The 55,838-nt window shown below is 71.6% G+C and carries 60 protein-coding genes (1 of these 60 running past the window's edge); 39 read left to right on the forward strand and 21 right to left on the reverse strand.

The window, feature by feature from the left end:
* Positions 1–152: 152 nt before the first annotated feature.
* The 9 genes from purD to DV20_RS01640 all read left to right on the forward strand — a co-directional run bounded on the left by purD (position 153) and on the right by DV20_RS01640 (position 8,047).
* Positions 153–1,427 carry a phosphoribosylamine--glycine ligase gene (purD, locus tag DV20_RS01600; protein WP_043775706.1) on the forward strand — a complete coding sequence of 425 codons (1,275 nt, stop codon included), beginning with the start codon at positions 153–155 and terminating at the stop codon, positions 1,425–1,427.
* Between the two features lie 222 nt (positions 1,428–1,649).
* Entirely contained in the window at positions 1,650–1,991 is a 342-nt protein-coding gene (locus DV20_RS01605) for a hypothetical protein (RefSeq protein WP_043775709.1), read from the forward strand.
* A 16-nt stretch (positions 1,992–2,007) separates the two neighbouring features.
* On the forward strand, positions 2,008–2,574 hold the full coding sequence (locus tag DV20_RS01610) for a DUF3558 domain-containing protein (protein ID WP_043776037.1): 567 nt from the start codon (positions 2,008–2,010) through the stop codon (positions 2,572–2,574).
* 9 nt (positions 2,575–2,583) lie between these two features.
* Positions 2,584–4,191: a PPE domain-containing protein gene (locus tag DV20_RS01615; RefSeq protein WP_043775711.1), complete on the forward strand. Its 1,608-nt coding sequence runs from the start codon at positions 2,584–2,586 to the stop codon at positions 4,189–4,191.
* 2 nt (positions 4,192–4,193) lie between these two features.
* Positions 4,194–4,952, forward strand: coding sequence for an ESX secretion-associated protein EspG (locus DV20_RS01620; RefSeq protein ID WP_043775713.1), 759 nt, complete (start codon positions 4,194–4,196; stop codon positions 4,950–4,952).
* Positions 4,953–5,085: 133 nt separating this feature from the next.
* On the forward strand, positions 5,086–5,397 hold the full coding sequence (locus tag DV20_RS01625) for a hypothetical protein (RefSeq protein ID WP_043775715.1): 312 nt from the start codon (positions 5,086–5,088) through the stop codon (positions 5,395–5,397).
* A 16-nt stretch (positions 5,398–5,413) separates the two neighbouring features.
* Positions 5,414–6,559: a transglycosylase SLT domain-containing protein gene (locus DV20_RS01630; RefSeq protein ID WP_043775717.1), complete on the forward strand. Its 1,146-nt coding sequence runs from the start codon at positions 5,414–5,416 to the stop codon at positions 6,557–6,559.
* Positions 6,560–6,568: 9 nt separating this feature from the next.
* The gene (locus DV20_RS01635; RefSeq protein WP_043775718.1) at positions 6,569–7,750 is read left to right on the forward strand and encodes a pyridoxal phosphate-dependent aminotransferase; all 1,182 of its coding nucleotides are present in this window, start codon (positions 6,569–6,571) and stop codon (positions 7,748–7,750) included.
* Positions 7,751–7,855: 105 nt separating this feature from the next.
* Positions 7,856–8,047 carry a hypothetical protein gene (locus DV20_RS01640; RefSeq protein ID WP_043775721.1) on the forward strand — a complete coding sequence of 64 codons (192 nt, stop codon included), beginning with the start codon at positions 7,856–7,858 and terminating at the stop codon, positions 8,045–8,047.
* A gap of 1 nt (position 8,048) precedes the next feature.
* Here DV20_RS01640 and DV20_RS01645 read toward each other — a convergent pair whose 3' ends face one another.
* From DV20_RS01645 to DV20_RS01655, 3 genes are all read right to left on the reverse strand, one after another.
* Positions 8,049–8,864 (reverse strand): SAM-dependent methyltransferase, encoded by an 816-nt coding sequence (locus DV20_RS01645; protein ID WP_043775723.1) that lies wholly within the window; start codon positions 8,862–8,864, stop codon positions 8,049–8,051.
* An 88-nt stretch (positions 8,865–8,952) separates the two neighbouring features.
* Complete coding sequence (locus tag DV20_RS01650) at positions 8,953–9,531, reverse strand: HAD family hydrolase (protein WP_043775726.1); 579 nt, start codon at positions 9,529–9,531, stop codon at positions 8,953–8,955.
* A gap of 17 nt (positions 9,532–9,548) precedes the next feature.
* Positions 9,549–10,571: a threonine aldolase family protein gene (locus DV20_RS01655; protein WP_043775728.1), complete on the reverse strand. Its 1,023-nt coding sequence runs from the start codon at positions 10,569–10,571 to the stop codon at positions 9,549–9,551.
* Positions 10,572–10,707: 136 nt separating this feature from the next.
* Between DV20_RS01655 and DV20_RS01660 the strand changes: the two genes are divergently transcribed.
* From DV20_RS01660 to DV20_RS01670, 3 genes are read left to right on the forward strand one after another with little or no spacing between them, the layout of a single operon-like run.
* Complete coding sequence (locus DV20_RS01660) at positions 10,708–11,217, forward strand: SigE family RNA polymerase sigma factor (RefSeq protein ID WP_043775730.1); 510 nt, start codon at positions 10,708–10,710, stop codon at positions 11,215–11,217.
* On the forward strand, positions 11,210–11,926 hold the full coding sequence (locus tag DV20_RS01665) for a hypothetical protein (RefSeq protein ID WP_043775732.1): 717 nt from the start codon (positions 11,210–11,212) through the stop codon (positions 11,924–11,926). The genes DV20_RS01660 and DV20_RS01665 overlap by 8 nt, the downstream gene beginning before the upstream one ends.
* Before the next feature lie 34 nt (positions 11,927–11,960).
* Entirely contained in the window at positions 11,961–12,557 is a 597-nt protein-coding gene (locus tag DV20_RS01670; protein WP_043775734.1) for a TetR/AcrR family transcriptional regulator, read from the forward strand.
* Between the two features lie 5 nt (positions 12,558–12,562).
* Here the strand turns inward: DV20_RS01670 and DV20_RS01675 are convergent, their stop codons facing one another.
* Both DV20_RS01675 and DV20_RS01680 read right to left on the reverse strand, forming a co-directional pair.
* The gene (locus tag DV20_RS01675) at positions 12,563–13,264 is read right to left on the reverse strand and encodes a FadR/GntR family transcriptional regulator (protein ID WP_043775736.1); all 702 of its coding nucleotides are present in this window, start codon (positions 13,262–13,264) and stop codon (positions 12,563–12,565) included.
* 60 nt (positions 13,265–13,324) lie between these two features.
* A complete protein-coding gene (locus DV20_RS01680) occupies positions 13,325–14,329 on the reverse strand; it encodes a lactonase family protein (protein ID WP_043775738.1) in 1,005 nt (334 codons plus the stop codon).
* 133 nt (positions 14,330–14,462) lie between these two features.
* On the opposite strand from DV20_RS01680, the gene DV20_RS01685 reads away from it, so the two are divergent.
* From DV20_RS01685 to DV20_RS01725, 9 genes are all read left to right on the forward strand, one after another.
* A complete protein-coding gene (locus DV20_RS01685; RefSeq protein ID WP_043775739.1) occupies positions 14,463–15,140 on the forward strand; it encodes an SDR family NAD(P)-dependent oxidoreductase in 678 nt (225 codons plus the stop codon).
* Positions 15,141–15,153: 13 nt separating this feature from the next.
* Entirely contained in the window at positions 15,154–16,299 is a 1,146-nt protein-coding gene (gene dgoD, locus DV20_RS01690; RefSeq protein WP_043775740.1) for a galactonate dehydratase, read from the forward strand.
* A gap of 46 nt (positions 16,300–16,345) precedes the next feature.
* Positions 16,346–17,773: an adenylosuccinate lyase gene (gene purB, locus DV20_RS01695; RefSeq protein WP_043775743.1), complete on the forward strand. Its 1,428-nt coding sequence runs from the start codon at positions 16,346–16,348 to the stop codon at positions 17,771–17,773.
* Between the two features lie 151 nt (positions 17,774–17,924).
* The gene (locus tag DV20_RS01700) at positions 17,925–18,749 is read left to right on the forward strand and encodes a substrate-binding periplasmic protein (RefSeq protein WP_043775744.1); all 825 of its coding nucleotides are present in this window, start codon (positions 17,925–17,927) and stop codon (positions 18,747–18,749) included.
* Between the two features lies 1 nt (position 18,750).
* Positions 18,751–19,515, forward strand: a complete 765-nt coding sequence (locus DV20_RS01705; protein WP_043775746.1) for an ABC transporter substrate-binding protein — start codon at positions 18,751–18,753, stop codon at positions 19,513–19,515.
* A 7-nt stretch (positions 19,516–19,522) separates the two neighbouring features.
* The gene (locus tag DV20_RS01710) at positions 19,523–20,302 is read left to right on the forward strand and encodes an ABC transporter substrate-binding protein (protein WP_043775748.1); all 780 of its coding nucleotides are present in this window, start codon (positions 19,523–19,525) and stop codon (positions 20,300–20,302) included.
* Between the two features lie 6 nt (positions 20,303–20,308).
* Complete coding sequence (locus tag DV20_RS01715; RefSeq protein ID WP_043775750.1) at positions 20,309–21,073, forward strand: amino acid ABC transporter permease; 765 nt, start codon at positions 20,309–20,311, stop codon at positions 21,071–21,073.
* The gene (locus DV20_RS01720) at positions 21,070–21,810 is read left to right on the forward strand and encodes an amino acid ABC transporter ATP-binding protein (RefSeq protein ID WP_043775752.1); all 741 of its coding nucleotides are present in this window, start codon (positions 21,070–21,072) and stop codon (positions 21,808–21,810) included. Before DV20_RS01715 ends, DV20_RS01720 begins: the two co-directional genes overlap by 4 nt.
* Positions 21,811–21,852: 42 nt before the next feature.
* Positions 21,853–22,734 (forward strand): MOSC domain-containing protein, encoded by an 882-nt coding sequence (locus DV20_RS01725; RefSeq protein WP_051735752.1) that lies wholly within the window; start codon positions 21,853–21,855, stop codon positions 22,732–22,734.
* Here the strand turns inward: DV20_RS01725 and DV20_RS43590 are convergent.
* The gene (locus DV20_RS43590; protein ID WP_043775754.1) at positions 22,617–23,423 is read right to left on the reverse strand and encodes an SAM hydrolase/SAM-dependent halogenase family protein; all 807 of its coding nucleotides are present in this window, start codon (positions 23,421–23,423) and stop codon (positions 22,617–22,619) included. The genes DV20_RS01725 and DV20_RS43590 overlap by 118 nt on opposite strands.
* Before the next feature lie 47 nt (positions 23,424–23,470).
* Here DV20_RS43590 and DV20_RS01735 point away from each other — a divergent pair, with 47 nt between their 5' ends.
* From DV20_RS01735 to DV20_RS01745, 3 genes are all read left to right on the forward strand, one after another.
* Complete coding sequence (locus tag DV20_RS01735; RefSeq protein ID WP_043775756.1) at positions 23,471–24,475, forward strand: phosphoribosylaminoimidazolesuccinocarboxamide synthase; 1,005 nt, start codon at positions 23,471–23,473, stop codon at positions 24,473–24,475.
* Positions 24,396–24,860, forward strand: coding sequence for an NADPH-dependent FMN reductase (locus DV20_RS01740; protein WP_043775757.1), 465 nt, complete (start codon positions 24,396–24,398; stop codon positions 24,858–24,860). Before DV20_RS01735 ends, DV20_RS01740 begins: the two co-directional genes overlap by 80 nt.
* 66 nt (positions 24,861–24,926) lie before the next feature.
* A complete protein-coding gene (locus DV20_RS01745) occupies positions 24,927–25,631 on the forward strand; it encodes a DUF2334 domain-containing protein (RefSeq protein ID WP_200876333.1) in 705 nt (234 codons plus the stop codon).
* A gap of 12 nt (positions 25,632–25,643) precedes the next feature.
* On the opposite strand, the gene DV20_RS01750 is transcribed toward DV20_RS01745, so the two are convergent.
* Genes DV20_RS01750 through DV20_RS01760 form a run of 3 tightly spaced genes read right to left on the reverse strand, consistent with a single transcriptional unit; the run spans position 25,644 to position 28,021 of the window.
* Positions 25,644–26,279, reverse strand: coding sequence for an MBL fold metallo-hydrolase (locus DV20_RS01750; protein ID WP_043775760.1), 636 nt, complete (start codon positions 26,277–26,279; stop codon positions 25,644–25,646).
* A gap of 35 nt (positions 26,280–26,314) precedes the next feature.
* Positions 26,315–27,085, reverse strand: coding sequence for a tyrosine-protein phosphatase (locus DV20_RS01755; protein ID WP_043775763.1), 771 nt, complete (start codon positions 27,083–27,085; stop codon positions 26,315–26,317).
* Between the two features lie 3 nt (positions 27,086–27,088).
* Positions 27,089–28,021, reverse strand: coding sequence for an ArsR/SmtB family transcription factor (locus DV20_RS01760; protein ID WP_043775764.1), 933 nt, complete (start codon positions 28,019–28,021; stop codon positions 27,089–27,091).
* Positions 28,022–28,082: 61 nt separating this feature from the next.
* Between DV20_RS01760 and DV20_RS01765 the strand changes: the two genes are divergently transcribed.
* The gene (locus DV20_RS01765) at positions 28,083–29,222 is read left to right on the forward strand and encodes an MFS transporter (protein ID WP_043775766.1); all 1,140 of its coding nucleotides are present in this window, start codon (positions 28,083–28,085) and stop codon (positions 29,220–29,222) included.
* A 33-nt stretch (positions 29,223–29,255) separates the two neighbouring features.
* Positions 29,256–30,752 carry an aldehyde dehydrogenase family protein gene (locus DV20_RS01770; protein WP_043775769.1) on the forward strand — a complete coding sequence of 499 codons (1,497 nt, stop codon included), beginning with the start codon at positions 29,256–29,258 and terminating at the stop codon, positions 30,750–30,752.
* On the opposite strand, the gene DV20_RS01775 is transcribed toward DV20_RS01770, so the two are convergent.
* Positions 30,749–32,323: a GMC family oxidoreductase gene (locus tag DV20_RS01775; RefSeq protein ID WP_043775770.1), complete on the reverse strand. Its 1,575-nt coding sequence runs from the start codon at positions 32,321–32,323 to the stop codon at positions 30,749–30,751. The genes DV20_RS01770 and DV20_RS01775 overlap by 4 nt on opposite strands.
* A 155-nt stretch (positions 32,324–32,478) precedes the next feature.
* On the opposite strand from DV20_RS01775, the gene purS reads away from it, so the two are divergent.
* Both purS and purQ read left to right on the forward strand, forming a co-directional pair.
* A complete protein-coding gene (gene purS / locus DV20_RS01780; RefSeq protein WP_003056885.1) occupies positions 32,479–32,718 on the forward strand; it encodes a phosphoribosylformylglycinamidine synthase subunit PurS in 240 nt (79 codons plus the stop codon).
* Complete coding sequence (gene purQ / locus DV20_RS01785; protein WP_043775779.1) at positions 32,715–33,392, forward strand: phosphoribosylformylglycinamidine synthase subunit PurQ; 678 nt, start codon at positions 32,715–32,717, stop codon at positions 33,390–33,392. Before purS ends, purQ begins: the two co-directional genes overlap by 4 nt.
* Before the next feature lie 92 nt (positions 33,393–33,484).
* Here purQ and DV20_RS01790 read toward each other — a convergent pair whose 3' ends face one another.
* From DV20_RS01790 to DV20_RS01800, 3 genes are all read right to left on the reverse strand, one after another.
* Positions 33,485–33,913 carry a pyridoxamine 5'-phosphate oxidase family protein gene (locus DV20_RS01790; RefSeq protein ID WP_043775782.1) on the reverse strand — a complete coding sequence of 143 codons (429 nt, stop codon included), beginning with the start codon at positions 33,911–33,913 and terminating at the stop codon, positions 33,485–33,487.
* A 65-nt stretch (positions 33,914–33,978) separates the two neighbouring features.
* Positions 33,979–35,724 carry an ABC transporter ATP-binding protein gene (locus tag DV20_RS01795; RefSeq protein WP_043775784.1) on the reverse strand — a complete coding sequence of 582 codons (1,746 nt, stop codon included), beginning with the start codon at positions 35,722–35,724 and terminating at the stop codon, positions 33,979–33,981.
* A complete protein-coding gene (locus DV20_RS01800; protein WP_043776044.1) occupies positions 35,721–37,355 on the reverse strand; it encodes an ABC transporter ATP-binding protein in 1,635 nt (544 codons plus the stop codon). The genes DV20_RS01795 and DV20_RS01800 overlap by 4 nt, the downstream gene beginning before the upstream one ends.
* Positions 37,356–37,760: 405 nt before the next feature.
* On the opposite strand from DV20_RS01800, the gene purL reads away from it, so the two are divergent.
* Entirely contained in the window at positions 37,761–40,067 is a 2,307-nt protein-coding gene (purL, locus tag DV20_RS01805) for a phosphoribosylformylglycinamidine synthase subunit PurL (RefSeq protein WP_043775786.1), read from the forward strand.
* 118 nt (positions 40,068–40,185) lie between these two features.
* Here the strand turns inward: purL and DV20_RS01810 are convergent, their stop codons facing one another.
* The 5 genes from DV20_RS01810 to DV20_RS01830 form a co-directional block, all read right to left on the reverse strand.
* Positions 40,186–41,289: a pentapeptide repeat-containing protein gene (locus DV20_RS01810; protein WP_043775789.1), complete on the reverse strand. Its 1,104-nt coding sequence runs from the start codon at positions 41,287–41,289 to the stop codon at positions 40,186–40,188.
* A gap of 4 nt (positions 41,290–41,293) precedes the next feature.
* Complete coding sequence (locus DV20_RS01815; RefSeq protein WP_043775790.1) at positions 41,294–42,175, reverse strand: hypothetical protein; 882 nt, start codon at positions 42,173–42,175, stop codon at positions 41,294–41,296.
* Between the two features lie 172 nt (positions 42,176–42,347).
* Positions 42,348–43,217, reverse strand: coding sequence for a lysozyme (locus DV20_RS01820; protein WP_043775793.1), 870 nt, complete (start codon positions 43,215–43,217; stop codon positions 42,348–42,350).
* Between the two features lie 192 nt (positions 43,218–43,409).
* A complete protein-coding gene (locus DV20_RS01825) occupies positions 43,410–44,210 on the reverse strand; it encodes a lysozyme (RefSeq protein WP_043775795.1) in 801 nt (266 codons plus the stop codon).
* Between the two features lie 104 nt (positions 44,211–44,314).
* Positions 44,315–45,013 carry a type VII secretion system-associated protein gene (locus DV20_RS01830; RefSeq protein WP_200876339.1) on the reverse strand — a complete coding sequence of 233 codons (699 nt, stop codon included), beginning with the start codon at positions 45,011–45,013 and terminating at the stop codon, positions 44,315–44,317.
* A gap of 62 nt (positions 45,014–45,075) precedes the next feature.
* Between DV20_RS01830 and DV20_RS01835 the strand changes: the two genes are divergently transcribed.
* Positions 45,076–45,456 carry a sterol carrier family protein gene (locus tag DV20_RS01835; protein ID WP_043775798.1) on the forward strand — a complete coding sequence of 127 codons (381 nt, stop codon included), beginning with the start codon at positions 45,076–45,078 and terminating at the stop codon, positions 45,454–45,456.
* A 16-nt stretch (positions 45,457–45,472) separates the two neighbouring features.
* On the opposite strand, the gene DV20_RS01840 is transcribed toward DV20_RS01835, so the two are convergent.
* Complete coding sequence (locus DV20_RS01840) at positions 45,473–46,270, reverse strand: SAM-dependent methyltransferase (RefSeq protein WP_043776047.1); 798 nt, start codon at positions 46,268–46,270, stop codon at positions 45,473–45,475.
* Between the two features lie 200 nt (positions 46,271–46,470).
* Here DV20_RS01840 and DV20_RS01845 point away from each other — a divergent pair, with 200 nt between their 5' ends.
* The 6 genes from DV20_RS01845 (at position 46,471) to arfB (ending at position 51,352) form a co-directional block, all read left to right on the forward strand.
* Positions 46,471–47,349 carry a helix-turn-helix domain-containing protein gene (locus DV20_RS01845; RefSeq protein ID WP_043775799.1) on the forward strand — a complete coding sequence of 293 codons (879 nt, stop codon included), beginning with the start codon at positions 46,471–46,473 and terminating at the stop codon, positions 47,347–47,349.
* A 261-nt stretch (positions 47,350–47,610) separates the two neighbouring features.
* Positions 47,611–47,850 carry a DUF397 domain-containing protein gene (locus DV20_RS01850; protein ID WP_043775801.1) on the forward strand — a complete coding sequence of 80 codons (240 nt, stop codon included), beginning with the start codon at positions 47,611–47,613 and terminating at the stop codon, positions 47,848–47,850.
* Positions 47,837–48,142, forward strand: coding sequence for a hypothetical protein (locus DV20_RS01855; protein WP_043775802.1), 306 nt, complete (start codon positions 47,837–47,839; stop codon positions 48,140–48,142). The genes DV20_RS01850 and DV20_RS01855 overlap by 14 nt, the downstream gene beginning before the upstream one ends.
* A gap of 119 nt (positions 48,143–48,261) precedes the next feature.
* A complete protein-coding gene (gene purF, locus DV20_RS01860) occupies positions 48,262–49,788 on the forward strand; it encodes an amidophosphoribosyltransferase (RefSeq protein WP_043775803.1) in 1,527 nt (508 codons plus the stop codon).
* A 28-nt stretch (positions 49,789–49,816) separates the two neighbouring features.
* Entirely contained in the window at positions 49,817–50,887 is a 1,071-nt protein-coding gene (purM, locus tag DV20_RS01865) for a phosphoribosylformylglycinamidine cyclo-ligase (protein ID WP_043775805.1), read from the forward strand.
* Between the two features lie 48 nt (positions 50,888–50,935).
* On the forward strand, positions 50,936–51,352 hold the full coding sequence (gene arfB / locus DV20_RS01870) for an alternative ribosome rescue aminoacyl-tRNA hydrolase ArfB (RefSeq protein WP_043775806.1): 417 nt from the start codon (positions 50,936–50,938) through the stop codon (positions 51,350–51,352).
* On the opposite strand, the gene DV20_RS01875 is transcribed toward arfB, so the two are convergent.
* Together DV20_RS01875 and DV20_RS01880 are read right to left on the reverse strand one after the other, a co-directional pair.
* The gene (locus tag DV20_RS01875) at positions 51,349–52,086 is read right to left on the reverse strand and encodes a GNAT family N-acetyltransferase (RefSeq protein ID WP_043775808.1); all 738 of its coding nucleotides are present in this window, start codon (positions 52,084–52,086) and stop codon (positions 51,349–51,351) included. The two genes, arfB and DV20_RS01875, sit on opposite strands and share 4 nt — an antisense overlap.
* 294 nt (positions 52,087–52,380) lie before the next feature.
* A complete protein-coding gene (locus DV20_RS01880) occupies positions 52,381–53,289 on the reverse strand; it encodes a Gfo/Idh/MocA family protein (RefSeq protein ID WP_043775810.1) in 909 nt (302 codons plus the stop codon).
* A 78-nt stretch (positions 53,290–53,367) separates the two neighbouring features.
* Here DV20_RS01880 and DV20_RS01885 point away from each other — a divergent pair, with 78 nt between their 5' ends.
* The 3 genes in view from DV20_RS01885 to DV20_RS01895 are tightly spaced (each overlapping or abutting the next) and all read left to right on the forward strand, a layout consistent with a single transcriptional unit that may run on beyond the window.
* On the forward strand, positions 53,368–53,991 hold the full coding sequence (locus tag DV20_RS01885) for a hypothetical protein (protein WP_043775811.1): 624 nt from the start codon (positions 53,368–53,370) through the stop codon (positions 53,989–53,991).
* Positions 53,981–55,042 (forward strand): CbiQ family ECF transporter T component, encoded by a 1,062-nt coding sequence (locus DV20_RS01890; RefSeq protein ID WP_167344354.1) that lies wholly within the window; start codon positions 53,981–53,983, stop codon positions 55,040–55,042. The genes DV20_RS01885 and DV20_RS01890 overlap by 11 nt, the downstream gene beginning before the upstream one ends.
* Positions 55,039–55,838, forward strand: partial view of an ABC transporter ATP-binding protein gene (locus tag DV20_RS01895; RefSeq protein WP_043775814.1) — the 5' portion only. It continues 799 nt past the right edge of the window; only the first 800 of its 1,599 coding nucleotides appear in the window; its start codon is at positions 55,039–55,041; the stop codon falls past the right edge of the window. The genes DV20_RS01890 and DV20_RS01895 overlap by 4 nt, the downstream gene beginning before the upstream one ends.

The following is a 55,838-nucleotide window of genomic DNA, read 5'->3' on the forward strand; positions in this document are numbered from 1 at the left end:
CCCGCCCAGTCTCGGCCCAGCCCCCCGCCCGGCCCCCGCCCAGCCCCGGCCCAGCCCTCACCCGGGCCCCGGCCCAGCCCCCATTCGGGCCCCGCCCAGCCCCGGAGACGGCGCGATGTCCCCCACGAACCCGGCCGGATACGCTGTGCGGCGTGCGCGTACTGGTAATCGGCTCCGGCGCCCGTGAGCATGCACTCGTCCTCGCGGCGTCCGGCGACCCCACCGTCACGGCCCTCGCTTGCGCGCCCGGCAACGCCGGGACCGCCGCCGTCGCCGAGCAGCTCGGCGTCGAAGCCGCCGATCCTGATGCGGTTGCCGGGCTCGCCAAGAGCTGGCAGGCCGATCTCGTCGTCGTCGGGCCCGAGGTGCCGCTCGTCGCCGGGGTGGCCGATGCCGTGCGCAAGGCCGGGATCGCCTGCTTCGGACCCTCGGCCGCCGCCGCGCGGATCGAAGGGTCGAAGGCCTTCGCGAAGGACGTCATGGCCGCCGCGAACGTGCCGACCGCTCGGTGCGAGGTGGTCGACAACCCCGCCCGTCTCGATGCCGCGCTCGCCCGGTTCGGGCCGACCTGGGTCGTCAAGGACGACGGGCTGGCCGCCGGCAAGGGTGTCGTCGTCACGCCGGACATCGACGTCGCGCGCAAGCACGCCATCATGCTGCTCGACGGCGGGCACCCGGTCCTCCTCGAGTCCTATTTGGACGGACCGGAAGCCTCGCTGTTCTGCTTCGTCGACGGCAACACCGTCGTCCCGCTGCTGCCCGCGCAGGACTTCAAGCGCGTCGGCGACGGCGACGCCGGCCCGAACACCGGTGGCATGGGCGCCTACGCGCCGCTGCCGTGGGCGCCCGAAAACCTGGTCGACGAGCTGGTCGAGACGGTCGTCCAGCCGGTCGCCGACGAGCTGGTGAACCGCGGTGCGCCGTTCTCCGGCCTGCTCTACGCCGGCCTCGCGCTGACCTCCGACGGCCCGCAGGTCATCGAGTTCAACTGCCGCTTCGGCGACCCGGAGACGCAGGTCGTGCTGGCCCTGCTGCGCACGCCGATCGCCGGCCTCATGCACGCCACCGCCACCGGCAAGCTCGCCGAGCACCCGCCGCTGGAGTGGTCGGGCGGCGCGGCGGTCACCGTCGTCATCGCCGCCGACGGCTACCCGGGCAAGCCGCGGACCGGGGACGTCATCACCGGGGCCGAGCTGGAAGGCGTCCTGCACGCCGGCACCCGGCGCCGGGACGACGGCGCCGTCGTCTCCTCCGGCGGCCGCGTGCTCTCGGTCGTCGGCACCGGCAAGACGCTCAAGTCGGCGCGCAAGCACGCGTACGAAACCGTCGGCAAGGTCCACCTCGCGGGCTCCCACCACCGCACGGACATCGCGCTGAAGGCGGCGAACGGCGAGGTCGGCGCCCCGACGGCGAAACAGCGCGCCTGATTCCACGGATCGGGGGAACCGGCCGGGCCCGCTCTTCGTCCAAACTCAGGCTGCTGTCACGTCCGCGTTGGTAGCCTCGACGGGAGCCGGCCGGTCACTGTCCGTATGACGTCAGGGGAGAGCATGTCAGGACCCTCGTACGACAGCGTTGTTCCGGGGCTTCGCCCCGGGCCGGGGGCTCCGCCACCCGGACCCTCGTATGACCTCAGCTCAGCCGTCCCCGTGGCGCCGGCGGCCGCGGACGTCCTGGTCCACCCGGACAAGCTCCTCGACGTCGCCCGGATCGTCGAAGAGCAGGCCAACGCCCTCGAAGACCAGCTGCTGACCCGGCTCGGGCAGCTGCGGATCGACGCGCCGTCCGCCGACGTGATCAGCACGCAGTCGATCCAGGCCTGGAACACCCTGATCGCCGACGGCGACCGTTCCTACGCCGGGCAGGTCCGCGAGTACGTCGCCGGCCTCAAGCGCCTGGTCGAGCAGCTGCGCACAGCCGCGAAGGACTACAAGGTCAGCGAAGAGGAGAAGGCGGCGGTGTTCGGTGACCGCGGCAAGCACGGTGCGTAACGGGATCGCCGGAAGCGTGCTCGCGATGGCGGCGCTCGCCGGCTGCTCCGCGGGCACCGAAGGCACGCCGTACCCCGTCGAGACGGCCGCCACGGCCGCGTCGCAGAGCGCCAAGGCCGCCCAGCTGCCGCAACGGCCCGCCGACCTGTCGCTGCAAGGCGTCAACCTGTGCGAGATCTTCCCGCAGGTGCAGCTCGACGCACTCAAGATCACCAGCGTCCCGCGCACGGCTCCGGAGCAGGACGGCCCGGTGTGCGTGTTCGACGCCGACGGCGCCGAGCCCGTGCACTCCTACCACGTGCGGGCCGTGCCGGCGGACCTCGACCAGTGGATCACCGGATCCCGCAAGAAGAACAGCATGACCACCGAGCCGAAGACCATCGGTGGCTACCCGGCGCTGACGAACTACCGCGCGGCCGGCGACCCGGCCGACTGCGAGACGCTCGTCGGCGTCGCGAAGGGACAGACGCTGGCCGTCCAGACCTTCGCCATCACCCGCGGCCGGCTCACGCGGCCGCAGCTGTGCGACATGTCGGCGCACGCCGCCGACCTGGCGTTGCAGACCCTGAAAGCACGCAACTAGGGAGGGCGCGTGGAATTCTCCGAGCTCGCGGCCGGGATCCAGAACCACCGGTTCGACGGCTGGACCAACACCGCGATCGCCGACCAGATCACGCGGATGATCAACGGCGACGGCACCGGCAGCATCGGCACCGCCGTCGACGCGCTGAAGGCCGTCGCGACCGCGCTCGCCCACACCGACGAGACGCTGCGCGCGCAGCTGCTCGAACTCGGCGTCGAATGGAAGAGCCAGGCCGGGGGCGCGGCCAGCCAGGTGCTCACCGAGCAGGCCGGCTTCTCCCAGGACGCCACCACGAAGGTCGCGCACGCCGCGGAAATGGTGTTCGAGCAGGGCGAGGCGTTCAACCGGACGAAGTACAAGCTGCCGGACGCCGAGACGGTCCGGAAGGGCGCGGGCGGCTTCACTCTCACCGACGGCGTGCTGATGAGCCTCATCGGCTTCGAGACCGACCACGCCCGGCAGGTCGAGGCCGCGAACGACGCCAAGGCCCAGGCGCAGCAGGCACTGAACGAGTACGCGCAGCAGAGCGGCACGAACCTGCTCTCGACGCAGGCGCTGTCGGACCCGGAGTCGCTGAAGCTGGCCGCCCCCGGCGTCACGACGGGCGTGCTGGACGTCGCCGGCGCCGCGGTCGCGGTGACGCCGGACGGCGGCGTGAAGCCGGCTTCGGACAAGGTCCGGTCGGTGCGCGTCGAGCCGCCGGTGGTGCAGCCGGTGTCCCACACCGTGCACGCCGATCCGCCGACCCCGGTCTACGGTGTAGCGGCCCAGCAGCAGCCCGCCCGCTCCGCACCGCGGCAGGCGCCGCGCCAGACCAGCGCCGCCTCGGCCTCGGCCGGCGCGCCGCCCGTCCAGCACACGACGCCGAGTTCGTCGACGACGCCGTCGGGCGCGAAGCCGCCGGCCTCCCAGCCCGGCCCGGGCTGGGTCCACACCCCGGGCCACACCCCCGGCCGCGGCCCGGCCGGCGAACAGCCCGGCCGCTTCACCCCCGGCCCGGGTGCCGGGAACCCGGGCGAGCCGTTCTGCCCGCCGGGTGCGCCCGGCGCGCTGCCGCCCGGCTCGGCCCCGGCGACGGCGCCGATCAAGTCGCTCGGCGGCGGGGGCGGCGGCGCGCCCGGTGGCGCGACCGGCATCGACAGCTCGGCCGGCCGCGGGCCGGACGGCTTGCTGGCCAAGGGCCGCACGGTCGGCGCGATGCCGCAGGCCCCGCTCCAGCCCGGCCAGTTCACGGGCGAACGCGGCTTCACGGTGAAGCCCGGCGCGACCCCCGGCGACATCGGCGCGGGCGCGGCGGCGGTCGGCGCCGGCGTGGCAGGCGGCGCGTTGAGCGGCGACAAAGAGCGTGAGCGGCGCGAGAGGAACCAGCCGAAGGGCCCGGTACGGCCGTTGCCGGTCGGCGAGCTGCCCGAGGAGGAAGCCGTCGCCCTGCGCAAGTCGGAGCAGATCAGCCCGAAGCAGAAGCCCGGCGAGACGAGGTTCCTGTCCGAGGCGGCCCCGCAGGAGGAGGACGCCGAGCACGTCCGCCGCTACGGCGTCGACGACCAGGACCTGTTCGCCGACCAGCGGATGGTTTCCCCCGACGTGCTCGGCGACCACGGCCGGGACGGGCGCTGACCGTGTCGCTCGTCCTGTCGGCCCTGGAGTTCGACGTGCTCTGGGAGTCCTTCGATCTGCCCCGTCGGCACGTCGCGCTGGACGTGCCGAGCGAGGGAACCACCCGCACCGAGCGGCTCGAGCTGGTCGAGTCGGCCTGGGCGTCGCTGAGCGAGCGGCGCCTGGCCCGCAACCGGCGGGTGTCCGGCGAGCTCGCCGACCTGCTGCACCTGCTGGCGCGCCCGCAGTCCGCGATCGACGTGTGGGTGTGGGCGGAACGCGAGATCCGCGGCCGCGCGGTCAGCCTGCGCGGCCAGGCGGTGCTGGCGGTGGTGGACAACGGCGAGGTCTGGCTCATCCCGGCCACCGAGGACGGCCTGGCGGAAGCGGCGGTCTCGGTGGCCGGCGACCTGGGCCCGGGCATCGGCCAGACGGTCAGCCTGCCCTACGACGTCGTGAAAGCCGCCGACGCGGCGGCGAAGGGCGACGCGAAGGCACTGGTCACGGCGCTGGAAGACCGCGGGATCCCGTTGTTCCAGGCCCAGGAGCTCTCGGGCATGCTGCTCGGCCAGGAGGCCCGCGGCCAGTTCGGCGCGGAACGCACCTCGCGCGACGGCGTGGTGCACCGCGCGGACCGGGTGGTGGCGTTCTTCGACACGGACGCGGGCCGCTACCTGTTCCAAGTGGGCCGCGACGGCGACGGCCGCGAGTGGGCCACGGTCACCCCGGCAGACAACGCCCTGCTCGCGACCCGGATCCGCGAACTGGTGGCGGAGGCCTGATCCCCGCCGGGTGGAAGTTGACCGGGAACCGTACGCGCGCTCCTCGGGAAGTCATAAAGTAAGCGCGGGAACCGTCCTGGTCATGACGACGTCTGAGCAGGCGGAGACAAGTTTCCGAAGGGGATGACGAACCGTGCCTGTCTACGACCCGGAGTCGATGGCCATCGCGGCCCGCCAGGTGGAGAAGCTGAAGGACGAGTTCGAGAAGTCCAAGCAGAAGGTCACCGGTCTGGACCACGAGAAGGAAAGCCCCTTCGGCGGCATGGACTCCACCGGCGACGCGCACGGCGCGGTCGGCAAGTTCAAGGACGGCGTGCACAACCAGTTCGACGCCGCGGGCAAGCACATGGAGGCGCTCGGGTTCGCCATGCGCAAGGCCGCCGGCCTGATCGCCGAAACCGACCAGGTCGGCGCGAGCGACCTGAAACTGCACGTCGACAAGTGAGCCTGGGGGCACCAGAGTGGGATTGAACGCGGTCGGCGCCGGAACGCCGGACAATTGGGACGCCTTCATGAAGAAGGTCGACCAGGTCGAAAAGGTCGATTTGGGAAAAATCACCGCGGCGGCCGCGCAATTCCGCGAGGCGGGCAAGAACGCCGGTGACCACAACGCCTCCCTGAAGAGCTCCACCGACGCACTCGACGCACAGGTGTGGGCCGGTCCCGCGGCCGACGAGTTCTTCAGGTACGTCCGCCAGGTCCGCGACGCCGGGACCAAGGTGCAGACCCACCTCGAGGACGTCGCCAAGGACCTCGACGACCTCGCGAAGTCCCTCGAACAGATCAAGAAGAACGTCGGGGACAAGCAGCTCGCCGCGGAAAAGGCGGTCAACGAGCGCAACGCCACGGCCGAAACCCAGATCAACAACGCGCTGGCCGCGGCGAAGAAGGCCCACGACGAAGGCAAGCCGGGCCCCAGCCCCAGCGCCGACGAGATCCTGGCCACCGCGAAGACCGACATCCACAACATCACGGCCGGCTTCGACGGCGACGTCACCGGCCTGCAGACCCAGGCCGACACGGCGATCAAGGCGTCGCAGAAGCTGATGTCCCAGCAGATCGAGGGCGGCTACGACCAGGTCCCGCTGCCGAGCAGTTCGGCGTCGGCCCCCAAGAGCACCGGCGGCATCCACAGCAACGGCTCCTCCCACCACGGCGGCGGAGGCGGCGGCGGTGGTGGTGGGGGCGGCGGAGGTGGCGGTGGCGGCGGCCTCGGCCCGAGCGGCGGCCCGCCTTCCTCGCCGCCGCCGGGGAACGTCCAGCAGTGGATCCAGGAGGCCATGAAGGCGCTCCAGGCCGCCGGTATCCCGGTGACGGACGCGGACATCCCGAAGATCTGGGCGATCATCCAGCACGAATCCGGCGGAAACCCCAACGCCATCAACAACTGGGATTCGAACGCCGCCGCCGGGCACCCGTCCAAGGGGCTCATGCAGTGCATCGACTCCACGTTCAACGCCCACAAGCTCCCCGGGCACGACAACATCTACAACCCGGTCGACAACATCATCGCCGGCGTGCGGTACTCCTTCGACCGGTACGGCAGCCTCGACAACGTCCCGGGCATCAAGGCCATGGCCCACGGGGGTGCCTACCGCGGCTACTAGCCTGGCCCCATGGCCGACCTCGGAGCATTCGCCGGGCCCGCGCTGCGGGCCGGCGTGCCGCCCTTCCACGTCATGGACGTCCTCTCCGCGGCCGGGGCCCGGCAGCGCAGTCACGGTGATCTCGTGTCGCTCGCGGCCGGGCAGCCGTCCGCGCCCGCGCCGAAGCCCGTGCTCGAGGCCGCCCAAGAGGCGCTCCAGCAGAGCACCCTCGGCTACACCGAACAGCTCGGCATCCCCGAACTGCGCGAGGCCGTGGCCGGGCACTACCGGCAGCGGTACGACGTCGACGTCCAGGCGCACGACGTCGTCCTGACCACCGGGTCGTCCGGTGGCTTCCTGCTCGCCTTCCTCAGCGCCTTCGATCCCGGCGCCAAGGTCGCGATGGCGCGGCCCGGTTACCCCGCCTACCGCAACCTGCTCTCCGTCCTGGGCTGCGAGGTCGTCGAGTTCGCCACCACCGCCGAGACGAACTTCCAGCCCACGGTGGCCCTGCTCGACGAGCTCGGCCCGATCGACGGCCTGATCGTCGCCAGCCCGAGCAACCCCACCGGCACCGTGCTGCCGCCCGGGGAACTGGCCGCCATCACCGGGTGGTGCTCGTCGCACGGCGTCCAGCTGATCAGCGACGAGATCTACCACGGCATCTCCTACGGCGCCGAGCTCGACTGCGCGTGGCAGTACGGCCGGGAGCCGATCGTGCTCGGCAGCTTCTCGAAGTACTTCGCGATGACAGGCTGGCGGCTCGGCTGGATGCTCGCCCCACAGCGGCTGCACCGCGCGATCGACGTCCTGACCGGCAACTTCACCATCTGCCCGCCCGCGGTGTCGCAGTACGCGGCCCTCGCCGCCTTCACGCCCGAGGCGTACGCGGAAGCCGACGCGCACGTCGAGCGGTACCGCGCCAACCGTGATCGCCTCTTCGCCGGTCTCCAGCGCATCGGCCTCGACAAGCTCGCTCCCGCCGACGGCGCCTTCTACGCCTACGCCGACGTCAGCGCCTACACCCAGGACAGCCTGAGCTGGTGCCAGCGGTTGCTCGCCGACACCGGGCTCGCCATCACCCCCGGCGTCGACTTCGACCCGGTCGACGGCGGCAAGTACGTCCGGTTCTCCTTCGCCGGCAGCGCCGAGGACATCGACGAAGGGGTCCGGCGGCTGGGAGCCTGGCTGGCCAGGGGGAACCCTGAATAAACCCCGAACGTTGCCCTTCGGAGGGGAGTTTCGCCGCGCCAGGTGGCACTGTGGGGTTATCGAGTCATCGGGCCGGCGGGGCCACGGGGAAACATCGGAGGAACCATGTTCTGGAAGATCGTCGGCGGCCTGATCATCGCCTGGGTGGCGTTCATGGTGCTGGGCGCCGTGATCGGCTTCGTGTTCAAGGCCGTCCTGTGGATCGCCATCATCGGTGGCATCGCCTTCCTCGGCGCGGCCGGCTACAAGGCGCTCACCAGCGGCAAGAAGGACCCCCGGCGGATCAACCGCTACTGAGTCACGGGATCCGCGCCACGCCGCCCAGCGCCGTCCAGTTGACCGGCGTCAGCGGCGTCAGGCGCGGGCCGTCCGGCCACCACAGGTGCGGCGCGGTCAGCCCGGGCTCGAGCAGGTCGAGGCCGTCGAAGAACGACGTGATCTCGGCCCGGGTCCGGTAGAGCGTGTCCAGCCCGATGCGGCCGAAGCGGTCCTGCAGGGACGTCGCGACGGCGGCCGCGTCCGAGCCGTCGTCCGGGTTGTGCGGGTGCAGCAGGAGCAGGTAGGAGCCCGGCGCCAGTGCGCCGACGTAGGACTTGACCACCTGCTGCGCCAGCTGGAGGTCGGCGATGTGGTCGACGACCCCGCACAGGACGAGCCCGGCGGGCCGGTCGAAGTCGATGTACCGCCCGACCCCGGCGAGCGTCTCGCCGGGGTTCAGCGGGTCGGTGCCGCAGATGTGCGTGAAGTCGTTGTCGACGAGCAGGGCTCGCCCGTGCGCCTCCACCACCGGGTCGGCGCCGACGTAGACGACGTGCGCTTCCGGGTTGTACTTCTGCGCCACCTGGTGGATGTTCTCCGCGGTGGGGAAGCCGGACGCGAGGTCGAGGAACTGGTCGACGGCCAGCCGCTCGGTCAGGTAGCGGACGGCGCGCACCAGCCACTGCCGCACTTCCCGCGCCATCGCCGGGGCCTCCGGCGCGACGGTGGTCAGCTGCCGCAGGGCGGCGCGATCGGGCTCGTAGTGGTTCTGCCCGCCCAGCAGCGCGTCGATGACGCGCGGGATGCTCGGCCGCTCGAAGTCGACGTGGGCCGATGGTCGTTCGCTCGTCACCATGCGCACCTACCGGGTGAAGTGTGGGGACGCTCAGCCTAGAACACGCAGATCACGCCGGGTAGGCGGCCGTGCGGTACGGGTGAACTTCTCAGTCCAGCCACGCGCGGGCCGCGTCGGCGCCGTTCCACACGTGGGCGCGGAGCCCGACCGCCCGCGCTCCCTCCACATTGGACTCCCGGTCGTCGAAGAACAGGCAGTCGGCCGGCTCGGCGCCGAGCTCGTCGAGCAGGAGGCGGAAGATCTTCGCGTCCGGCTTGACGCACCGGACGTCACCCGAGAACAGCGTCACGCGGAAGTGCCGCGCCCAGTCCTGCGCGCGGACCCATTCGCCGAACGCGACCGGCGCGTTCGACAGCAGCGCCAGGTTCGCGCCGGCCTCGGAGAGCGCTGCGAGCAGCGCTGCCGAAGACGGTTCCAGGTGACCCCAGCCCTCGACGTCGATGCGGGTCAGCTCGGCCGACAGCGCCTGGTCGACCGGCGTGCCCACGGCGTCGCCGACCGCCTGCCAGTACTCGAGCGGCGTGCTGCCGGCGTCGTAGGGGATGCGGTACTCCCAATACGCCTTCAGGAACTCCGGCAGCGGTGCGCCCATCGCCGCGGCCAGGTCGGGCAGGGCGGCGCTCGGCTTGCTGAGCACGTCGCCGTAGTCGAACACGATCCAGTTCATCGGTCCCCCAGTAGTCGTCACGCGCCGGTCTTGATCCGGCGCAGGGCTTCTTCGACGTCGGTTGCGCTCAGGTCCCGGTGGGTGACGAACCGGACCTTGCCCGCCATCGGCACCGCGCGGATGCCGAGCGAGTCGAGCCAGGCCAGCGCGGTCGGGATGTCGGGCACCTGGGCCAGCACGATGTTGGTGTCCGGCACGTTCGTCGCCCAGCCGTGTTCGGCCAGGCCCTCGGCCAGGCGCCGGGCGTTCTCGTGCGACTCGGCCAGGTCGGGGATGCGGTCCAGCGCGATCAGGCAGGCCGCGGCCAGGACGCCACCCTGCCGGACGCCGCCGCCGAGCATCTGCCGCATCCGGCGGGCCCGTTCGACGAACGCCGCGCTGCCCGCGACGACCGAGCCGACCGGCGCGCCGAGGCCCTTGCTGAAGCAGGCCGAGACGGTGTCGACGCCGACGGTGAGCGCGGCGGGCGGAACTTCGAGCGCGACCGCGGCCTGCCACAGCCGGGCGCCGTCGAGGTGCACGGTCAGGCCCGCTTCCTTGGCGACGGACAGCAGCTGGGCGTGCTCGTCGGGCGGCGTCACCGCGCCGCCGGCCGCGTTGTGGGTGTTCTCAAGGCAGAGCAGAGATGTCCGTAATGTGAAGTACGGCCCGGGTTGTCCGATCGCGGCTGCGAGGGCGTCGGGAGACGGACGGCCCGGGCCGCCGTCGTGCTCCAGGATGTCCGGCATACCACCGGCCAGCCACGCCGCCGAGCCCAGCTCGTTGGCCAGCACGTGCGCGCCCCGGGTGGCGAGGAAGCGGTCGCCGCGCTGCAGGTGCAGGCTCAGCGCGATCAGGTTCGCCATGGTCCCGCTCGGCACCCAGAGCGCGGCCGGCATGCCCAGGACGTGCGCCGCCCGCTCCTCCAGTTCCGCGACCGTGGGGTCGCGCTCGAGGACGTTGTCCCCGACCTCGGCGGAGGCCATCGCCGCCCGCATCGTCTCGTCCGGCCGGGTGACGGTGTCGGAGCGGAAGTCCAGTACGGGCGGGGAGAAGGTCACGGACCGATCACATCACACCCACGTCGTGGGGATCAACGAGGCCCGGAGTGGTCGAACCCGCTCGGTCCGTGCAACCGTGGTGGCCCCTGATTCCGTCCTCCCGGGCGAACGACGAACGAGCGGAGCACGACTGCGCGTGGACCAGCGCGACGAGCAGGAGTTCGCGGAGTACTTCGCCGCCAGGCGGGACGCCGTGCGCCGGACCGCGTACATGCTCTGCGGCGACTGGCACCGGGCGGACGACCTCGCGCAGACGGCGTTCGTGGCACTGCACCGGAGGTGGAAGAAGATCAGGGATCGCGCGGCGACCGACGCCTACGTCCGCAAGACGCTCGTCCGGGCGTCGATCGACGAATCACGGCGTCCGTGGCGGCGGGAGTGGCAGACCGAGACCCTGCCGGAGCCGCCGGACGACACGCCCGGCCTCGACGACCTCGTCGCGACCAGGGAGGACCTGCTCGCGGCGTTGAAGGAAGTGCCGCCCAAGCAGCGGGCGGTGCTGGTCCTGCGGTTCTTCGAAGGGCTCGACGTGACCGGCGCGGCGAAGGCGCTGGGCTGCAGCGAAGGCAACGTGAAGAGCCAGACCGCCCGCGGGCTGGCGAACCTGAGGCAGGTCCTCGAACGGGAGGTGGAGACCAATGGATGAGCAGGAACTGCGCTCGTTGTTCTCCGCCGCGCCCCCGGACGCGCCGTCGCCGACGTTCACCCGCGACGACGTTGTCCGCGAATCCCGCCGACAGACCGTGCGCCACCGGAACCGGATCACCGCCGGGGTGAGCGCCGCCGCGCTGGTCGTCGTCGGGTTCGGCGCGTACGGGATGCTTTCCGGGGGTACACCGAAGTCGATGACCGCGGCGCACGACAACGCCGCGCCGGCGCAAGCGGGACCGGGCTCCGCGCAACCCGGGGACGGTTCGATGCGTCCTCAGGTCGGTGGGGAGTCACCGAACTTCTCGTCCCAGCCACCTCAGCAGGGGGGTGCCGGGGAGGAGAAGACCGGCCAGCTGGCCGAAGGCGCCTCCGGGTGCGAACAGGTGGACGGGGAGCTCGCCATCGCCCTCGCTGGCGAGCTCCCCGGCCACGTCTCCGCCGCCCAGGCCGTCCCGGGTGGCGCCTGTTCGACGGTGTCGCGGTCCGCGGGGTTCCCGGTCCCGGGCGGCGAAGTCGCCGCGGCGGTGTACCCGAAGGGCATCCCGGAGGTTTTCAAGTCCCAGCCGGCCGGCACGGTCACGGCCCGGGTGGGTACCGCGTCCGGCGGGGTGCTGGTGCTGGTCAGCGTGCCTGCGGCCGGAGCGGCGGCGCCGTACGCGGGCGAGGTGGACCGGTTCGCGCGGGATCTCGCGCCCCGCTTCTGAGCCCGGGTCCGCCCGATTGGCAGAATGACCGGCCATGACCGCTGCTGCGACCACCCCGAAGGGGGAGCGACGGCGCGCCGCGCTCGTCGAGGCCGCCGCGAAACTGCTCGTCGAGGGCGGGTTCGACGCCGTGCGGCACCGGGCGGTGGCCGAGCGGGCCGGCCTGCCGCTCGCGTCGACGACGTACTACTTCGACTCGCTGGAAGACCTGGTCACGGCGGCCGTCGAGCATCACTCGAACGCCGAGCTGAACACGGGACGGCGGCGGCTGGAGGAGCTCGCCACCCGCCACCGCGGGGTGCAGGCGACCGTCGACCTGGTGCTGGACATGCTGCTCGGCCCGGAGAGCGGCGACCCGGCGGCCGACGCCGAAGCCGTCCTGCTGCGGTACGAGCGGCTGGTCGCGACCGGTCGCCGCCCGTACCTGCGGCCGCTGATGCGGACGCTGTCGGCCCAGCTCAACGAGCTGCTGACGGAGATCTTCGCCCGCTCGGGCACCCCGGTGACCGCGACCGAACTGGAGCGGCTGGTCGCCCTGGTCGACGGCGCGGTCGTCAACGCCCTGATCGCGGTCGACCCGGAGCCCCGCGCGGCGGCGGCCCGGATGCTCCGGACCGCCCTCGCCGAGTGAGCGGCCTACCGCGTGCGCTGAGCCTTTTCCAAGTCTTCGCCGGCCTTCGTGACGAGGGTGAGCATCGCCTGTTCCGCCGCGACCGCGTCGCCCGCGACGATCGCGTCGAACACCTTCCGGTGGCTCGGCACCGGGTCTTCCGCCGTCGAGGCGCCGTGCACCAGCTTGTCGCGCTCGGCCAGCCCGATCGCGATGATCCGTTCCATCCGCACCAGGAAGTTGTTGTGCGTGGCCGCCATCAGCCGCCGGTGGAAGGCGAGGTCGGCCTGGACGCACGCCTCCGGGTCGTCGCCCGCGGCGGCCATGTCGGCCAGCGCTTCCCGCAGTGACTCGACGTCCTCCTCCGACGCGCGCCCGGCCGCGAGCCGGGCGGCGGCGGGTTCGACGACCGCCCGGACCTCGGTGAGCTCGTCGAGCAACGCGGGATCGTCGGCGGCCGCGGTCTGCCACCGCATGACGTCGGCGTCGAGCATGTTCCACTTCTCGCGCGGCTGGACGAAGGTGCCGCGCTTCTGGCGGGCGTCGATCATGCCCTTGGCGGCCAGGACCTTGAGCGCTTCGCGCAGCGCGGTCAGGCTGATGTCGAGCTCTTCGCGCAGCGCGGGCAGGTCCAGGACGGTGCCCTCACCCCACTCCTCGGAGAGGATCCGGCTGGCCAGTGCCTCCACGGTCTGGCCGTGCAACCCGCGTGGCCGGTGTTCGGTCAAGGGAGGGCCTCTCAGCTGGCAGATCGGGACCGCATTATGAGAACAGGGCAGCGCCCGGCGTCAAGGCAGGGAAACCGGCAGCACGAACGTCGGTGACCCCGTCGGGTAGTACCGCAGCTCCGCCTCGCCGGACGCGGTCAGCGTGAACGCCGTGATCGCGTCCTCCGACTGCGCGGCCACGTAGCAGGTGCCGTCCACCAGCGCGAAGTGCCGCGGGTTGGCGCCGCACGGCTGGTCCGCCACCGCCGCGGCCTCGTCCAGCGCGAACTCCGTCACGCAGTCCGGCCCGCGGTTCGACACGTACAGGCGCGAGTCGGCCAGCTCCAGGTGCGCCACCAGGTTGGGCCGCACGGACGACAACGTCGAGGGCGTCGACGCCACCACCTCGAACGCGCCCGGTTCCTTCTCGCGGACCGTCACCAGCGTCCCGGCCAGCTCGCCGACGACGTACGCCAGGTCCGTGCCCGGCCGGCGCACCAGCTGACGCGGTCCCGTGCCCGGCGGCAGCGAAGACACCGCCAGCGGCTCGAGGGAACCCGAGGACGTCAGCGTGTAGCTGCGGATCTCGTCCGTGCCGAGGTCGACCGCGCTGACGATGGACCCGTCCGGCGACGGGACCGCCATGTGGACGTGCGCCGCTTCCTGGCGGTCGGTCACCGGGCCGCTGCCGCTGTGCCGGACCAGCGCCGTCCGGGACTCCGGCGTGCCGGACGAAGACAGCGAGAACACCGCCACGCTGCCGCCGGTGTAGTTGGCGCACAACAGGAACCGGCCGTCCGGCGTCACCGCCAGGTGACACGGGTGCGCGCCGCCCGTTTCCGCCGTGCCCAGCACGGACAGCTCACCCGACGGGGAGATGGCCAACGCCGTCACGCCGCCGTCGGTGGTCTCGTTGGCCGCGTACAGCACCGGCAGCGAGGGGTGGCGCACCAGCCATGACGGCGACTCCAGCGGCAGCGAAGCCACTTCGCGCAGCGAGCCGGACGACGACCGCGAAAGCGTCGTGATCCCGGTGCCGTTCCCCGCATCGCCGGTGTAGCACCCGACGAAGACCAGCTCAGCCATACACGCTCCTCACAGATCCGGGCGATCACTTCCGCCGGGAGGCAAGCCTGGCACGTCCGCCGGATCCGCGGCAGCGCCGATCCGTGTCCTCTTAAATTAGTATTACTCTGACCGAGAGTGGACGGGAGGGGCGATGCCCACAGCGGTGGTGACCGGAGCGGCGTCCGGGATCGGGGCGGCGACCGCGCGAAGGCTGATCGAGGACGGCTACCGCGTGCTGGGCGTGGATATCGCCGAGCTGCCCGACGGCGTCACGCCGGTCCGCGGTTCGGTGGGCGACGAAGCGACGTGGGCGGCCATCGGCGAGGTGGACGCCCTGGTGAGCAACGCCTACGTGCCCAGCACCGGGCCGCTGCACGAGATCGACCGGGCGGAGTGGCAGCGCCAGCTCGACGTCAACCTGACCGGCGCCTACCTGGCCGTGAAGGCGTGCCTGCCGTCGCTGCGGGAACGGCGTGGCGCGATCGTGCTGGTCTCGTCGGTGCACGCGCACTTCGGCCTGCCGGGGCACCCCGCGTACGCCGCGAGCAAAGGCGCGCTCGTCGCGCTCGCCCGGCAGCTGGCCGTCGAATACGCCCCGGAGGTGCGGGTCAACTCCGTGCTGCCGGGACCGGTGCTCACCGAGGCCTGGAGCCGCATCTCGCCCGAAGACCGCGAACGCAGCGCGCGGGCGACGCCGGCGGGCCGCCTCGGCCGGCCGGAGGAGGTCGCGGACGTGATCGCGTTCCTGCTCTCGGCCGCCGCGTCGTTCGTCACCGGGGCCGAGCTGACCGTCGACGGCGGCTGGTCGGCCGCCAAGGATTCCGCGTAGAAACGAGGGCACGGTGAAGATCACCGCGATCGAGACGTTCCTGGTCGCGCCGCGCTGGCTGTTCCTCAAGGTCAGCACGGACGAAGGGATCAGCGGCTGGGGCGAGCCCGTGGTCGAGGGCCGCGCGGAGACCGTGCGCGCGGCCGTGCACGAGCTGTCCGAGCTGCTCCTCGGCCAGGACCCGCTGCGCATCGAGGACCACTGGCAGGTGCTGCGCCGCGGCGGGTTCTACCGCGGCGGCCCGGTGCTCTCCAGCGCGCTCGCCGGCTACGACCAGGCGCTCTGGGACATCGCCGGCAAGGTCCGCGACGCGCCGGTGCACGAGCTGCTCGGCGGCCCGGTCCGCGACCGCGTCCGGGTCTACAGCTGGGTCGGCGGCGACCGCCCGTCCGGCATCCGCGACGCCGTGACCGCCCAGGTCGAGGCCGGGTTCACCGCGGTGAAGATGAACGTCGCCGGCCCGCTGGCGGCGATCGCGACACCGGCCGAGGCCGACGCGGCGGTGGCGCGGGCGTGGGAAGCGCGGGAGGCGCTTGGCCCGCACCGCGACCTCGCGATCGACTTCCACGGCCGCGTCTCGCCCGCGATGGCCCGCCGGCTGGTGCGGCTGCTGGAGGACGTCCAGCCGATGTTCGTCGAGGAGCCGGTGCTGCCGGAGACGCAGGGCGACGCGCTGCGCGCGGTCGTCGAGGCGGCCACCGTGCCGATCGCGGTCGGCGAGCGGCTCTACTCGCGCTGGGAGTTCAAGCCGGTGCTCGACGCCGGCGTCGCGGTGGTCCAGCCCGACCCGTCGCACGCGGGTGGCATCTCGGAGCTGCGGCGGATCGGGGCGCTGGCCGAGTTGTACGGCGCTTCCCTGGCGCCGCACTGCCCGCTCGGGCCGATTTCCCTGGCGGCTTCGCTGCAGGTCGCCTTCGCGACGCCGAACTTCCTGATCCAGGAACAAAGTGTGGGCATGCACTACCACGAGGGGCGAGAGCACGGGTACCTCACGGATCCGTCGGTCTTCGCCTTCCAGGACGGTTACGCGGCCCGGCCGCTCAAGCCCGGTCTCGGGATCGAAGTGGACGAAGAAGCCGTTCGCCGGGCGGACGAGATCGGGCACACCTGGCGCTCACCGGTGTGGCGCCACGACGACGGGGGCTTCGCCGAATGGTGAAACCCCGGGCCACTACCGCGCTGACCAGCGCAGGTATCGTGAGGGCGTGACGGACAAGCCCCGCATTCCGAACGTGCTCGCCGCCCGCTACGCCTCGGCGGAGCTGGTCTCGCTCTGGTCCCCGGAGCAGAAGGTCGTCCTGGAACGGCAGCTCTGGCTGGCCGTCCTCAAGGCGCAGAAGGACCTCGGGGTCGAGGTGCCCGACGGCGTGGTCGAGGACTACGAGCGGGTCCTGGAGAACGTCGACCTGGAGTCGATCGCCGAACGCGAACGCGTCACCCGCCACGACGTCAAGGCGCGGATCGAGGAGTTCAGCGACCTCGCCGGGCAGGAGCACATCCACAAGGGCATGACCTCGCGCGACCTCACCGAGAACGTCGAGCAGCTGCAGCTGCTCCGCTCGCTGGAGCTGGTGCGCACCCGCGTCGCCGCCGTGCTGGCGCGGCTGGCCGCCCTCGCCGTCGAGCACACCGACACGGTCATGGCCGGGCGCTCGCACAACGTCGCCGCGCAGGCCACCACCCTCGGCAAGCGGTTCGCCACGGCGGCCGACGAGCTGCTGGTCGCCTTCGAGCGGCTCGACAACCTCATCGAGCGCTACCCGTTGCGCGGCATCAAGGGCCCGGTCGGCACCGCGCAGGACATGCTCGACCTGCTCGGCGACGAGTCCACTTTGGACCGGCTCGAGGACCGCGTGATGCAGCACCTCGGCTTCAACCGGCGGTTCGTCAGCGTCGGCCAGGTGTACCCGCGCTCGCTCGACTTCGACGTGCTGTCCACTGTGGTCCAGCTCGCCGCGGCGCCGTCCAGCGTGGCCAAGACGATCCGGCTGATGGCCGGCCACGAGCTGGTCACCGAGGGCTTCAAGCCCGGCCAGGTGGGCTCGTCCGCCATGCCGCACAAGATGAACACCCGCTCGTGCGAGCGCGTGAACGGCCTGGCCGTCGTGCTGCGCGGCTACCTGTCGATGATCGGCGAGCTGGCCGGCGACCAGTGGAACGAGGGTGACGTCTCCGACTCGGTCGTCCGCCGCGTCGCGCTGCCGGACGCGTTCTTCGCGCTCGACGGCCTGCTGGAGACGTTCCTCACGGTGCTCGCCGAGTTCGGCGCCTTCCCGGCGGTGATCGAGCGTGAGCTCGATCGCTATCTGCCGTTCCTCACCACGACCAAGGTGCTCATGGCGTCCGTCCGCGCCGGCGTCGGGCGTGAGACCGCCCACGAGGCCATCAAGGAGCACGCGGTCGCCGTCGCGCTCGAGATGCGCGAAGGCCGCGCCGAGAACGACCTGCTCGACCGGTACGCCGCCGACGAGCGCATCCCGCTCGACCGTGGTGAGCTGGACAAACTCCTCGCCGACCGGATCTCGTTCACCGGGACGGCCGGGCGCCAGGTGGCGCAGGTGGCCGACCGCGTGGCGCAGGTCCTCGAGCGCTTCCCGGACGCGGCGGGGTACGTCCCGCAGCCGATCTTGTGAGCTGACGCACGCGTCCACGGATTGGAACGAATCCACTCGAACGGGCGAAATCCCTAATCTCGATCGCACGAAACCGGAGCGTCAGGACGTCTACCCAGTGACCTGACGTGCTTTCCTCGCGCCTTTGGCGCGCCGACCTCTGGAAGAAGCGATGAGATCCACGCTGTCGAAAATCGCCGCGGCCGTCACCGCGGGCGCGTTGACGCTGACCCTGGCCGCGTGCGGCGGGTCCGGCACCTCGGCCGCGGGCCAGCCCCTGCGCGTCGGGACGCTGAGCGACGCCCCGCCGTCGATCTACCTGGAAAACGGCCGGTTCACCGGCTACGACAACGAGCTGCTGCGTGACATCGCCAAGCGTGAAGGCTTCGAGGTCGAGTTCGTCGGCACTGAGTTCTCCAGCCTGCTCGCCGGCGTCGCGGGCGGCAAGTTCGACATCGGCAGCTCGACGATCTCGAGCACCGAGGCGCGCAAGAAGACGGTCGCCTTCTCCAACGGCTACAACACCGGCTTCACCACGGTCGTCACGGCCAAGGGCGCGAACCTCAAGGAGGTTGCTTCGCTGGGCGGGAAGCGCCTCGGCGTCGTCCAGGGTTCGGTGCAGGACGAGTTCGCGGGCAAGGTCGCCGGGGCCCAGGTCGTCCGCTTCCCCGACTACAACGCGGGCTTCGCGCAGCTGAAGAACGGCACGCTCGACGGCTGGGTCGTGCCGCAGGACATCGGGCAGAAGTACCTGGACCAGAACCCGAATGTCCCGCTCGAACTCGGGTACACCGCCGAGGACAAGGACACGCCGTCGGCGTTCGCGGTGGCCAAGACGAACCCGGACCTGCTGAAGAAGCTCAACGACGGCTTGGCCAAGGCCATCGCGGACGGCACGGTCGCCCGGATCTACGGGCAGTTCTACAAGACCACGCCGCTGTCGAAGCAACTGCAGCCCGGCGGCCCCGGCCTGCCCGTGAAGAACCTGGATGCGTGACATGAAGAAGTTGATCGTCACCGCGCTGGCGGCCGTCCTCACGCTGACCGCCTGCGGCGGCTCGGACAGCGCTTCCTCGACGTTGCGCGTGGGCACCTTGAGCGACGCGCCGCCGAACATCTACCTCAAGGACGGCAACTACACCGGCTTCGACAACGAGCTGCTGAAGGCCGTCGCGGCCAAGCAGAACCTGAAGCTGGAGTTCGCCGCGACCGACTTCTCCGCGCTGCTCGGGCAGGTCGCGTCGGGCCGGTTCGACATCGCCAGCTCGGCGATCGCGCAGACCGACGAGCGCAAGAAGACGGTCGACTTCTCCGCGGCCTACGACTTCGAGACGATGAGCATCCAGGCGAAGCAGGGCACGCCGGTCACCGACGAGAAGGGACTGGCGGGCAAGCGCGTCGCCGTCATACAGGCGACCGTCGGCGACCACTGGCTGACCAGCACGGTCCCGGCGGCGCAGGCCGTCCGGTTCCCCGACTACGCCGCCGCGCTGACCGCGTTGAAGAGCGGCGCGGTCGACGCCTACATCCTCGACCAGTCCATCGCCGAGAAGAACGTCACCGACAACCCGGACGCCAAGCTGGTCGTCGTGAAGAGCTTCGTCACGGACGTGCCGCACGGCTTCGCGGTGAAGAAGGGCAACGCCGAACTGCTGGGCAAGATCAACGACGGGCTCAAGCAGGTGATCTCCGACGGCACCTGGCTTAAGCTGCACCAGCAGTTCCTGCCGACCGCTCCGGTGCCGGCCGGGTTCCAGGGTTAGGAGAAGCATGAGGAAGACACTGGTCACGGCGCTGGCCGCGACCCTGCTGGCCGCCCTCACGGCGTGCGGTGGTTCGGACAACGGCGACGGGAAGACCCTGCGCGTCGGCACACTCAGCGACTCGAAGCCGAACGCCTACCAGGAGAACGGCAACTACACCGGCTTCGACAACGAGCTGCTGAAGGCCATTGCGGCCAAGGAGGGCCTGAAGCTGGAGTTCGCCGCGACGGAGTTCTCGGCGCTGCTCGGCCAGGTCGCCAACGGCACCTTCGACATCGGCAGCTCGGCGATCTCCCAGACCGACGCCCGCAAGAAGACCGTCGACTTCTCGGCGCCGTACAACTACCAGGCCCTCGGCATCGAAGCCAAGGAAACCGCCGGCATCACCGACGAGAACTCGTTGGCGGGCAAGCGGGTCGGCGTCGTGCAGGGCACGGTCTCGGACACCTGGCTCGGCACGAACGCGCCGACCGCGCAGGCCGTCCGCTTCCCGAACGACGCCGCCGCGCTCAACGCGCTGAAGACCGGCGCGATCGACGGTGCCGTGTTCGACCAGGCCACCGCCGAGGACTACGCGAAGAACAACCCGGACGCGAAGCTCAAGGTGACCAAGGCGATCACCACGACCATCCCGCACGGGTTCGCCTTCAAGAAGGGCAACACGGACCTGATCAACAAGATCAACGACGGCCTGAAGAAGGTCATCGCGGACGGCACCTGGGTCAAGGTGCACGACCAGTTCGAGCCCACCGCACCCGTGCCCGCCGAGTTCAAGCCGGGGCAGTAGTCCCCCATGGACGATTTCGTCAACACGTTCCTGAACTGGGACTACATCTCCCAGGTCCTGCCGGATATGCTGAAGACCGGCCTGCTCAACACACTGATCCTGTCGGTGTCCTCGGCGCTGATCGGTACCGTGCTCGGCATGGTGCTGGCCGTGATGGGCCTGTCCACCAAGTGGTGGCTGCGCTGGCCCGCGCGCGTCTACACCGACGTCTTCCGCGGGCTGCCGGCCATCCTGACGATCCTGCTGATCGGCCAGGGGCTCGGCACGCTCGCGCGGGACGTCGTCGGCACGAACCCGTACCCGATGGGCATCCTGGCGCTGTCCCTGATCGCCGCCGCCTACATCGGCGAGATCTTCCGCTCCGGCATCCAGAGCGTCGACAAGGGGCAGATGGAGGCCAGCCGGGCGCTCGGGATGAGCTACACCAAGTCGATGCTGCTGGTGATCATCCCGCAGGGCGTCCGGCGGGTGCTGCCGGCGCTGGTGAACCAGTTCATCGCACTGGTCAAGGACTCCAGCCTCGTCTACGTGCTCGGGCTGCTGTCCGGGCAGCGCGAGCTGTTCCGGATCGGCCAGGACCTCGCGGCGAACACCGGCAACCTGTCGCCGCTGGTCGCCGCCGGCGTGTTCTTCCTGGTGATCACCGTGCCGCTGACGCACCTGGTCAACTACATCGACAAGAAGCTCCGGACCGGCCGCAAGGTGCGCGTCGACGAGCCGGGCGGCGGAGACGAGCTGGACCTGATCGCCAGCGGAAAGGTCCCCTCGTGAAGACGGCGGTGCGTTCGTCCAGTGTGGAGCTGCGGGACATCCACGTCAGCTTCGGCACGCTCGAAGTCCTGCGCGGAGTGGATCTGCGCGTGGAGAGCGGCAAGACGACGTGCGTCATCGGCCCGTCCGGCTCGGGCAAGTCGACGCTCCTGCGCTGCGTGAACCGCTTGCAGGAGCCCGATTCCGGTGACCTGCTGCTCGACGGCGAATCGGTGATCAAGGCCGACCCGGACGCGCTGCGCCAGCGCGTCGGCATGGTGTTCCAGCACTTCAACCTCTTCGGCCACCGGAGCGTGCTGGACAACATCGTGCTGCCGCTGCGCAGCGTGAAGAAGCTCAGCAAGGAGGAGGCCTCGGCGATCGCCCGCGCCCGCCTGGCGGACGTCGGCCTGGCGGACAAGGCGCCGTACCGGCCGAGCGCGTTGTCGGGCGGCCAGCAGCAGCGGGTGGCGATCGCCCGGGCGCTGGCGATGGACCCCGAGGTGATGCTCTTCGACGAGGCCACCAGCGCCCTCGACCCGGAGCTGGTCAAGGGCGTGCTGAACCTGATGGCGGGGCTGGCCTCGCGGGGGTTGACCCTGATCGTGGTCACCCACGAGATGGGTTTCGCGCGCAGCGTGGCGGACGAGGTGGCGTTCATGGACGCGGGCCGGATCGTGGAGCAGGGCACCCCGGCCGAGATCTTCGACGAGCCGCAGAGCCCCCGCCTGCAGCAGTTCCTCTCGCAGGTCCTCTGAAAGGAGACGCTTCGACGGCCGCGGCCCGGGTAACCTGCGGAGATGGCGAGAATCGCTCGGCTGACCCATTACCCGGTCAAGTCCTGCGCGGGCACCGACGTACCGTCCGCCGAGGTGACCGAAACCGGGCTGGCGCACGACCGCGTCTTCCAGGTCATCACGCCGGACGGGGACATCCTCACCCAGCGGCAGCACCCGGTCATGGCGGCCGTCCGGCCGCGGGTGCTCGGCGACCGGCTCGCGCTGTCCGCCCCCGGCCGCGAAGACGTCGTCTTCGCCATCCGGCGCGACGGCCCGCGCCGCCCGGTGTCGATGCTCGCCTGGCACGGCGAAGGCGTCCAGCAGGACCCCACGGCCGATGAGTGGTTCTCGGACCTGCTCGGCCGGCCGGCCGAACTGATCGGCGTCACACCGGACCACCACCGCGTCAGCGGCGGTGAGTTCCCCGGCGTGGCCGCCTTCGGCGACGCGCACGCCCTGCTCATCGCCTCGGAGTCCTCTTTGGACGCGCTGAACGAGCGGATCGCCGCCGGGGGAGGCGAACCCGTCCCGATGGACCGCTTCCGGCCCAACATCGTCCTCGCCGGCTGGGCCGAACCCCACCGCGAAGACGAAGCCCGCGAGCTGACCGCCGGCACGGCGAGGTTCGGGTACGCCGAGAGGTGCGTCCGCTGCACGGTCCCGATGATCGACCAGGAGACCGGCGCGAAGGCCGGCCCCGAGCCGATCCGCACCCTCGCGACCTACCGGCGTGACCCGCGCGGCGGTGTCGTCTTCGGGATGAAGGCCGCGGTGCTGCGGCCGGGTCAGGTCGCCGTCGGCGACGAGGTGATCGTGCACTCCTGGGCCGGTCCGAGCCCGAGCACGGCGGCCGCGGAACCGCCGTTGACCGCGACGGCGAGCCGTCCGGCCGAGTCCGTGTAGAGCACCGAAGCACCGGCGGGCACGTCGGCGAAGGTCCGCCCGAGGACCGTGGTCACCGCCACGCGCTCGCTGTGCACGGAAACCGCGCCCGACAGGCCCGAGAGCTCGAGGTCCGCCGGGGTCGCGGCCAGCTGGACGTTGCCGAAGTGGTCGACGGTCAGCACCTCCGACACGAGCTTCCCCGGGAACGCGGCGACGAACGGCTCCGGCATCGCGACCAGGTCCGCCACCGGGTCGCCGAAGTCCGACGGCGAGACCCCCAGCGCGAGGTGCGCCGCCGCCGGCGCGAAGACGTCCCGCCCGTGGAACGTCGCCGACGTCGCCGGCAGCCGCAGCGACGGCTCCGCGAGCTCGTAGGCCGCCCGGACCCCGCCCAGCGCCTGCGCGGCCGGCAGCAGCAGGCCGTTGTCCGGCCCGACCAGCAGCCCGTCGTCCGCGACGACGACCACGCCGAGCCGGTCGGTGCCGACGCCGGGGTCGACCACCGCCACGTGCACCGATTCCGGCAGGTAGGGGACGGTCTGGGCCAGCGCCATCGCCCCGTGCCGGATGTCCTGGGGCGGCACCTCGTGGGTCACGTCGATCACCCGCACCGCGGGCGCCAGCCGCGCGATCACGCCGTGGCAGGCCGCCACGAAGCCGTCGCGCAGGCCGTAGTCGGTGGTCACCGAGATCCAGTCGTACGCCATGCCAGCATCATCCATGGTGGCGGAGGGTGCCCGTTAGGGTTCAGCGCGTGACACCCCTCCCCGCCCTCGAACGGCTCGCCGCGGGCAAGGTCCGCGACCTCTACGCCGTGGGCGACGACCACCTGCTGATCGTCGCCTCCGACCGCATTTCCGCCTTCGAACGCGTCTTCCCGACTTCGGTCCCCGAGAAGGGCCGGGTGCTCACCGCGATGAGCGTGTTCTGGTTCCGCGAGCTCGCCGACGTCCTCCCGAACCACCTCGTGGCCTGCGACGGGCCGGGCGTTCCCGCGTCCGTCCGCGGCCGCGCGCTGCTGGTCGAGCGGCTCGACATGCTGCCGGTGGAGGCGGTCGTCCGCGGCTACCTCACCGGCCGCGGCTACGCCGACTACCGCCGGTGGGGGGCGGTGTGCGGGCTGGCGCTGCCGCCCGGCCTGGCCGAATCGGCGCGGCTGCCCGAGCCGATCTTCACGCCGTCCACCAAGGCGCGTCCGGGTGAAAAGGACGAGAACATCGACTTCGGCACGTGCGTCTCGGTGCTCGGCCGCGCGCTCGCCGAGGAGGTCCGGGAGGCGTCGCTGGAGCTGTACCGCCGGGGTGCCGCGCGCGCGGCGGAGCAGGGCCTGCTGCTGGCCGACACGAAGTTCGAATTCGGCATCGGTGCCGGTGGCGGCCTCGTGCTCGCCGACGAGCTGCTGACGCCGGATTCGGCCCGCTACTGGCTCGCCGACGGCCACCAGCCCGGCGTCCCGCAGCCGTCGTTCGACAAGCAGCACGTGCGCGACTGGCTGGTCGACCCGGCGTCCGGCTGGGACTGCGTGTCCCCGCTGCCGCCGTTGCCACCCGAGGTGGTGACGGCGACCCGCGACCGGTACCTCGAGGCGTACCGGCGCATCACCGGGCTTTCGCTGGCAGACTGGCTTCGTGATCCTGCTGATCTGCGGCAGCCTGCGAGCCGGCTCGGGCAATGCGGCGGTGCTGGGGACCGTCGCGACCCTCACCGCGAGCAAGACGTACACCGGCCTTGCCGATCTGCCGCCCTTCAACCCCGATGACGACCGCGATCCGCTGCACCCCGAGGTGGCGTCGCTGCGTGCCGCGCTGCGGGAGGCCGACGCGGTCCTGATCTGCACGCCGGAGTACGCGGGCGGCCTGCCGGGCTCGTTCAAGAACCTCCTCGACTGGACGGTCGGCGGCGGCGAGTTGTACGGCAAGCCGGTGGCGTGGATCAACGCGTCCTCGGTCGCGGCACCCACCGGCGGCCGGGACGCGCACGACTCGCTGCGCAAGGTTCTGACGTACGCGGGCGCGAAGATCGTCGAGGAGGCGTGTGCGCGGATCCCGGTCGCGCGCGCGGACGTCGCCGACGGCCAGGTCGCCGACCCCGATCTCCGTGGCCGGATCGCGGTGGCCGTGAAGCGCCTGCGCGAGGGCGTTTAACCCTTCCGGCAACGGTCGTCCGCCCGTTCTGCGCAGTTCACGAGAGTTTCAGGCGCGTGCGGGCCAATGGTGGTCGTGGACGCTCGCTTGCTGGTTTCGCTGTCGGGAATCACCCCGCGCACGCTGCACCGGTGCGCCGACCTCGCGGCCGAGCTCGACCGCCGCAAGGTGCCGCTCTCGCTGCTGTACGCCGCCCGCACCGGCGAAGGCCCGGTGACGGAGTGGGTGCGCACCCGCGCCCGCGGCGGTGATTCCGTGCTGCTGCACGGCTACGACCACACCGTCACGCCCACGCACCGCACGGTGTACCTGGGCAAACGGGCGGAGTTCGCGACACTGCCCGCCCACGAGGCCCGCCTGCGGCTGATCGCCGCGAGGGCCGCGCTGGACCGCGCGGGGTTGTCCGTCGACGGCTTCGCACCCCCGCGCTGGATCGCCTCCCAGGGCACGCTGCAGGCCCTGGCCGAGCACGGGTTCCGGCTGTGCGCGGACCTCGGTGCGGTCCGGGACCTGGTGACCGGCGAGGTGCGCCGGGCGCGGGTCCAGGAGTTCACCAGCCAGTCACACCGCACGGAGACGGTGCGCTGCTTCGCGCTGGTACTGGCGGCGGCGCGGGCGGCCCGCCGGGGCGGCCTGGTCCGGCTGGGGGTCGAAGCCCCGGACCTGACCCGCCCCGGCCTTCGCCAGGCGTTGCTCGACGCGGTGGACGTGGCTCTGGAGAACCGCGCGTTCGGCGCGACCTACGGCTCGCTGCGCGCGGTCGCGGCCTGACGGTCCGCCTGGCTAGAACTTCGCCGGCTCGGCCCGTTCCAGCACCTTGACCTCGGTGCCTTCGGGCGCGAGGTTCCCGAAGAGGCCGTAGTGCATGGCCGGGTTGGCGAGCACGGCTTCGTGGATGGGCACGGCCACCCGCGGCGCGACGGCCCGCAGGTAGTCGACGGCTTCCCCGGCCTTCAGCCACGGGGCGCCGGTGGGCAGCCCGAGCACGTCGATCTGCTGCTCCGGCACGAAGAACGAGTCGCCGGGGTGGAAGAAGGCGCCGTCGTCGAAGACGTACCCGATGTTCGGGATGACGGGGATGTCGGCGTGGATGACGGCGTGCTCCCCGCCGACGGCCTTGATCGAGGTGTCCCCGACGGTGAAGGCGTTCCCCACATCGGCGACGTCGAATTCGAGGCCGAGCTTCTCGATCTCGGGTGCGGACCCGGGATCGACGATCAGCTTGGCGCCGGGGTTGGCTTCGAGGAGCTTCGGCAGCCGTTCGACGTCGAGGTGGTCGAAGTGCTGGTGCGTGACCAGCACGGCGGACAGCTCCCGCTCCCCCTCGAAGCCGGTGGAGAAGGTGCCGGGGTCGATCAGGATCCGCTCGGAAGCGGTCTCCAGCAACAGGCAGGCGTGTCCGAAATGGACGATACGCATCGGTGGTTCTCCTTCGCGGGTGGTCGTTTTCCAGCCTAGTCCTGGTGCGTCAATCGGTGCCGGACGTCGTCGAGGTCCCGGCCGTCGACTCCGGCGTCGAGGAGGTACTGCTCGACGTCGAGCCCGTCGAGCGTGGCTCGGACGGCCGCCGCGGTCGTGGTGCCCCGCTCCGCGAGGACCGCCGCGATGGCCGGCCCCTGGTCTTCGGCGCCCATCGCGGCGTACAGCGGTCTCAGGGCTTCGGTGGACAGGTCGTAGTCCGCGGCGATGGCGTCCACCTCGACGTCGGCCAGCGCCAGCAGCAGGAGCGCGACGAGACCGGTCCGGTCGCGCCCGCCGCCGCAGTGGAACAGGACGCCGCCGGGTGCGGACCGGGCGATCGCCTCGATGACGGCGGCGCAGCGCTCGGCCTTCCGTTCGAGGAAGACCGGGTAGTAGAGCGGGGAGCCGTTCAGCCGCTCGCCGTTGACGTACCGCCAGAACTCGAGGTCGTCGATGTCGTCGAGGGGAACCTCGACGCGGTCGACGTCCGCCGGGGTGGCCGGGCCGTCCGCGGCGGCGAACTGCGCGGAACCCGCCAGCGCCGTCGGGGTGTTCGCCGCCGGCCGGATCTCGTCGGGGTTGCGCAGGTCGATGACGGTCCGGACGCCGGACTCCCGAGCTCGGGCCCACCCCGCGGCGGTCACGAACCGGAGGTCGGCCGCCCTGAAGAACGCACCGCGGCGGGTGGTGCGGCCCGACCGCGTCGGCAGGCCACCGAGGTCCCTGGTGTTGTAGAAGCCTTCCCAAGTGACTGTTCTGTTCACCCGTCACAGTCTGCCCGTGAGCAACGCGTCGCCGAGTTCCGTGCGCCGGTACAGCACCCGGTGCCCGCGCCGCTCCGAAGCCAGCAATCCCGCTCCCCGCAACGCCGTGAGGTGCGCCGACACCGTCGCCGGCGCCAGCCCGTGCCGGTGGGCCAGGTCGGTCGTCGCCGCGGGTGCGTCGAGCGTGGCCAGCACCAGCGCCCGTGTCCGGCCGAGCACCTCCACCAGCGGCTCCGGTGGCGCGGCGGACGAAGTCGACAGCGAAGCCACTCCGCGAGCCGGGTACAGCAGCGAAACCTGCCACGGCGGCACCGTCACCACCCCGACGTTCGGCCACGCGAACACCGCCGGGATCAGCAGCAACCCGCGCGAGTCGATCGGCAGCCGCTCCCGGGCGCGGACGTCGACCAGCACCGACGTCCCCGACAGCCGGACGCGCGGGTGGAGCTCCGCCAGCATCGCCGCGAGCCCGCCCAAGCCCAGCCGCCGCGTCCGGTGCGCGATGTCCGCCGCGAGCAGTTCGCGCAGGCGTGGCCACTGCGGGGCCAGCACCGCCTGCCACACCGTCTCCAGCTGGCCGGCCAGCAGGTCGCGGGCTTCCGCCGGATCGGACGGCAGGCCGGACAGGTCCGCGTCGACCATGCCCAGCTCCAGCGCGACCTGCGACGGCGGGGTCGCGCGAACCACCGCCAGCTGCGCTTCGGCGGTCGTCTCGGGACCGTCCGGCGGCGGGCTGAGGAACTCGGTGATGTAGTGCCGCGCGCTCAGCACCGCCGTCAGCTCGGGCACGTCGGGCACGCCGGACAGCCACGGCAGCGGCGCGGGGTGCCGCCGGATGCCCAGCAGCGTCTGGACCGCGCCCAGGACTTCCTCCAGCGGCGAGATCGCGAAGCGGACGCGTTGGCTTCCGGCCGCGGTCAGGGCCAGCTCGATCACGGCTGATTCGCTATCACCCGAATCAGTATGCCGCGGCGGCGCGCCGGGAGAGCGTGGCGACATGTCGTTGTTCACCCATCGCGCGTACTGGCGCTGGTCGGCGGGCGTGCAGTTCGCCCGGCTCCCGGCGACCATGGCGCCGCTCGCGTTCACCCTGCTGACCACCGCCACGACCGGTTCGTACCGGCTGGGTGGCGTGCTGATGTCGGTCTTCGTCGCCGCCGAGATGGTGTGCGCGGTTCCGGCCGGCCGGCTGCTCGACCGCGTCGGACCCGCGCGGGGCCTGCCCGCGCTGCTGCTCCTGACCGCCGCCGGGTACGTCGTCCTCGCGCTGGCCGCCGATGCTCCCGGACCCGTTCTGGTCGCGCTCGTCGTGCTGCCCGGCGTCTCGGCCGCCGCGTTGTCGGGCGGCTTCCGGACGCTGCTGGCCGACACGGTCGACGACGAACTGCTGCCGCGCGCGATCTCCGTCGACGCGATGCTCCTCGAAGGCGTGCTGATCGGCGGTCCGGCGCTGGTCGCGCTGCTCGACCTGGCCGGCCCGTTCGTCCCGCTCGCCGCGATGGCCGCCGCGTGCGTGGCGGCGGCGCTGCTCGTCCCGCGCCGCGCGGGGTCCCGCGGTCGGGTGGAATCCGCCGCCGACGTCCCGGCGGCGCGCCTTTCCACCTACCTGCCGTGGCTGTGCTGCGCGTTCACCGTCGGGCTGCTGCTCTCGACGATCGAGGTGGCGCCGCTGCCGCTGGTCCAGCGGCTGGGCGCGCCGGAAACGGCCGCGCCGGTCGTGATCGCCGTGCTGAGCGGGGCGAGCATCGTGGGCAGCGCGCTCTACGCGTGGCGCGGGAAGACCGGTGACCCACGGCTGTTCCTCGCCGGGTTCGTCGCCGGCGGGCTCACCCTCGCGGCCGATCTCGGCTGGCCCGGTTTGCTCGCGTCGGTGGCCGTGATCGGCGCCTGCACCGGGCCGCTCGTGGCCGCCACCTCCGTCAACCTGCAGTGTCTGTTGCCGAAGAACCGCAGGTCGGCGGGGTTCTCGCTGAGCTTCACCGTGCAGGCCTGCGGCTTCGGCCTCGGGTCGCTCGCGGTGGGCGCCCTGCCGCTGTGGGTGACGCCGTTGTTCGGTGTCTTTGCCGCGGCGATCGCCGGTGCAATGCTGGTGCGGAGGCCCGCACGAGCTATTGGCACCGTGTCAGTAACGTCGTAACCTGGGCTGACCCTCGACCAACGGGAGACGCCGATGACTGCCGTCCAGCCGAAGCCGACGTCGGTCGGCGAGACCTTCGACTCGCTCAGCCCGGCGACCGACGAGGTGGTCGGAACCTACCCGATCCACACCGCGGAGGACGTCAAGGCGGCTGTCGAACGGGCGCGCGTCGCCGCGGAGTGGTGGGCGGGCCTCGGTTTCGCCGGGCGCGCCGAGCGGCTCAAGGGCTGGAAGGGCGTGCTCACGCGGCGGCTGGCGCAGCTGTGCCAGGTGGTCCGCGACGAGACCGGCAAGCCGATCGCCGACGCGCAGCTGGAGAGCGTCCTGGCCATCGAGCACATCGCGTGGGCGGGCAAGAACGCGAAGAAGGTGCTCGGCAAGCACCGGCGGTCCGCGGGGCTGCTGATGTCGAACCAGGCGGCGACGGTCGAGTACCAGCCGCTGGGCGTGGTCGGGGTGATCGGCCCGTGGAACTACCCGGTGTTCACGCCGCTGGGCTCGATCGCGTACGCGCTCGCGGCCGGCAACGCGGTGGTGTTCAAGCCGAGCGAGTACACGCCGGGCGTCGGCAAGTGGCTGGTCGACGCGTTCGCCGAGATCGTCCCGGAGCAGCCGGTGCTGCAGCTGGTCACCGGCTTCGGCGAGACGGGCGCGGCGCTGGTGGGGGCCGGTGTCGACAAGATCGCGTTCACCGGCTCGACGGCCACGGGCAAGCGCATCATGGCCGCGGCGGCCGAGACGCTCACCCCGGTGGTCATCGAGGCGGGCGGCAAGGACCCGGTCCTGGTCGACGCGGACGCCGACCTCGACGCGGCGGCCGACGCCACGGTGTGGGGCGCGTTCTCCAACTCCGGCCAGACCTGCATCGGCGTCGAGCGGGTGTACGTCCACGAGAAGGTCCACGACGAGTTCGTGGCGAAGGTGGTCGAGAAGTCCAAGGACGTCCGCGCGGGCTCCGACGAGGCGGCCCAGTACGGCCCGGTGACGATGCCCTCCCAGCTTTCGGTGATCAGGCGGCACATCCACGACGCACTGGCCCGCGGCGGCAAGGCGGTCGTCGGCGGCGAGGACGCGGTTGGCGACCGCTACGCCCAGCCGACGGTGCTGGTGGACGTCCCGGAGGACTCCGAGGCGGTGAAGGAGGAGACGTTCGGCCCGACGGTGACGATCGCGAAGGTCCGCGACATGGACGAAGCGGTCGAGCGCGCGAACAGCACGAAGTACGGCCTGGGCTCGACGGTGTTCTCGAAGTCCCGCGGGGTGGAGCTGGCGGAGAAGCTGCGCACGGGCATGACGGCGATCAACGCACCGCTGTCGTTCGCCGGCATCGCCTCGCTGCCGTTCGGCGGCGTGGGCGATTCGGGCTTCGGCCGCATCCACGGACCGGAGGGACTGCGCGAGTTCGCCCGCACGAAGGCGATCGCCCGGCAGCGGTTCACGGCGCCGTTGACGCTGACGTCGTTCAACCGCAAGGACTCGACGGATGCGCTGGTGGCGAAGCTCGTGACGATCCTCCACGGCAAGCGCTAAGCCGACCGCCCCCGGATCAGGTCGGCCGCCTTCTCCGCGACCATGATCGTCGGCGCGTTCGTGTTGCCCCGGGGCACCACGGGCATCACGGACGCGTCGACGACCCGCAGGTTCTCGACGCCGTTCACCCGCAGCCGCGGATCCACGACCGAGCCGATCGCGCAGGTCCCCACCGGGTGGTAGAGCGTCTGCGTGTTCTCCCGGATGTGCTCGGCCAGCTCGGAGTCGCTCAGATCGTGCCGCGCCGGCAGGAACGGCTTGTCCAGGAACCGCCGCAACGGCCCGACCTGCCCGATCTCGATCAACGACCGCAACCCCGCGATCATCGTCTCCATGTCACGCGGCTCCGAGTAGTAGGCCGGGTCGATCTCCGGTTTCCACAACGGGTTCGCCGACTTCAGCCGCAGCCGTCCGCGGCTCGCGACGTCCACGAGTGTCGCCCCCGACGTGAAACCCGGGACCGTCGGTTCGCGCATCCCGTTGTCGTAGAACAACGTCGGTACCACGTGGATCTGCATGTCCGGCGCCGGCAGGCCGTCCCTCGTCGGGTAGAACGCGCCCGCCTCGCCGATGTTCGACGCCAACGGCCCGCGCCGCGTCAGCTGGTACCGCGCCAGTCCGAACACCGTGGCCGCGTCGACCAGGTCCGTCGTGCCGCGAGTGGACCAGATGATCCCGCACGCCGGGTGGTCGTGCAGGTTTTCGCCGACGCCGGGCAGCGCGGCGACGACGTCGATGCCGTGCTCGCGGAGGTGTTCGGCCGGGCCGACACCCGAAACCATCAGCAGCTGCGGCGAGTTGACGGCACCGCCCGAAAGGATGACCTCGGCCGAAGCCCGCGCCGTCCGCTCCACGCCCTTGTCCAAATAGGACACGCCGACCGCGCGGGTGCCCTCGAAGACGACCCGGGTGGCGGGCGCGCCCGTCTTCACCGTGAGGTTCGGCCGCGACAGCGCCGGACGCAGGTAGGCGTCCGCGGTCGACCACCGGCGGCCCCGCTTGCACGTCACCTGGTAGAGGCCGGCGCCTTCCTGGCTCTCGCCGTTGAAGTCGTCGGTGCGCTTGAGCCCCCACGCGACGGCCGAATCGACCCAGGCGTGCGACAGCTCGTGGGTGAACCGGCGGTCCTCGACGTGCAGCGGGCCGTCCGTCCCGTGCAGCGGCCCGCCGAGCCGCTGGTTGCCCTCGGCGCGCTTGAAGTACGGCAGGACGTCGTCCCAGCCCCAGCCTTCGGCGCCGTGGGAATCGCGCCAGCCGTCGTAGTCGGCGCGGTTGCCGCGGATGTAGATCATCGCGTTGATCGACGAGCAGCCGCCGAGCATCTTCCCACGCGGCCAGTACAACGACTTGCCCGTGTGCTTCTGCTCGACGGTCTCGTAGTTCCAGTCCCACTTGGTCTTGAACAGCGACGCGAACGCGGCCGGGATGTGGATCTCGTCCGCGGTGTCCTCCGCGCCCGCTTCGAGGAGCAGGACCTGCGCCGCGGGGTCTTCGGTCAGCCGGTTCGCCAGCACGCAGCCCGCGCTCCCGGCGCCGACGATGACGTAGTCGTAGGACTCCTGGACGGCCACGGTGCCTCCTGTTGGCGAGATGTCAACGACTCATCATGGCGCAGCGCCGCGCCATCGGCCAGTTTAGGTTTTTCGGTGGGCCCCGCCAGGGGGGCGAGAGGGTGAACTATGCTCGCGGGGTACCCACGACCTGCGTGAATAAGGAGCAGCCTGCCGTGGCCCGAGTCGTCGTCGACGTCATGCCGAAGCCCGAAATCCTCGACCCGCAGGGACAGGCCGCGCTCGGCGCCGCCGGCCGCCTGGGGTTCACCGGGATCACCGAAATCCGCCAGGGCAAGCACTTCGAGATCGAGGTCGACGACACGGTCGACGACGCGACGCTGGAGAAGATCGCCGAAGGCTTCCTCGCGAACCCGGTCATCGAGCAGTGGACGATCAAGCGGGTGGACGCGTGAGCGCCCGCATCGGCGTCATCACCTTCCCGGGCACGCTGGACGACGGCGACGCCGCCCGCGCGGTCCGCTACGCCGGCGGCGAGGCCGTGCCGCTGTGGCACGCCGACGAGGACCTGCGTGCCGTCGACGCCGTGGTCGTCCCCGGTGGCTTCTCGTACGGCGACTACCTGCGCGCGGGCGTGATCGCCCGGTTCGCGCCGGTCATGACGCCGGTGATCGAGGCGGCGCGCGCGGGCATGCCGGTGCTCGGCATCTGCAACGGGTTCCAGATCCTGTGCGAGGCCGGCCTGCTGCCGGGCGCGATGATCCGCAACCAGGGGCTGCACTTCATCTGCCGCGACCAGTGGCTGCGGGTGGAGAACACCGACACGGCGTGGACCACCCGGTACGAAACCGGCGCCGAGATCCTCATCCCGATGAAGAACATCGACGGCTGCTACGTGGCCGAGCAGTCCACTTTGGACGAGCTCGAGGGCGAAGGCCGCGTGGTGTTCCGGTACGTCGGCGGGAACCCGAACGGCTCGCGCAACGACATCGCCGGGATCCGCAGCGAGAACGGCCGGGTCGTCGGGCTGATGCCGCACCCGGAGCACGCGATCGACGCGCTGACGGGGCCGTCGGACGACGGGCTCGGGATGTTCTTCAGCGCGGTGGACGCGCTTGTGAAGGCTTGAGGGCGGGCCTCGGCCCCCCGGTAACCATGCTACCGGCGAGGACCGACAGTTCCGGGGCTGCGGGCGTGAGTTGTCCACAGCCCCGGACCCGGTCAGCTCTTGCTCTGGTCGTTCGACAGCCACTTCTCCGGCCGGACCCGGACCAGCACCGAATTCAGACCCAGCGCCGAATCGACGTACGCCGTGGCCTGGTCTTCCGGCCAGTAGCGCTTCGCGATCCGCAGGGCCTGCTCGCGCGTCGGCGGGTCGTCGTTCGCCACCACCGGGCCTTCGACCGTCACGTACCTGTACGGCGGGTTCTCGTCCTGGGCCACCAGGCTCAGCCGGCCGGCCGCGCGGATCGAGCGGTCCTTGACCGTGTCGCGCTCCATCCAGATCAGCAGCTCGCCGCCGGGTTCGTAGTCGTACCAAACCGGCACTGCCAGCGGGGCCCGGCCGGCGCGCTCCACCGCGAGCACGCCCACGTGCACCCCGCTCAGGAACTCTTCGCGTTCTGCGGCGGTCATCACGAACGACGACATGTCACTCCCCAGGTAGATGGTCATCCACCGGGGAGCAACACGCCGGCCGTTCCGGACATTCCGGACTAACTCGCCGCCGCGACCAGCCGGGCGTACGAGCCGCCCGCCGACAGCAGCTCCTCGTGCGGGCCCAGCTCCGTGATGCGGCCGCCCTCGACCACCGCGACCCGGTCCGCCGCCGCGGCCGTGTGCAGGCGGTGGGCGATCGCGATCACCGTCCGGCCCTCCAGCACGCTGTTCAGCGACCGCTCCAGGTCGCGGGCCGAGCCCGTGTCCAGCAGCGACGTCGCCTCGTCGAGCACCAGCGTGTGCGGGTCCGCCAGGACCACCCGGGCCAGCGCCAGCTGCTGCGCGATCGCCGCCGGCACCGGGTGCTCGCCCGGCCCGAGCTTCGTGTCCAGCCCGGACGGCAGCGTCGCGACCCAGTCCGAGGCGCCCGCCGACGCCAGCGCCGCCGTCAGCTCCTCGTCCGTCCAGTCGCCACCCGCGCGGCGGGCCGGCAGGGCCAGGTTCTGCCGCAGCGTCCCCGAGAACACGTGGTGCTCCTGGGTGAGCAGCAGCACCTCGCCGCGCAGCACGTCGTCGGCCAGCGCCGAGACGTCCTGGCCGCCGATGCGCACCGAGCCCGCCGACGGCGCCGCGATGCCCGCCAGCAGCCGGCCGAGCGTCGACTTGCCCGCGCCCGACGGCCCGACGATCGCCAGCCGCTCGCCGCGCGGAACCCGCAGGTCGATGCCGTGCAGCACCTCCCGGTCGGCCGTGTAGCCGAACCGGACGTCGTGGACGTCGATGTCGCGCCCCCGCGGCACCTCGGTCACCTTCGGCACGTCTTCCACCGCGACCGACCGGACGCCGAGGATCCGGCGCGCCGCGGCCGCCGCGACCTGGAGGTCCTCCAGCCAGAACAGCGCCTCGTTCAACGGAGCCGCCATGGCCTGCACGTACAGCAGCATCGTGGTGATCTCGCCCAGCCCGGCCCAGCCCCGCGTGTACGCGAGCAGCCCGAGCAGCAGCATCACCGCCAGCGGCAGCACGTAGCTGATCTCCAGCGACGGCAGCCAGCGCAGCTGCAGCGCCCGCATCCGGCGTTCGCCGTAGATGCTCTGGTCCAGCGCGTCGTACGCGGCGTCGATCCGCCGCTCGGCCAGCCCGAGCGCCTCGGTCGTGCGCGCGCCCTCCGCGGTCTCGTGGACGCTGGTGGTCAGGTCGGCCCAGCGGTCGAGCATCCACTGCATGACCGACGGGATCCGCCGCTGGTACCAGAAGTTCACCGGCACCAGCAGCGGCACCGCGACCAGCAGGCCCAGCGACAGCAGCGGCGACGTCAGCACCATCGCGACGATCGTGAACACCACGGTCACCGCCGCGACCAGGATCTGCGGCACGGCGAACCGCGCCGCGTGGTCGATCCGGCCGAGGTCGGTGGTGGCCCGGCTCAGCAGGTCGCCGGTGCCCGCCGCCTCGACCGTGCCGAGCGGCAGCTGCAACGCCGTGCCGACGAACTCCTCGCGGGTCTCGGCCAGCACCAGTTCGCCGAACACCGCGCCGCGCATCCGCGCGACCTTCTGCGCCACCGCCTGCAGCAGCAGGATGCCGACGAAGGCCGCCGCCAGCACGTCGACGTGCCCGGTCGTGGTGCCGGCCGCGACGTCGTCGACCAGCGAGCCGAGCAGCTGCGGCCCGGCCAGGCCGATCAGCGTGGCCACGGCCAGCGACCCCAGCAGCAGGCCGAACTGGCGCCGGTGCGCCTTCGCCGTCTGCCAGGCCCAGCGGCGGACGTCCCGCCGGGCCGCCGTGGGCAGCCGTTTCATACCGTCACCGCCTTCGTCGTGAAGACTTCGTCCGCCACATGTGTCCACAAAGGACTTTGGCTGAACACCACCGTCGTCCGGCCCCGCCGCAGCGCGGCGACGCGTTCGGTGATGCGGGCCTCCGTGTGCGCGTCGACCGCCGACGTCGGCTCGTCGAGCACCAGGACGTCGGCGTCGGTCGCCAGCGCGCGGGCCAGGTTCAGCCGCTGGCGCTGGCCGCCGGACACCTCGCGGCCGCGTTCGCCGATCACCTCGTCGACGCCGTTGGGTAGCGCCTCGACGATGTCGTCGGCGTCGGCCGCGTACAGCGCCTCGGTGATGCTGACACCGCCCGGCCGCGCCGGCGCCAGCTGCTCGCGCAGCACGCCCGAGAACCAGATGTCCTGGTTGTGCGCGTAGACGACCCGCCGCCGCAGCTCCGCGAGCGCGACGTGGTCGGCCCGGACCCCGCCGACCAGCACCGCTTCGTCCTCGGCCGGATCGGCGAACCGCGCCAGCCGGTCGGCCACCGCTTCGCCGTCGGCCCCGAAGTCGACGACCGTCAGGCGGCCGGGCGCGACCCGCACCCCGGACTCGGTGTCCACCAGCTCCAGCGGACCGCCGGGCAGCGGCACCGGCGTCGCCGGGTCCGCCAGCTTCGGGCGGATCGCCAGCAGCGCCACCACTTTCCGCGACGCGACCAGGCCCGAGGTGATCGACCCAACGGCCTCCGTCGCGGCGTTGACCGGCCAGATGAGGAACGCCGAAACGCCGTAGAACGCCACCAGTTGCCCGATGTCGATCGAGCCGGCCACGGCCAGCCGCGCACCGAGCCAGGTGATCACCACGGTGACCAGGCCGGGCAGCGCGATCTCCGCCGCGGCCAGCCACGCCTCGGCCCGGCCGACCTCGACGCCGGCCCGCCGCACCCGCTGGCTCGTTTCCCGGAAGCGGGCGAAGAACCGCCGCTCGCCGCCGATGCCGCGCAGGATCCGCAGGCCGGACACGATGTCCGCGCCGAGCGCGTTGACGTCTCCGCGTTTTTCACGCTGCTTCGCCTTGCGCTTCTGCAGCGGCGCGAGCAGCGGCCCGATGCCGAGCACCGCGACCGGCACCCCGACCAGCGCGACCACGCCGAGCAGCGGCGACGTCGAGAGCAGCCACACGGCGACCACGACGAACGCCAGCAGCGAGCCGAACGCGCGGCCGGTCATCTCGACGGTGTTGCCGATGTGGTTGATGTCCGTCGTGGAGACCGCGACGAGGTTCCCGGTGGTGGTCTGCGCACGCAGCCCGGCGCCGACCCGCGTGGTGTGGGCCGACACGGCCCGCTGGGTGACGCCCGCACCGTGCAGCCACAGGCCGTAGTTGAGGAAGTGCAGCCAGGTCCCGAAGAGCGTCTGCACCACCCCCAGCGCGGCCGCGGCCAGCGCCCAGCGCACGACGGCGCCACCGTCGTGCGCGCCCACGGCGCCGATGCCCTGCCCGACAACCAGCGGCAGCAGCGCACCGGGAAGCGCCCAGACGACCCCGATCGCGGCGGCCCCCAGCACGACCCCGAGCCGAGCCCGGAACACGGCAAGCAGGAAGCGGCTCGCGGTCGGCTGCCCAGGCAGCCGCAGCGGCGGAAAGGGATACGTGGCGGAAAGCACGATTCCCGACGGTAAGCCGAGCATGGGAGGAAGGCGACCGATTTTCGGCAGCCGCGCTCGTTCGGGCACCCGGTACCGCCCTCGCCGCCGCCCCCGTTCGCCCCGGCCGCCTCGGGGGACCCCCGGTTTCAACGTTACTCGCGGCGACCGACAGTTCCGGCCCGCGCAGCCGAGCCACACCCCGAGTTGTCCACAAGGCGCGCCACCCGCACGAGCTGTCCCCAGCGCCCCCGCCGCGCCCCCACAACGAAGCCGCGCCGCGCACCCACGCGATCCGCCGCACCGAAGCCCCATCCGGCGCGACGACCTGGCCCCGGTGTCGCCTCCGTCACACCGTTCGCGGACCGCTCGGCTCCGCCGCCCCAGTGTCCGGGGCACCACCGGGCGGCACGTATCCTGACGGCCGTGGCGAACCCTGACACGGACACCGTGACCAGCACCGTTGACACCACCGAGCGCGCCGGGGCGACCCCGGACCACAGCCAGCCCTACCGCGAACTGGGCCTCGCCGACGACGAGTACGCCCGGATCCGGGAAATCCTCGGCCGCCGGCCCACCGACGCGGAGCTGGCGATGTACTCGGTCATGTGGAGCGAGCACTGCTCGTACAAGTCCTCCAAAAAGCACCTGCGCTACTTCGGGGAGACCGCCACCGACGAGATGAAGGCCAAGATGCTGGCCGGCATCGGGGAGAACGCCGGCGTCGTCGACATCGGCGAGGGCTGGGCGGTCACCTTCAAGGTGGAGAGCCACAACCACCCGTCCTATGTGGAGCCGTACCAGGGTGCCGCGACCGGGGTCGGCGGCATCGTCCGCGACATCATGGCCATGGGCGCGCGGCCCCTCGCGGTCGCCGACGCGCTGCGCTTCGGGCCGGCCGACGCCCCCGACACCAAGCGCGTGTTGCCCGGCGTCGTCGCCGGCGTCGGCGGGTACGGCAACTGCCTCGGCCTGCCGAACATCGGCGGTGAGCTCGTCTTCGACCCCTCCTACTCCGGCAACCCGCTGGTGAACGCGCTGTGCGTCGGCGCGATGCGCGTCGAGGACCTGCACCTCGCCTTCGCCTCCGGCACCGGCAACAAGATCATCCTGTTCGGCGCGCGCACCGGCCTCGACGGCATCGGCGGTGTTTCCGTCCTGGCGAGTGACACCTTTTCGGGTGACGAGTCGTCGGGCGGCCGCAAGAAGCTGCCGAGCGTCCAGGTCGGCGACCCGTTCACCGAGAAGGTGCTCATCGAGTGCTGCCTCGAGCTGTTCGCGCAGAAGCTCGTCGTCGGCATCCAGGACCTCGGCGGCGCCGGGCTGTCCTGCGCGACGTCGGAGCTGGCCGCGGCCGGTGACGGCGGCATGCACATCTACCTCGACCGCGTTCCGTTGCGCGCCAGCGGGATGACGCCCGCCGAGGTGCTCTCCAGCGAGTCGCAGGAGCGCATGTGCGCGGTCGTCGCACCGGAGAACGTCGAGGCGTTCATGGCCGTCTGCCGCAAGTGGGACGTCATCGCCACCGACATCGGCGAGGTCACCGACGGCGAGCACCTGGTCATCACCTGGCACGACGAGGTCGTCGTCGACGTCCCGGCGCACACGGTCGCCCACCAGGGCCCGGTGTACGACCGGCCGATCGAGCGTCCGTCCACTCAGGACGCGCTGATCGCCGACACCTCCGCGAAGCTGCCGCGTCCGTCCACTCCGGACGAACTGCGCGCGGACGTGCTGAAGCTCATCTCCTCGCCGAACCAGGCGTCGAAGGAATGGGTGACGTCGCAGTACGACCGGTACGTGCGCGGCAACTCCGTGCTGGCCCAGCCGTCGGACTCCGGCATGATCCGGATCGACGAGTCGACCGGCCGCGGCGTCTCGGTGGCGACCGACTGCAACAGCAAGTTCGTCTACCTGGACCCGTACCGCGGCGCGCAGCTGGCGCTGGCGGAGGCGTACCGCAACGTCGCCACGGGCGGCGCGACGCCGGTCGCGGTGTCGGACTGCCTGAACTTCGGCGCGCCCACCGACCCGGGCGTGATGTGGCAGTTCGAGCAGGCCGTGCACGGCCTCGCCGACGGCTGCGTCGAGCTCGGCATCCCGGTGACGGGCGGCAACGTGAGCTTCTTCAACCAGACCGGCGACACGGCGATCCTGCCGACGCCGGTGATCGGCGTCCTCGGCGTGATCGACGACGTCACCCGCCGCATCCCGACCGGCATCGGGGCGGAAGCGGGCGAGACCCTGCTGCTGCTGGGCGAGACGCACGACGAGCTGGACGGCTCGGCGTGGGCCCGCGAGCTGCACGGTCACCTCGGCGGCGTGCCCCCGCGCGTGGACCTCGCCCGCGAGAAGCTGCTGGGCGAGATCCTGGTGGCGGGCTCGCGCGACGGCATGATCTCGGCGGCCCACGACCTGTCGGACGGCGGCCTGATCCAGACGCTGGTCGAGACCGTCCTCATCGGACAGTGCGGCGCCCGGGTGTTCCTCGACGCCGACCAGGACCCGTTCGTGCAGCTGTTCTCCGAGTCCGCGGGCCGCGTGCTGGTGGCGGTCCCGCGCACGGAAGAGCTCCGCTTCACGGAGATGTGCACCGCGCGCGGCCTTCCGTGGCGCAAGACCGGCGTGGTCGACCCGGAGTCGGGCGCGCTGGAGCTGCAGGGCATCACGGAGTTCACCCTCGACGAGCTGCGCGAGGCCTGGGAGGGCACCCTGCCCGCCCTGTTCGACTGAGCGTTCCGTTGGGGCCTTCGGGCGAAGGCCCCAACGGAGGTTCACGCCCCGCGCCAGGCCGGCCGCTGGCCCACCGGAACTGTCGGTGCCCTCCGGTAGCGTGGAAAACGGGGGCTGCTCAGCCCGCCTTGGCGACGATCCGCGCGTCCCCGTCGGGCAGTTCGTCCAGCTCCCACGCTTCCGGGAGCCGCACCTCTTTACCGGTGAGCACCACCGTGTTGTACAGCGAAACCGAGTCCGGCAGCGAAGCGAACCGCAGGTCGGTCTGCCCGGCGAACCGGGTCCGCCGCAGGTCGAGCGAATCGGTGGCCTTCACCCCGGCGAAGACGACGTCGCCGGCGAACTCCGCGTCCTTGAAGTTGGTCGGCCCGGCGAAAGTGGTCTCGGCGAAGTCGGCCAGCTCGGCGAAGTGGGTTCCGCTGAACCAGGCGTGGCTTTCGAACACCGCTGCCCGGCACCGGAAGTTGCCGATCAGCCGGCCGCGGCCGGTGCCGGCGGCGGTGAAGTAGACGCGGCCGGTGAACCGGCATCCGGTGAAGTTCGTGCTGCTGTGCAGCGCCGCGTACCGCAGCAGCATCCCGCCGATCCGGCGGCCGCCGAGGTCCAGGTATTCGAGAACCGCGCCGGTGAGGTCGAGGTGGTAGTCCGGGGCGTCCGGCAGGTCGGTGGCCGGAAGCAGATCCTTGAGCAGCCGCTGCGCGGTCAGGCGCACCTGGAGTTCCTGCTCCTGCTCGGGTTCACCTCGGGTGTCGCTGCGCTCGTGGCGTTCGAGGTCGCCTACGTATCGCGGGTGCTCGAACGGGCGCCGCAGGTACGAGCACAGCACGTCCAGCACCGTCTGCGTGTAGTCCGGCCTGCTCCGCGCCAGCCCCGCCAACGCGTGCAGCGCCCCCACGCGCACCTGGTCGGCCGCGTGCCCGAGCAGCTCGACCGCCTTCGCGAACCGTTCGTCCGCGACCCGCTCGCGGTCCTGTTCCGCGCGCTGCGACTCGAGTTCGTGGCGCTGCCGCTCGATGTCCTGGCGGCGTTCCTCGACCCGGCGGCGGCGGTCGTTCAGCCACAGCGCGTACAGCGCCACGATCGCGCCGCCGGCCAGGCCGCCCGTCTTGAGCGCGTCACTGCGGCTGGTGGCGGGGTCGGTCAGCAGCCAGCCGCCGACCCCGAGCAGCAGCACCACGGACGCGAGGAACGTCCATGCCAGCGGCGATCGCCAAAGCTTCACGGCCTCAGGACACCAGCATGGTGCTGACGCAGAAGCCCTTTTTGTCGAAGTTCGTCGCGCTCAGCGTGCCTTCGACCGGCTTGCCGGCGGCCGTCCCGCTGACCTCGGCGATGACCAGGGACCGGTCGTTGGGCACGTCGCCGAGCTGCAGCTGCAGCGGCGGGTCGAGGAACGTCTCGATCCACGAGCCGAGCCGCTGCTTCGCCTGTTCGCACCCCAAGGCGACGGCTCCGGCGTTGTCGCCCGCGTTCAGCTTGTCGATGAAGCCCTGCAGCACGGCCTTGCCCTCCGAGCTGCCGCTGCCGGAGGACGGTTTCCTGCTCGGTGTCGTCGGTTTCGTGGCCGTCGGGTTCGCCGTGGGCGTGCTCGACGACGGGGCCGCCGCCGTGCTGGTGTCGTCGTCCTTGGAGAGGAAGAACCCGGGCGCGACGAAACCCGTGACGCCGACCAGGGCCAGCACGACGACCACGGCGGCGCCGATGGCGATCCACATCCCGGTCTTGCTCTTCTTCGGCGGCGCGGGCGGCCCGCCGAAGCCCTGCGAGTAGCCGCCGGTCGCCGGGTCCCAGCCGGACACCTGGCCGGCCGCGTTCGGGTCCCACGCCTGCTGGCCGTACTGCTGCGCGTTCGGGTCCGCCCACGCCGACTGCTGGTGCTGCTGCGCGTACGGGTCACCCCAGCCCGGCTGCGGGTTCGCCGGGAAGCCACCCGAAGGCGGCGCGTACCCCTGCTGGTTCGGGTCCCAGCCCTGCGGGTACTGCTGCGTCGGGTACGGCTGCTGCTGCTGGTTGGGGTCCCAGCCGCCCTGCTGCGGGTAGCCGCCGGACTGCGGCTGGCCGTACGGGTCGGGCTGGCCGGGCTGGCCCGGCTGAGGCGGGTAGGTCATCTTTCGTGCCTTCCGGGCGCTGGGTGTTCGTGCGCTTCCGACGTCCGGTGGGGGCGTGCGGTTCCCCGGGACGTGGCTGCGGCGTTCTGCAAGCCCGGACGGTACGGCATGCACCGGCTCCCGGTCGTGCCGACGCGAAGCCGGCACGACCCGGGGAACCGGGCGGGGTGGATCAGCCGGTGGCGAGGGCCTGGAGCCGGTCGTAGGCACCGTTGAAGGTGTCCTGGTCGAGCGGGCTCGAGGTGTACTGCCAGACGGTGTAGAAGCCCCAGTTGTAGGGCAGGGTGCCGACCGACGACGAGTACCGCGCGACCCACAGCGGGGCCGTGCTGGAGAAGTCACCGCTCACGCAGCTGCTCCACCAGGTCGTCGACGTGTAGATCACCGGCCAGCGGCCGGTCAGGGCGTGGTAGGTGTCGTGGAAGTCGAGGATCCACGACGTCATCCCGGCCTTGCTCAGCCCGTAACAGGTCGCGCCGTACGGGTTGTACTCCATGTCCAGCGCCCCGGGCAGTGTCTTGCCGTCCTTCGACCAGCCGCCACCGTTGGCGACGAAGTACCGCGCCTGCGCCGCGCCGCTCGAGGTGTTCGGCGTGGCGAAGTGGTAGGCGCCGCGGATGAAGCCCTGGTTGTAGGAGCCGTTGTACTGCTGGGCGAAGTACGGGTTGGTGTAGCTGGTGCTCTCCGTGGCCTTGGTCCAGACGAACCGCTTGCCTTGGTTCCACCAGTACGCCCAGTCGACGTTGCCCTGGTAGCCGGCGACGTCCATGCCGGCGACGGTGGCCAGCACCTGACCGGGGATGGCCTGGCCGGGCTGCGGCAGCTGCGCCGCCTTCTGGGAGTCCGGAGTCGACTTGTCGCCTTCGACGCGCCGGATCTGCGACCCGAGCTCGTGGTCGTGCTGTGCGATGTCCGCGTTGATCGCGGTCACGGGGTCGACTTCAGGGGAAAGGGTCGCCGCCTGGGCCGTGCTGCCGAGCAGGAGCAGCGTGGCCGGGACGACCAGGGCAGCGAACAGCCGCCCTCTTCGGGATGTGGACATCGTTGGATCCCTTCACAGATACCCTCGCGATGGGCGGCTTACTGCAGGTAGCCGCCCGTGCACGATTGTTGAGGACGAAGGGGCGTTTGTCACTCAGTTCCGTGAAATTGGGTATACGTGTGGGTGATTTTCCCGGGAAGAAGATCGTTAATTGGTGACGAGTTAACACCTATTATTGGACAACTGGGCCGATCAGCCCAGCGCCAGGCCGAGCAGCCGGTCCGTCGAGCCGGAGAACCAGTTCTGGTCGCCGGGCAGGGTGCCGCGGTCGGCGAACTGCCAGATCGTGTGGACGCCCCAGCCGGACGGCAGCTCGCCGATGAAGGTGTTGTAGCGCGCGATCCACAGCGGGTTGGCGCCGAACCCGCCGTTGTTCGCGGTGCACCGCTTCCACCAGTTCGTCGACGTGTAGATCGTCGGGAACCGGCCGGTCGCCGCCCGGTAGGTGTCGGAGAAGGCGCGGATCCAGGCGACCATGCCCGCCGCGTCCTTGCCGTAACACGTTTCGCCGTACGGGTTGTACTCCACGTCGAGCGCGCCGGGCAGCGTCTTGCCGTCGGGTGACCAGCCGCCGCCGTGGGCCAGGAAGTACCGCGCCTGCGACGCGCCGTCGGAGACGTCCGGCCGCGCGAAGTGGTAGGCGCCCCGGATCAGGCCGACCTGGTACGAGCCGTTGTACTGCTGCGCGAACTGCGGGTTCCGGAAACCGGTGCCCTCGGTCGCCTTGACGTAGACGAACTTGGCGCCGGACCCCGCCGCGCCGGGCCAGTCGACCGGGCCCTGGTGCCCGCTGACGTCGTGCCCGAGCTGCTGGTCGTCCCCGCCGTACAGCACGTCGGGGGCCTCGCCGACGCCCTCGACCGCGGCGATCTGCGAACCCGCGTAGTGGTCCGCGGCGCCGGCGTAGGGGTCGTCGGCCTTCGCCGGCGCCTGCCCCGCCACGAGGAGGACGGACGCGAGGACGGCGGCGAAGGGCAGCAAACGTCGTTTCACCCTCGTGCTCCCCACCGGTCTCGTGAGACTTCTCCAGCCTCACGATGCACCGGGTTCCCCGGATCGGCGAATTCATGATCACTCGATGGGGTGGAGCCCGCTGGTCAGCGCCGTTCGTCGGCGATGGCCTTCAGGAGGTGCTCCGCCGGCACGACGGCCGTGATGAGGTCGTGCGGGTTGATCGCGACCGGGTGCCCGCCGAGCAGGTCGACGATGTCGCGGCCGAGCACGGCCCGCGCGTGCGGCCACTCGCGCGGCACCAGTGACTTGCGGGTGTAGGCGGGCACCATGACCCGGCCGTCGGTGTTGTGGAAGCCGATGACCGTCCGCTGCACCGGCGACATCGCGTAGACGAACAGCGTCGCGTCGAGGACCACCTTCGGCAGGTCCGACGGCGGGCGGTGCTCGGTGCGGACGAGCTGCAGCAGGTGCTCGAGGTCGTTCGCCGGGTCCGGGAAGCCGAGCGCCTTCGGCGATGGCCGGTAGCGGTCGTTGGCGTGGAAGTCGGCGACGACGTCGCCGGCGTCGTTCACCGGGTACGCGCCGACGACCGCCCACGACGGCACCGGGCCGTTCGGGTCGAAGGCCTCGTCGATGACGTAGAGCCAGCTGTTCGGGTTGGCGCGGGCGTTCGCGCGCATTTCCGCGGTGATCTCGGGTGTGCCGTGCTTGCCCGCGCGCCTCGCCTGCTGGCCTTCGCGCCGCGCGGCCCGGTTGTGCTTGCCGTGCCCGCCGGGGCGATCGGCTCCGCTTCCGGTGGGCTGCTGCGAAACCATCCGATCCGACTCGTCCCGCTGCGCCATCGTCTTCCCCATGTTCTCGGGTGTGCCTGCCAAGTCTTGGTGCGCCACTCTACTGTTTGCCCATGGCCTCTTCGCGTTCGGTCGACCCCGGACAGTTACGTGCGGCGGTGCTGGCGATTTCCCCGTGGTTGCGGGGCGACGCGCCCGATCCGGCGCGCCCGGAACTGGCCGCGGCGGTCCGGCTCAGCCTGCGCGCGCTCGCGGCGGACGCGCCGGGCCGGACGGTCGAGGTGCGCGTGCCGCCCTTCGCCGCGGTGCAGTGTGTGGAGGGGCCGCGGCACACCCGGGGCACCCCGCCGAACGTGATCGAGACCGACCCGCGCACCTGGCTCGAGCTGGCCACCGGGCAACTGGACTGGACCACGGCGGTGGCGGACGGCCGGGTGTCCGCGTCGGGCACCCGGGCCGATCTGTCCCACTGGCTTCCGCTGCTCCGCCTCTGACGGGCGGGGCGCGGGACTACGGCTTGCGGCCGATCCCGCCCGCGATGGTCCGCTGGGCCACGTTGAGGTCCTTGAGCCGCGGGCCGTCCGGCCACCAGTCGGCGCAGCGGACCACGCCCGGGGGCACCATTTCGAGCCCGGGGAAGAGGTCCTCGATCTGCTTCTGCGTCCGGAACGTGCCTGAGCCCATCGGGCTGTGCAGGAAGAAGTCCTCCATCTTGCGGGCGGTCGCGGAGTCCTCGTCCTCGGGGTCGAAGAAGTGCGAGAGCGCCACGAACGAGCCCGACGGCAGCGCGTCGACGTACTCCTTCATGATCTCCGCCGGCCGCTCCTCCGCGCCGTTGAAGTGGTGCAGCGTGCCCAGCTGCAGGAAGGCGACCGGCTGCGAGAAGTCGATGTGCTGCCGGACGACCTCGTTCTCCAGGATCCGCTGCGGCTCGAAGATGTCCTCGGAGACGAAGTGGGTGTTCTCGTTCTCCTCCAGCAGCGCGCGGCCGTGGGCCAGCACGACCGGGTCGTTGTCGACGTAGACGACCCGGATCTCCGGGTTGATCCGCTGGACGACCTGGTGGGTGTTCTCGGCGGTCGGCAGGCCGGACCCGCAGTCGAGGAACTGGGTGATGCCGGTCTGGCTGGCGAGGAAGCGGCAGGCCCGGATCAGGAAGCCGCGGTTTTCGAACGCGAGGTCCTGCGCCTCCGGGGCGGCCTTCTGCACCTTGTGCAGGACCTCCCGGTCGATCTCGTAGTTGTCCTTCCCGAGCAGGAAGGCGTCGTACACGCGCGCGATGCTCGCTCGGGTCGGGTCGACCCCCACGGGAACTCGTTCGGTGCGGGTCGCGGCGTCGGGCATGTTGAACCTCGCAAGTTCTGTGTTGAAAGTCTCGTACTCTACGTAGAGTAGGACTCCACACGCATGCGGTAAACCGGGTCACCTCTTTGCGCAGGACGGCCCAACGTGTACTTTCGGTAGTCGGGCTAGGACCCCCTGGTGACGTGAGCGCGGAAGGGCCGGGAATGAACGCGGTGAACGCGTCCGCAGGTGAACAGAACATCGGCCCCACGGCGCGCCGCATGATCCTGGGCTCGCAGCTGCGCCGTCTCCGCGAAGAGGCCGGCATCACCCGTCAGCAGGCCGGTTACAACATCCGCGGCTCCGAGTCCAAGATCAGCCGGCTGGAGCTGGGCCGCGTCGGGTTCAAGGAACGCGACGTCACCGACCTGCTGACGATGTACGGCGTCGACGACCCGGTGGAGCGCCGCGCGTTCCTCGACATGGTCAAGCAATCGAACGAGCCGGGCTGGTGGCGGCGATTCGGCGACACCATGCCGAACTGGTTCACCGACCTCGTCGGCCTCGAAGAAGCCGCCGCCCGAATCCAGATCTGGGAGCCGCTCTACGTGTCGGGCCTGCTCCAGATCGAGCCGTACGCGCGGGCGATCTTCAGCCACGGCCGCTCGGAGATGGCCGACGAGCGGGTCGACCAGCTCGTCGCGCTGCGGATGCGGCGGCAGAAGATGTTCAGCAGGCCGGACGCGCCGCGCGTGTGGATGGTGCTCGACGAGTCGGTGCTCCACCGCCCGATCGGCGGGGTGAAGGTCCTCAAGCAGCAGATCGAATACCTGCTCGAGATGAGCGCGCTGCCGCACGTGTCGATCCAGGTCCTGCCGTTCACGCGCAGCGGGTTGTCCGCGGAGCACGCGTTTTCGCTGCTGCGGTTCGGTGAACCGGAACTGCCGAACATCGCGTACGTCGAATACCTGACCGGCGCGCACTACATCGAGAAGCGCGAAGAGATCGAAAAGTACAGCCGCGCGCTCGACATGCTGGCCGTCGACGCGGAAACGCCGGAGCGAAGCCGATCGATGCTCGCGAAGCGCCGGCAGGAGATCTAGAACCCCTTTGTGCGGCCCGATGCGGTGCCCTGCTGTACCCGTTGATCGGTAACCGACTGTAGTTATTGGGCCAATCGAGCGCCCCCGTTTCACCCGATGGGTTAACTGCGACTCCCCCCTTGTTTACCGTCGGAGAACTTTGCAAGAAATTCTGCACGTGCATTTACCGCTGCAGGCACACGTGCTAGCCTCGGATACGCGGGCAAATGCACATGCATCTGCATTGCCCACCTGGAGCTTTCCGCATCGAGAGGTGGGAACATGGCTGAGCGATTCGACAACGGCATCCCGGCCGATCGGCTATCCGGTGCCGAGTGGCGCAAGGCGAGCTACAGCGGTGCCTACGGCAACTGCGTGGAGGTCGCGCCGCTGTCCAGCGGGGAGATCGCGATGCGCAACTCGCGGTTCCCGACCGGCCCGGCGCTCGTCTACACCCGCGCCGAGATGGCGGCTTTCCTGGCGGGCGCGAAGGACGGTGAATTCGACGATGTCCTCGGCTGAGGCCGTCGCCCCCGTCTTCGACATCGAGACCGGACTGCAGGAACTGGTGGCCCGCGGCTTCCAGTTCGTCCACCCCGCCGACGAACGCGGCGAGGTCCTCGCCGTCGTCGGCGTGCGGGTGCACGACGACGTGGTGGACGTGGTCCGGCTCAACGCCGAGGACGACGTCGTGGCGACCAGGATGCCCGGCTCCGAGGAGAACATCTTCGAGCCGGAGCGGTGGCTGTGGCGCCGCCGCGGCGAAGGCGCTCAGGTGCTGACGGAGATCCTTTCGCTGCCCGACGCGTGTTAGCGGTACAGGCTTGCGGGCCCCGTCCGAAGTGGTCAGAACCACGCCGGGCGGGGCCTGACTCATGTCCGCACCGTCTACACTGAAAACCGGCCTGACCACGTCTTCCCAGGAGCTCCTCGGTGGTTTCCGACCCGCAGCTCGTGTCCGACCAGCCCGAACCGGAACCCCGTGAGGAGTGTGGCGTCTTCGGCGTCTGGGCTCCCGGGGAAGAAGTCGCGAAGCTGACCTACTACGGCCTGTACGCCCTGCAGCACCGGGGCCAGGAGGCCGCCGGCATCTCCGTCTCCGACGGCTCGCAGATCGTGGTCTTCAAGGACCTCGGCCTGGTCAGCCAGGTGTTCGACGAGCAGATCCTGCAGTCGCTGCAGGGCCACATCGCCGTCGGGCACTGCCGGTACTCGACCACCGGCGCGACCATCTGGGAGAACGCCCAGCCGATCTTCCGCACCACCGAGACCGGCAGCGGTCTCTCCTTCGCGCACAACGGCAACCTCGTCAACACGGCGGAGCTGCGCGAGCGCACCATCGAAGCGGGGCTCAAGCCGCACGCGGGCCTGACCGGTTCGTCGAGTGACTCCGATCTCATCTGCGGCCTGCTCGCCGCGAACGCCGCCGACAAGGGCATCGAGGCCGCCGCCATGGAGCTGCTGCCGACCCTCAAGGGCGCCTTCTGCCTGGTGTTCTCCGACGAGAACACGCTGTACGCGGCCCGTGACCCGCACGGCGTGCACCCGCTGGTGCTCGGCCGCCTCGAGCGCGGCTGGGTCGTCTCGAGCGAGACGGCGGGCCTCGACATCGTCGGCGCGTCCTTCGTCCGCGAGGTCGAGCCGGGCGAGCTCATCGCGATCGACGCCGCCGGCCTGCGCTCCTCGCGGTTCGCGAACCCGGACCCCAAGGGCTGCGTCTTCGAGTACGTCTACCTCGCCCGCCCCGACACCACGATCGCCGGCCGCGGCGTGCACGCCACCCGCGTCGAGATCGGCCGCCGGCTGGCGCACGAGCAGCCGGTCGAGGCCGACCTGGTGATGCCGGTGCCGGAGTCGGGCACGCCCGCCGCGATCGGCTACGCGCAGGGCTCGGGCATCCCGTACGGCACCGGCCTGGTGAAGAACGCCTACGTCGGGCGCACCTTCATCCAGCCGTCGCAGACCATCCGCCAGCTGGGCATCCGGCTCAAGCTGAACCCGCTGCGGGACGTCATCCGCGGCAAGCGCCTGGTCGTGGTGGACGACTCGATCGTCCGCGGCAACACCCAGCGCGCGCTCGTCCGCATGCTGCGGGAGGCGGGCGCGCTCGAGGTGCACGTCCGGATCGCGTCGCCGCCGGTGCGCTGGCCCTGCTTCTACGGCATCGACTTCGCGTCGCGGGCCGAGCTGGTCGCGAACGGCGTCGACCTCGACGGCATCCGGCGCTCGATCGGGGCCGACTCGCTGGGCTACATTTCCCTGGACGGCCTGGTCGCGGCGGCCGAGCAGCCGAAGTCGCGGCTGTGCACGGCGTGCTTCTCCGGCGAGTACCCGATTCCGCTGCCGGAGGACGCGCTGATCGGGAAACACCTGCTCGAAAGCCTCGACGCGGTCAATGGCGCGGCAACCCCCGTCAGCCCCGCCGGGTACGGTGCCGAAGACGCCGTCCGGCGTCCCTGAGTTCCTTCCAGTAGGGAGTCCGTCCACCGTGAGCGAGTCCACGAGCGCCACGTACGCCGCCGCCGGCGTCAGCATCGACGCCGGCGACCAAGCCGTCGAGCTGCTCAAGCCGCACGCCGAGCGGGCGACGCGGCCCGAGGTCCTGGGTGGCGTCGGCGGTTTCGCCGGGCTCTTCTCCCTGAAGCTCGACAAGTGGAAGGAGCCGGTGCTCGCGTCCTCGACCGACGGTGTCGGCACGAAGATCGCGGTCGCGCAGGCGCTCGACAAGCACGACACGGTCGGCATCGACCTGGTCGCCATGGTGGTCGACGACCTGGTCGTGACCGGTGCCGAGCCGCTGTTCCTGCAGGACTACATCGCCGTCGGCAAGGTGCACCCCGAGAAGATCGCCGCGCTGGTCGGCGGCATCGCCGAGGGCTGCGTCCGGGCCGGCTGCGCGCTGCTCGGCGGCGAGACCGCCGAGCACCCCGGCCTGATGGGCGAGCACGACTACGACATGTCAGCTACCGGCGTCGGCGTGGTCGAGGCGTCCCAGCTGCTCTCGCCGGAGAAGGTCCGCCCGGGTGACGTCGTGCTGGCCCTCGGCTCGTCGGGCCTGCACTCGAACGGCTACTCGCTGGCCCGGCACGTGCTGCTGGACATCGCCCGGATGCCGCTCGACGGTTACGTCGAGGAGTTCAGCCGGACCCTCGGCGAGGAGCTGCTGGAGCCGACGCGGATCTACGCGAAGGACTGCCTGGCGCTCGCCGCCGAGACCGAGGTCCGGACGTTCGCGCACATCACCGGCGGCGGCCTGGAGGCCAACCTGGCCCGCGTCATGCCGCGCGGCCTGGTCGCCCGGCTCGCCCGCGGCACCTGGACGCCGGCGCCGGTGTTCGCGCTGATCGGCCAGCGCGGCAAGGTCGAGCGCGCCGAGCTGGAGAAGACGTTCAACATGGGCGTCGGCATGGTCGCGATCGTCGGCGCCGAGGACGTCGACCGGGCGCTGGCCATGCTCACCGCGCGGCACGTCCCGGCGTGGGTGCTGGGCGAGGTCCAGCCCGCCGACGACGTCGACGGCCCGCGCGCGGTGCTCTCGGGTGACCACCCGCGGTTCTGAAACGTCCTTGCTCGCGGCTGTCACACTTGAGGGGTGGCAGCCGAAGACGTGGTGGTCGGCTCCCGGTTCGTGATCCCGGGAGCCGAGTTGAGCGAGCGCTTTTCGCGGTCGTCCGGCCCCGGCGGGCAGGGCGTGAACACCACGGACTCGCGGGTCGAGCTGTCCTTCGACGTCGCCTCGTCGCCGTCGATCCCCGGGCACCTGCGTGACCGGGTGCTGGACGGGCTCGGCTCGCGGCTGGTCGACGGCGTCCTGACGATCGCCGCCAGCGAACACCGGTCCCAGCTGCAGAACCGCGAAGCCGCGCGCGGCCGGCTGGCGAACCTCCTGCTCGACGCGTCGGCGCCGCCGCCCGCCAAGCGGCGCCCCACGAAGCCCTCGCGGGGTTCGAAGGAGCGCCGCTTGGCGTCGAAGAAGCGCCGGAGCGACGTGAAGAAGGGCCGTTCCGGCCGGTTCGACGACTAACTCAGGGACAGGTGCACGCACTCGCCCGCCGGCCGGTAGCCGACGCGGGCGTAAACGGTCCCGATTCCCAGGTCACCGGGGGTGAGGAACGCCGTGTGGGCGCCGGCCTCGTGGACCGCGCGGGTGAGGTGCGCGGTGAGCGCCGCCGCGATCCCGCGGCCGCGGTACTCCTCGAGCACGGCGATCCCGGCGATCTCGGTGGTGCCGTCGACGATGTCGAGCGCGAGCCCGCCGCCGACCACCTTCTTCGTCGCGACCTCCTCGGCCAAGAGGTGCCGCACGCCGGCGTCGGCACTGATCTCGTCGTCGCCGGCTTCCGCGGGTTCGCCGAACGCCGTGTTCTGCGCCGACCGCATGCGCCGGAAGTCCTCGCGGGACTCGGGCACGCGCAGCCGGATGCCGGCCGGAGCCGGCTTGCCGACCCGCGCGGCCGGCGCGCACGTCATCAGCGGCACCCGCCGTTCGAGCTCATACCCCGCGCCGACCAGCAGTTTCTCCAGGTCGGGGGCGACGTCGGTGAAGTACTCCAGCCGCGGGAGCAGGCCCCGCCGCCGGTACGCCGCGGTCAGCGCGTCGATCTCGGCCGCCGTCGGCCGCGCGCCGTCGTCCGGGATCGCGTAGTTGAGCATCGGATGGGGTGTGCCCGGCGAGTAGGTGGCGAGGAACGGGCCGACCCGCTCGGTCTCCCGGCCGCGTGGCGCCGTCGTGCGGACATAGGCCTGAATGGCGGACATGGGTGAGCCTTCCGAAGAGCACGTCAAGGAACCGCAGCCCGCGGAAGCGGGCGTGCGGGCAGATCGCCGGGCGTCGGGCCTAGCGGAGGCCGACGCCGGAGGCGGCGCCAGGCATAGGCGGTCATTCCTTGAACTCGAAGGGGCTCTTCGAGAGTCATCGTCGCACGGTGCGCAAGCGGATTACCGGCCGCCTACCGTCCACAGTGGACGCTGTGGATAACCCTGTGGACAGAATTCGCGACTTCGTCAGGAAGCCTTGCTAACCAATACAAATCGGCCAGGCGGGCCTGTGTACTACTTCGCGGCCAGCTCGCGCGCCTGCTCGAGCAACACCTGGAGGTGCAGCCCGCGCCGGACGTCGCAGGGGTGCGTCGTCGTGCCGCTGGCGATCATCGCCGCGAAGTCGTCCAGCAGGGCGGTGTAGGACTCCTGGGCCGATCCCGGTTTGCGCCCGAGCGTCCGATAGCCGTGCTGTCCCCAGACCGCGACCTCGACGACGGTCGGCTGCACCGGCAGCCGCAGCGAGAGCGTGGCCGTGCTGATCACGCCGCCCTCGTGCGCCAGCATCAGGTGCCAGAGGTCGCCGGGGCTCTGCCGGGCCGCCACGACCTCGGTGATCGGGCCCAGCGCGGCGTCCAGCATGTCGAGGGCGTGCGGGCCGATGTCGAACAGCGCGCCGCCGTCGTCCTGCCGCCACGCCGAGGTGGCGTACTGGCCGCCGAGGAGTGCGCCGGACAGCCAGCGCGCGCCGCCACCCGTCCAGCCGCCCGCCTGGGCGAGCCCGGCGAGCCACTCCTGGGTCTGCGCCGAGTACCGCAGGGTTAGCACGACCAACGCGGCGACGTCCGCGGCCGCGACCGCGTCGGCCAGCCGCTGCGCCCCGGCGAGGTCGGCGGCGATCGGCTTCTCCAGGATCAGGTGCTTCCCGGCTTCGGCCGCGCGCACGCCCAGCTCAGCCTGGATCGACGGCGGAACGGCGAACGCCACCGCGTCCACCTGCTCGAACAGCTCCTCGACGCTGCCGGCGGCGGTCGCGCAGTGCGTCTCCGCAAGCGTTTGCGCCGCCTCGGGCCGCCGGGCCCAGACCGCGGTCAGCGCCGTGCCGGGGTGGTCCGCCAGTCCGGGCGCGTGGATCGTCGTCGCCCACGGGCCGGCGCCGATCAGGCCTACGCGCAGCTGTCCGTCCGCGATGAGCTGTCCCACGGCCCGCAGTCTAGGTGTGTCCCGCGTCGCTGGCGGAACCGCACCTGCGGCGCGTGTCGACGTGGTTAAAGTGCCTGCATGATCGCCTCCCGTTTCGCCGTTGCTTGCGCTCTCCTCTTCGGCGCCGCCATCGTGGGTGCCGCACCCGCTTCGGCGACGGGCACGGACGGGGCCTGCCCGGAGGGCGGCGGCGTCACGGTGGTCGTCGACTTCGGCGACCTGGGTCCCGGGCCGGTGGTCCGCTGCGCCGCCGGCACGCCCGCGAACGGCATCGCCGCCCTGCGGGAGGCCGGGATCGAGGTGGCGGGCTCGCAGAAGTACGGGCTCGCGGTGGCCTGCCGGCTCAACGGCCTGCCCGGCCCCGACGTCGAGTCCTGCGCGGGCATGCCGTCGGCGACGGCGTACTGGAGCTACTGGCACGCTCCGGCCGGAGGCAGCTGGACGTCGAGCCAGGAGGGCGCGCAGACGGCGAAGCCGGCTCCCGGCGGGTTCGAGGGGTGGGCGTTCGCGCGGCCGAAGTCCGCGAACGACCTGCCGGCGCCGCCGCGCGTGGCCCCGGCGCGGCAGGCGGCCACTCCCGCCCCCGCACCCGGCGGCACCGAGGGCGGCTCGTTCCCGTGGGGCCTGGTGATCGGAGCCGTGGTGATCGTGCTGGTCGGCGGCGCCGGGATCGTCGTCGCCCGGCGCCGGCGTGCGCAGTAGGGCGCTGCACCCCGGCGCCTGGTGGGCCTGGGCGCTCGCGCTGGCCGTCGCGGCCAGCCGGACGACGAACCCGCTGCTGCTGGGCCTGATCATCGCCGTCGCCGGCTTCGTCGTGGCGAACCGGCGGAGTGACGCGCCCTGGGCGCTGGCGTTCCGGCTGTACGTCTACGTCGGCGCGTTGATCGTCGCCTCGCGCGTGCTGTTCCGGATCCTGATCGGCGGCGACGACGGCGGGCACGTGCTGTTCACGCTCCCGCGCATCCCGGTCGTCGCCGGGTTGTCGCTGTTCGGCCCGACGTCGGCGGAGGAGCTGCTGGGTGGGTTCTACGACGGGCTGCGGCTGGCGGCGATGGTCGTCTGCGTCGGCGCGGCGAACGCCCTGGCCAACCCGAAACGCCTGCTCAAGGCGGTTCCGGGGGCGTTGTACGAGGTGGGCACGGCGGTGACGGTGGCGTTGACGGTCGCCCCGCAGCTCGTCGAGAGCGTGCAGCGCGTGCGGCGGGCCCGCCGGCTGCGGGCGGGCTCCGGTCGCGGGCTGCGGGCGGTCAAGGGCATCGTGGTGCCGGTGCTGGAGGACGCGATGGACCGGTCCCTGCGGCTGGCGGCGGCGATGGACTCCCGGGGCTACGGCCGCCGGGCCTACCTGGGGCTGCGCCTGCGCGTGCTGATCGCTGCCTGCGTCCTGGCCGGGCTGGTCGGCGTGTGCGTCGGCGTCTACGGCGTGCTCGACGGGACGTCGTCCTGGCGCGGGGTGCCGCTGCTGGCGGCGGGGCTGGTCGTGGCCGTGGTGGGCTTCGTCCTCGGCGGGCGCCGGGTGCGGCGGACGGCGTACCGGCCGGACCCGTGGCGCTGGCCGGAGACGCTGGTCGTCGCGGCCGGCGTCGGGGCGTGCGCGCTGCTGTTCGCGACGGTCCGGATCGACCCGGGCCGGTTGTTCCCCTCGCTGAGCCCGCTGCGGTGGCCGGAGGTGTCCTGGGTGCACGTGGTGTCCGTGCTGGTCGCGGTGCTGCCGGCGTTCGTCGCCCCGCCTGTTCCGGAGGTCGCCCGGTGATCGAGTTCTCGCGGGTCACGGTGACCTACCCGGACGCCGCGCGGCCGGTGCTGTCGGACGTGTCCCTGCAGGTCGAAGAGGGCGAGCTGTGCCTGGTCGCGGGCCCGACGGGGGCGGGCAAGTCGACGTTCCTCGGCGCGATCAACGGGCTGGTCCCGCACTTCACGGGCGGCCGGCTGTCCGGCCGGGTCGTCGTCGGCGGGTTCGACACGGCCCTCCACCCGCCGCGCGAGCTGGCGCCGGTCGTCGGCGTCGTCGGGCAGGACCCCCTCTCCGGGTTCGTGACGGACACCGTCGAGGAGGAGCTCGCGTACGCGATGGAGCAGCTGGCGGTGCCGCCGGACGTCATGCGCAAGCGCGTCGAGGAAACCCTCGACCTGCTGGGCATCGCGGACCTGCGCAACCGTCCGCTTCGGACGCTGTCGGGCGGCCAGCAGCAGCGCGTCGCGATCGGCTCGGTGCTGACGGCGCACCCTTCGGTCGTCGTCCTGGACGAGCCGACGTCCGCGCTCGACCCGACGGCCGCCGAGGACGTGCTCGCGGCGATCACCCGGCTGGTCCACGACCTGGGGACGACGGTGATCGTCGCGGAGCACCGGATGGAGCGGGTGGCCCAGTACGCGGACCGCCTGCTGTACCTGCCGGGCGACGGCTCGGTGCGCTCCGGATCGCCGGCCGAGATCCTGGCGACGTCGCCGATCGCCCCGCCGATCGCCGAGCTGGGCAGGCTGGCGGGCTGGTCACCGCTGCCGTTGTCGGTCCGGGACGCCCGGCGGGTCGCGGGGCCGCTGCGCGC

The sequence above is a fragment of the Amycolatopsis rifamycinica genome (assembly GCF_000695625.1).
In the GTDB taxonomy this organism is placed as follows: Bacteria; Actinomycetota; Actinomycetes; order Mycobacteriales; family Pseudonocardiaceae; genus Amycolatopsis; species Amycolatopsis rifamycinica.

Bases quoted from the DNA above. Each gene is read 5' to 3' on its own strand.
- DV20_RS01850 (WP_043775801.1), top strand. From the start codon at position 47,611: ATGGCTGAGCGATTCGACAACGGCATCCCGGCCGATCGGCTATCCGGT.
- DV20_RS01885 (WP_043775811.1), top strand. From the start codon at position 53,368: ATGATCGCCTCCCGTTTCGCCGTTGCTTGCGCTCTCCTCTTCGGCGCC.
- DV20_RS01790 (WP_043775782.1), bottom strand. From the start codon at position 33,913: ATGTCGTCGTTCGTGATGACCGCCGCAGAACGCGAAGAGTTCCTGAGC.
- DV20_RS01700 (WP_043775744.1), top strand. From the start codon at position 17,925: ATGAGATCCACGCTGTCGAAAATCGCCGCGGCCGTCACCGCGGGCGCG.
- DV20_RS01855 (WP_043775802.1), top strand. From the start codon at position 47,837: ATGTCCTCGGCTGAGGCCGTCGCCCCCGTCTTCGACATCGAGACCGGA.
- DV20_RS01845 (WP_043775799.1), top strand. From the start codon at position 46,471: ATGAACGCGGTGAACGCGTCCGCAGGTGAACAGAACATCGGCCCCACG.
- DV20_RS01685 (WP_043775739.1), top strand. From the start codon at position 14,463: ATGCCCACAGCGGTGGTGACCGGAGCGGCGTCCGGGATCGGGGCGGCG.
- DV20_RS01875 (WP_043775808.1), bottom strand. From the start codon at position 52,086: ATGTCCGCCATTCAGGCCTATGTCCGCACGACGGCGCCACGCGGCCGG.
- DV20_RS01725 (WP_051735752.1), top strand. From the start codon at position 21,853: ATGGCGAGAATCGCTCGGCTGACCCATTACCCGGTCAAGTCCTGCGCG.
- DV20_RS01835 (WP_043775798.1), top strand. From the start codon at position 45,076: ATGGCCTCTTCGCGTTCGGTCGACCCCGGACAGTTACGTGCGGCGGTG.
- DV20_RS01705 (WP_043775746.1), top strand. From the start codon at position 18,751: ATGAAGAAGTTGATCGTCACCGCGCTGGCGGCCGTCCTCACGCTGACC.
- DV20_RS01745 (WP_200876333.1), top strand. From the start codon at position 24,927: ATGGTGGTCGTGGACGCTCGCTTGCTGGTTTCGCTGTCGGGAATCACC.
- DV20_RS01645 (WP_043775723.1), bottom strand. From the start codon at position 8,864: ATGGTGACGAGCGAACGACCATCGGCCCACGTCGACTTCGAGCGGCCG.
- DV20_RS01820 (WP_043775793.1), bottom strand. From the start codon at position 43,217: ATGTCCACATCCCGAAGAGGGCGGCTGTTCGCTGCCCTGGTCGTCCCG.
- DV20_RS01830 (WP_200876339.1), bottom strand. From the start codon at position 45,013: ATGGCGCAGCGGGACGAGTCGGATCGGATGGTTTCGCAGCAGCCCACC.
- DV20_RS01710 (WP_043775748.1), top strand. From the start codon at position 19,523: ATGAGGAAGACACTGGTCACGGCGCTGGCCGCGACCCTGCTGGCCGCC.
- DV20_RS01640 (WP_043775721.1), top strand. From the start codon at position 7,856: ATGTTCTGGAAGATCGTCGGCGGCCTGATCATCGCCTGGGTGGCGTTC.
- DV20_RS01715 (WP_043775750.1), top strand. From the start codon at position 20,309: ATGGACGATTTCGTCAACACGTTCCTGAACTGGGACTACATCTCCCAG.
- DV20_RS01795 (WP_043775784.1), bottom strand. From the start codon at position 35,724: ATGAAACGGCTGCCCACGGCGGCCCGGCGGGACGTCCGCCGCTGGGCC.
- DV20_RS01750 (WP_043775760.1), bottom strand. From the start codon at position 26,279: ATGCGTATCGTCCATTTCGGACACGCCTGCCTGTTGCTGGAGACCGCT.
- DV20_RS01665 (WP_043775732.1), top strand. From the start codon at position 11,210: ATGGATGAGCAGGAACTGCGCTCGTTGTTCTCCGCCGCGCCCCCGGAC.
- DV20_RS01650 (WP_043775726.1), bottom strand. From the start codon at position 9,531: ATGAACTGGATCGTGTTCGACTACGGCGACGTGCTCAGCAAGCCGAGC.
- DV20_RS01680 (WP_043775738.1), bottom strand. From the start codon at position 14,329: ATGGCTGAGCTGGTCTTCGTCGGGTGCTACACCGGCGATGCGGGGAAC.
- DV20_RS01770 (WP_043775769.1), top strand. From the start codon at position 29,256: ATGACTGCCGTCCAGCCGAAGCCGACGTCGGTCGGCGAGACCTTCGAC.
- DV20_RS01635 (WP_043775718.1), top strand. From the start codon at position 6,569: ATGGCCGACCTCGGAGCATTCGCCGGGCCCGCGCTGCGGGCCGGCGTG.
- DV20_RS43590 (WP_043775754.1), bottom strand. From the start codon at position 23,423: ATGGCGTACGACTGGATCTCGGTGACCACCGACTACGGCCTGCGCGAC.
- DV20_RS01815 (WP_043775790.1), bottom strand. From the start codon at position 42,175: ATGACCTACCCGCCTCAGCCGGGCCAGCCCGGCCAGCCCGACCCGTAC.
- DV20_RS01670 (WP_043775734.1), top strand. From the start codon at position 11,961: ATGACCGCTGCTGCGACCACCCCGAAGGGGGAGCGACGGCGCGCCGCG.
- DV20_RS01765 (WP_043775766.1), top strand. From the start codon at position 28,083: ATGTCGTTGTTCACCCATCGCGCGTACTGGCGCTGGTCGGCGGGCGTG.